The following is a 57,671-nucleotide window of genomic DNA, read 5'->3' on the forward strand; positions in this document are numbered from 1 at the left end:
GTCCTGTTCCTTTTAGGAGTAGCTTTCTCTTTGTTAAACGGGCATGTTCAGATAACTTATTATCTGGTTTTGTTATGCTTCTTCATCTATTTGGGATATTCTATCAAGATGCTTAAGGAAAAGCAGACTGCCGACTGGCTTAAAACGTCTTTGATTATGCTGGCATGTGTAGTTTTAGCAGTCCTTCCCAATGCAAAACATATGTATTCCAACTGGGATTTGGGACAACATTCTATCCGTGGAGCCTCTGAACTGACGCCTAAACCAGACGAAACGGGAAAAGTGGAGAAAGCTTCTTCCGGTTTGGATAAAGATTATGCTTTCCAATGGAGTTATGGCTGGAAGGAGTTATTGACTGTCATGATCCCCGATGTATATGGAGGTAGTTCGGGAGGTACATTAGGCAGTTCTTCCGAGTTGTATAAGGAATTGAAGAAAAACGGTGCCCAGGTGGGAAAAGAGGTTCAGACTTATACTTATTGGGGGGATAAACCATTTACATCAGGACCTGTTTATTTTGGAGCATTGGTATGTTTCTTGTTTGTATTGGGGATGTTCGTGGTGCGTAACCCGATGAAATGGTGGTTGTTTGGCGGGGCTGTTTTCCTTACATTCCTGGCCTTGGGGCGTAATTTTGATGCATTCAATGATATAATGTTCCATTATTTGCCGTTGTATAATAAGTTCAGAACAGTAGAAATGGCTCTGGTGATTCCAGGATTGGTATTTCCTCTTGTTGCTATTTGGGGATTACGGGAAATATTCAGGGGAAATGTGGATGATAAAACGATGAAAAAGGGCTTTTTATGGTCTTTAGGCATAACTGGTGGTATTTGTCTGATTGTTTTCCTGATACCTTCATTATTATTGAATTTCCATTCTGCTTATGATGCACAGTTCCAGAACCAGGTTCCGGAATGGTATTATACAGCTTTGTTGATGGACCGTGCTTCGCTGGCTTCGTCGGATGCATTGCGTTCTTTGATTTTTATTTTGTTGGGAGCCGGTTTATTGCTTTGGTACTGGAAGGCGAAAAATAAGACGATTGCTTCTATGATTGTGAGTGCAGGTATGGCCGTGTTGATATTGGTTGATTTATGGTCTGTCGACCGTCGTTATCTGGACGATAGTAATTATGTAAAGGAAAAAGCGGAAGAATCTTATAAGGAAAGTGTTGCTGATAAAGAGATATTTAAGGATACGGATGAATCTTTCCGTGTGTTTGGACTGAATAATCCGTGGCAGGATACAAATGTTTCTTACTTCCATCATTCGATTGGAGGATATCATGCCGTTAAATTACGCCGTTATCAAGAATTGATTGATTATCGTCTGGATGGTGAATACCGTAATATTATCGGTGCTTTGCAAAAGGCGCAGAGCATACAGGATATAATGCCTGTCCTGGCAGCCTCTCCTTCTTTAAACATGTTGAATACACGGTATATTATTTATAATCCGGACCAGGCGCCGATTCGAAATCCGTATGCTTATGGAAATGCATGGTTTGTAGATAAGGTGGATATTGTAGAAAATGCGGATGCTGAGATTGAAGCCTTGAATACGATTGATCCGTTGAAGACAGCAGTGGTGGATAAGCGCTTTGCGAAAGACCTGGAAGGCTTTACTCCGCAGGTAGATTCCACGGCAACGATTGTGTTGGAAAAGTACCGTCCTAACCGGTTGACATATAAAACGAAAGCATCTTCAGAACAACTGGCAGTTTTCTCCGAAATCTATTATCCGGGTTGGAAAGTTACAATAGACGGAAAAGAAGCGACCCATTTCCGTGCCGACTGGATTTTACGTGGAATGCTGGTACCCGCGGGAGAACATACAATCGTTTTTGATTTCCATCCGGATACTTATGTGCTTGCCGCTAATGTGTCTGCTTATAGTTCTTTCCTAATCTTGTTATTGCTGATTGCTGCAGTTGGATGGTCCGGCTGGAAATATTGGCAGAAGAGTCGTGAATGAAAGACAATTATAGTTCCATAGTGGAATTTCTGGAGAATAAAGGATTGCTGACGGAATCTTTTGATCTGGAGTTTAAAAGTGCGAAAGGTGGATTTCCTAAGAGCTTTTGGGAATCTTATTCTTCTTTTGCAAATACCGAAGGCGGCATCATCATCCTAGGCATTTCAGAAAAGGATGACCAATGCTTCTATGATGGTCTGCCACAGATGGTGATGCGTAAGTTTCAAGATGATTTTTGGAATCAGGTTAATAATAGGGAAAAGGTTAGCTTTAATCTATTGTTGGAAAATGATGTACAGATGCTTGAGATACAAGAAGGACAATTTATTTTAACCTTCCGTATTTCTTGTGCTGATTATAGGAATCGTCCTGTTTATATCGGTTCAGATCCGATGAAAGGTACTTATAAGCGTTGTCATACGGGAGATTATAAATGTACTCCGGACGAAGTAAAAAGAATGCTTGCCGATAGCTTGCCAGACAAACCCGACTCCAGAATTTTGGAGAACTATACATTGGAAGATCTTGATGAAGTATCTGTCGCTCAATATCGTCAGTTGCTAGGTAGTGTAAGACCGGGCCATCCTTTTTTAAAATGGGATGATAAAGGGTTATTACTGAAATTAGGCGGTTGGAAAAAGGATAGGTATACAGGAAAAGAAGGCTTGACGGTTGCTGGTTTATTGATGTTTGGTAAAACAGAAAGTATAGTAGAGGCTTTTCCTGATTATCATGTAGATTATCAAGAGATACCGGAAAGCGGAGAACGTTGGATAGACAGAGTTTATCCGGATGGGACCTGGGAGGCTAATCTATTTCAATTTTTTCATTTGGTGTGGCCTAAGGTGAGTCGTTCTCTTCCGAAAACATTTAAGCTAAAGAATGGTCAAAGGCATGATGAAGGGGCTGTTCATGAAGCCTTACGGGAAGCATTGGCTAATACTTTGATTCATGCGGATTATTTCGGGATAGGGGGAGTTGTAATAAAGAAGTATACGGATTGTTTCTTATTCTCTAATCCGGGATGTCTACTGATAAGTCAAGCTCAATATTATAAAGGAGGCATTAGCGTTCCGCGTAATAATAGTATCCAAACAATGTTTCTGCTTTTAGGGTATGGAGAAAAGGCTGGTTCCGGAAGCACTCGGATTATGAATGCCTGGGAAGGAGCACATTGGAGAAAGCCTCTGATAAATGTGTTGCCTCGTCCGGATAGAGTTGAGTTGTGCCTGAGTATGGAGCAGTTATTGCCTCAAAAAAGTATAAATAAACTTATCTCTGTTTTTGGGGAAGAAATTACCCATTTATATGGTGACGGATTAATTGCACTCACGACTGCCGAAATGGAAGGATGTGTGTCTAATGTCAGATTACAGCAACTGATAAATAAACATTCAACGGAAATATCTCAGTTATTGAAAGATTTATGCAATGAGGGATACTTGGTCGCAGAAAATAAAGGACGATGGACTGTCTACCATTTGAATTTACGCGAAGAGAAAAAATCTGTTCAAAAGGATCTTTTTGAAGAAATGATGACACCTCCGGGGAGAAATGATGACACCTCAAGAGAAACGATGACACCTCCAGGAAGAAACGATGACACCTCAAGAGAAACGATGACACCTCCAGGAAGAAACGATGACACCTCGGGAGAAACGATGACACCTCCGAAAAGAATGAAAAAAGAAGATTTAATGATTTTGATAGAGGATATTTGTGTTCAGGAATATATGACGGTAGATGCAATAGCTTCTTGTACAGGAAAGTCTGTCGCTCGCATTAAGAATGTTTTATTGCCTCTCCTTTTGGCTCAGGAGCGTTTAGAGCGTCTTTATCCGACCATCCCGAATCATCCAAACCAAGCTTATAGAAAAAAACAAAAGTAAAATTTATGATATCTTACTCAATCATAATCCCCGTATATAACCGTCCGGTTGAAGTTCGGGAATTGCTTGAAAGTTTATTGCATCAGACTTGCAAGGATTTTGAGGTGCTGATTATTGAAGATGGTTCAGCGGTTCGTTGCGACGAGGTAGTCAAAGAATATGAAGACCAGCTGAATGTACGTTACTTTTTCAAACCGAATTCGGGCAGAAGCCTGACCCGTAATTATGGCATGGAACGTGCCGAAGGTAAATATCAGGTCTTTTTCGACTCAGATTGTATTATTCCGGAAGACTATTTCGAGAAGGTTACGAATTATCTGAAAGAGACGAATGCGGATTGCTTCGGCGGGCCGGACAGGGCACATGCCTCTTTTTCCCTGATGCAGAAAGCTATTAGCTATTCGATGACCTCGTTTCTGACAACTGGCGGTATCCGTGGAAGTAAGAAAGGGCTGGAGAAGTTCGTGCCCCGTACATTCAATATGGGATTCTCGCGGGAAGTTTATCAGAAGGTAGGCGGCTTTAAGGATATGTTCGGAGAGGATATTGATTTAAGTACCCGTATCCGTAAAGCCGGTTTTAGTGTAGAGTTGTTTCCGGAAGCCTATGTGTATCATAAGCGCCGCGTGAGTCTGAAATCATTCTACAGACAAGTGTATGTTTTTGGAATGGCGCGTGTGGATTTATATCAGATGCATCCGGATTCGTTGAAGCTGGTTCATCTGTTGCCTGCCTGTTTTGTACTGGGAGTGTTGTTTTTATTGTTATCGTCGTTAATCTGTCCCTGGGCTTTACTGCCGTTGGGTGTTTATATACTGGCGCTGTTCTTGGAATCTCTGTTTGTCAATAAAAGCCTGCCGATCGCTTTACTTTCCATCGTGACCAGCTTTATTCAATTAGGCGGTTATGGTATGGGATTTATCGGTGCATTTGTCCGCAAGGTGATTTTAAAGCAGAAAGTAGACGTTGAGGCAGAGCTGAAGAAGCATTATAAGAAGAAAGCCTGAGCAAAACTCAGCAAATCCGCATAATGGGCCTGGTAGAGTGTTTTTGATACTTCTCCCGGGCCATATTTGTTTCCTATAAATACTCCTCTCATCCCGGCATTTTTGGCAAACAGCATGTCACTGATGCTATCTCCTGCCATTATACTTTTCAGGAAATCAATGTCCGGGAAATCATCTTTGGCCTGAAGTGCCATGCCTGTGTTGGGTTTACGGTTCTTACTGTAATCGCTGGTATCGGTACAAACATATATCTTATCTATCCTTCCTCCCTGTCCGGAGACTTCATTCATCATATAAGCATGTATCTCTTCCAGATCTTTCCGGGTCATTATGCCTTTTCCGACTCCGCGCTGGTTAGTGACAATTATGATATGTTTGAACAGGGGGGAGAGTAGCCTCAGGGCTTCCAATGCTCCGTCGATAAAGATAAATTCCCCGGTTGTTTTGACATAGTCGTGCGGACGTTGCTGGTTGATAACCCCGTCGCGGTCCAGGAATAATGTGTTATAAGGCTTTATATCTTCCATCTTTGAAGTCTGTTTGAGCTTGTGCGTAATCGTCAGGGATACCGATGTCTATGAAATATCCTTCCGATATATATCCGGAAAGGATGGAGGTGGTGACTTTTGCCTCAAAGAAATCCTTTTCGAGTGAAAACTTTGCCGGATAGCCGTCCAGTTCGTTGCGGTTAATCAGATAGATGCCTCCGTTGATAAGGCCCGATTCGCAATATTGCTTTTCGTTGAAACGCAGGATACGGCGGGATTCCTGTTCGATGTCGACAACCCCGTATCTGCTGAACTTCTCCATTCTTTTCAATGCGAGGGTTGCTGATGCGCTGGTTTGCCTGTGGAGGTTTAATAACTCCGGATAATTCAGACCGAAGAATGTATCGCCGTTCAGGACGAACACATTCTCTGTACGGACTTTTGAAAGTGCCAGCTTTACTGCTCCTCCTGTTCCGAGCGGGACTTCTTCGACTACGGTCGATATGTCGGCGGAGAAGCGGTTTGCCCCGAGCCATTCCCCGATAATCTCATGTTTGTACCCTAAGGAAAGGATGATATGTTTGAATCCGGCTTCAATCAGCGTTGTAATCAGGTAATGCAGGAAAGGATGCCCGGCTACCGGAGCCATGCATTTGGGAACATCAGACACTACACTTTGCAGCCGGGTACCCATTCCTCCCGCCAGTATGATACATTCCATCCCTTATTCCTTTCCGAATATTTCTGCTTCTACCAATTCACAGATGATATGCCCGATGGTGATGTGTGCCTCTTGGATACGTGGAGTATCGGTAGACGGCACATTGATGAGGAGTTTTGTCAGTTCACGCATGCGGCCACCGTCGGCACCGGTAAAAGCTACCGTTGTAATTGCTTTTTCATGGCATGTCTCGAACGCCTTTACGATATTGGCGGAGTTGCCCGAAGTGGATAAGCCGACCAGGACATCGCCTGCCTTTCCGATACCCGAAATCAGCCGGGAGTAGATGATCTCGAAACTCAGGTCGTTGGATACGGCCGTGATGTAAGAAGAGTTACAGTGTAATGCTTCAGACGGCAAAATGTCACGTTCCAGATAAAACTTGCCGGAGAACTCGGCTGCCAGGTGCTGTGCATCGGCGGCGCTTCCACCATTTCCGCAGAAGTAAACCCTTCCACCGTATTTAAAACAGGTGACAATCGTGTCAGTGATCTGTGCAATTGTGTCCTGCAGCTTCTCGTCCGCCAGTATCTGTTCGATAATGTCGCGGTGTTGCGCTAGCCGTTTTCTGATTATTCCTTTACTGTCCATGTAATCAATCCTTTCTTACAAAATTCAAATTGTTGTATATGTCCGATATGCATCTTGTCCAATGCTTCGGACACTTTGTAGCAGCTATTGCCGGGACAGTAGAAGAACATGAATCCTCCTCCTCCGGCACCGGAGATTTTACCGCCCAGGGCACCGTTGGCCATGGCGGTTTCGTATATATGGTCGATAAATTCGTTGGAGATGTTGCGGGCCATTTTCTTCTTACTGGTCCAGCTTGTGTTAAGCGCTTTTCCCAGTTCCTGCAATTCTTCCCGCAGCAGGCAATTCTTCATGCGGAATGCTTCATGCTTGACATTGTGCATGGCTTCCAGCGAGTCGTTTTTATTGTTTTTGACGTTTTCGGCCTGCTCTTCGATAATCTTTCCGGAGCAACGCTGTTGTTCGGTGTAGAAGAGGACGGTGTTCATGGCCCATTCCTGCAAGATATCATCACCGATGCGGAGAGGATTGACAATGACTTTGTCGTCTTCCAGAAACTCCATGAAGTTAACGCCTCCGAAGGTAGCGGCATATTGGTCCTGCTTGCCTCCCGCCATATTCAGGTCGATGCGTTCGATTTCGTAAGCGTAATGGGCAATATCATATTTCCCCAGCGGTAACCGCAACCATTCGGTGAAGGCTCCGAGGATGGCGACAACCAAGGTGGAAGAGGTGCCAAGACCGGAACCGGATGGGACGTCCATCTGGGTAATCAGTTCAAAGGAAAGAGGTTCTCCGTTGTTATAACGCGAAACGATTGAATTGTATATGCCATGTTGCAGTACTAACGGGCCGTCGAGAGGCAGTTCGCTTACAGCGTCAAATTCTTCTGTAATGTTTTCATTGATATGGACAAACCTGATTTTCCCGTTGTCGAGCGGGCGGATAGTGGCGTGGGCATATAAATTGACGGTAACGTTGAGGATTGCACCGCCATAGAGGTTGGAGTAGGGGGAAACATCTGTTCCTCCTCCGGCAATTCCCAGTCTGAAAGGTGCTTTGCTTCGGTATAACATAGATTATGTGCCAATTAGTTAATGTGCCATATTTTACTGGTTATGGCAACTGATGGTAACTGTTTCCCCTCTTGAGAGGGGATAAGGGGTGTGTTATCTTTTTGCCTTATGAACTGGCTTTAACACACCCCCTGCCCTCTCTCGAGAGGGGAAAAGGTTACTCCTATAAAGGACTAATCCTTAATATCTGTAATGGTCAGCCTTATACGGACCTTCTACCGGAACTCCGATATAGTCGGCCTGTTTGGGGCTTAATGTAGACAGTTTTACACCGATACGTTCAAGGTGTAGGCGGGCAACTTCTTCGTCCAGACGTTTCGGAAGACGGTAAACACCCACTTCGTAAGCCATCTGCCACAAATCCATCTGTGCCAGTACCTGGTTTGTAAATGAGTTGCTCATTACAAAGGAAGGGTGACCGGTTGCACAACCCAGGTTCACCAGACGTCCTTCTGCCAGCAGGAAGATAGAGTTTCCTGTCGGGAACGTATATTTGTCAACCTGCGGTTTAATATTGGTATGTTTGATGTTCGGATAGTTCACCAGGTTGTCTACCTGTATTTCATTATCGAAGTGACCGATGTTGCAAACGATTGCCTGGTCTTTCATCTGGCTCATGTGGCCGATGGTGATGATATCGCAGTTTCCGGTGGTAGTAACGAAAATATTACCTTCTTTAACCGCTTCTTCCATCGTTGTAACTTCGAATCCTTCCATAGCAGCCTGCAAAGCACAAATCGGGTCGATTTCAGTAACCAGCACACGTGCTCCGTAAGAACGCATGGAGTGTGCACAACCTTTACCCACGTCACCGTATCCGGCAACTACCACGACTTTACCGGCAATCATCACGTCGGTAGCACGTTTGATACCGTCGGCCAGCGATTCGCGGCAGCCATACAGGTTGTCGAATTTGGATTTCGTTACCGAATCGTTCACATTGATGGCCGGAACCAGCAGTTCGCCTTTTTCCATCATCTGGTACAGACGGTGTACGCCGGTCGTTGTCTCTTCGGAAACACCTTTCATCTCTGCAATCGTACGATGCCAACGCTGGTTATCTTCTTTCAGGATGCTGTTTAATGTATCCAGAATAACCTGTTCTTCGTGGTTACCACCTTTGCGATTGATGGTTTCTGCATCGTTTTCAGCACGATACCCCATGTGAACAAGAAGAGAAGCATCACCTCCGTCGTCAACAATCATCTGCGGACCTTTTCCGTCAGGGAAGCGGAGTGCCATGTCGGTACACCACCAGTATTCTTCCAGAGTTTCACCTTTCCAGGCAAAAACGGGAACGCCTGTTGCAGCAATAGCCGCAGCGGCATGGTCCTGGGTAGAGAAGATGTTACAGCTTGCCCAGCGTACATCTGCTCCCAACGCAACTAATGTTTCGATTAACACTGCTGTCTGGATTGTCATGTGCAGTGAGCCGGTGATACGGGCACCTTTCAGAGGTTTCTGAGCGGCATATTTCTGGCGAAGAGCCATCAGTCCCGGCATTTCGTGTTCGGCGATTTCAATCTCTTTGCGACCGAATTCTGCCAAACTCATATCTGCCACTTTATAAGGCAGATTAGTTGGAAATAATTGTGACATAAATAATAATTATTTTGAATGTGTGGCAAAGATAACAAATTATTGAGTTGTACGGATGATTTGCAAGGACAAACATATCCGTCTGCTTATCTCTTCATAATTTCCTGCTAAGGAAACGCTAGTTTCTTCAGCAGGAAACGCGCGTTTCCATGGGAGGAAACTACGAGGAAACTGTAATAGATTGAGCCGTAGTATTATAATGAAAAATAGCCGTTGATTAGTATCAACGGCTATTTTGCCGGGCAAAAGCCCTGTACTTTTAATATGTTTTCGTTTTATACCGGAGTAATCCCTTGTTCGGCCAGCAGTTTCAGGCTGAGGTCTTTCAGCTTGAACTTCTGAATCTTGCCGCTACCGGTCATCGGGAAGGTATCGACAAAGAAGATATATTTCGGAATCTTGTGGCGGGCTATCTTGCCGCGGCAGAAGTCTTTCACTACGTCGTCCGTCATTGTAACACCTTCGTGCAGGATGATGAAAGCGCCGACTTCTTCGCCGTATTTCTTGGACGGGACGGCTGCCACCTGAACGTCTTTCACTCCTTCCAGGTGATAAAGGTATTCCTCTATTTCACGCGGGTAAACGTTTTCTCCGCCACGGATAATCATATCCTTGATGCGTCCGGTAATACGGTAGAAGCCGTTTTCGTCTTTTACGCCGAGGTCGCCGCTATGCAGGAAGCCGTCTTTGTCGATGACTTCGGCTGTGGCGGCAGGATTATTATAATAACCTTTCATGTTGTTGTAACCGCGGTTGCACATTTCTCCCTGTACGCCAACCGGACATTCTTCGCCGGTTTCGGGGTCGATAACACGCACCTCCGTAAATTCAAAGTCGCGTCCGACAGTATTATAACGTTCTTCTGCCGGGTCGTCGATACGTGAATGGGTCATACCGGGCGATGTTTCCGTCAGACCGTAAACGCTGGTTACACGCATAAACATCTTCTCTTCCACCTGGCGCATCAGTTCTACCGGGCAGAGCGAACCTGCCATGATACCAGTACGGAGTGAAGTCAGGTCGAACATCGGGAACATCGGATGGTTCAGTTCGGCAATGAACATGGTCGGTACACCGTAAAGTGCCGTACACCGTTCCTTATGGATAGAGGCCAGTACCACCAGCGGGTCGAACTTTTCGACCATAACCTGTGTACAACCGTGTGTCAGCACGTTCATGGAAGCTAGCACCACACCGAAGCAATGGAAAAGAGGAACACAGCAGCAGAGTTTGTCGTCTGCGGTGAATTTCATATGCTCGCCGGTCAGCAAACCGTTGTTCGCAATATTATGGTGCGTCAACATAACCCCTTTCGGGAAGCCTGTCGTGCCGGAGGTGTATTGCATATTGACAACATCGTGGCAGTCAACCAGCTTTTTAGCAGCTTCCAGTTTGTCGTCTTCTATATTTTCGCCCAGCAATAACAGCTCCGGCGTGTTATACATACCGCGATATTTCTCTTGGCCGATATAAACGACATTTTTCAGTCTCGGGAAGCGTTTGCTTTTCAGATAGCCGCGTTGCGATTCCTTTAGTTCGGGAAGCATGGTGTACATCATATCGATGTAACTGCCGTCAAATACGCCTTCGGTGATACACATGGTGTGGATATCGGCATTCTCTACCAGAAACTCCAACTCGTTCTGTTTATAATTCGTGTTGACGGTAACGGCTACGGCTCCGATTTTGGCGGCAGCATAAAGGAATGTCAGCCAGTCGGGTACATTCGTTGCCCAGATACCGACATGGGTGCCGTGTTCGATGCCGATAGAGAGCATGCCTTTTGCCATCCGGTCGACACGTTCGTTGAATTCTTTCCATGTAAAACGCAGGTCGCGGTCGGAATAAACCAGGTATTCCTTGTCCGGCGTCGTTTCGGCCCAATGTTCCAGCCATTGGCCTAATGTCTTATCTTGCAGTTGTATTTCCATATCCTTTCTTTAACATTAATACGGGGTATAAACAACTCCAAGGATTTTAGCCGTGTTTTCGGCAGCGGCATGAACGTGGTGAGCAACAATCGAATCATAATAGATGCTGTCGCCTTCTTCCAATATATAGGTATTCTTTCCGTAGTTTATTTCAAGTACGCCTTCCAGTACATAAATGAACTCTTCGCCTTCATGTGTGGAAAGAACAAAATCAACGCCATCTTCCGAAGGGGAAACATCAATCAGGAACGGTTCCATATGGCGGCCGGATTTATCCTGCGACAGTGAATGGTATTCCATATGTTTGCGGTTTTCCATCGAATTGTTGGTAAAACCGATGCTATTGGAGTCATTACTATCCTTTTTGCGGCAGATAACCGGGCCGAGTTCGGATTGGTCGTCAAGGAATGTGCCCAGACGGACACCGAGTACCCGTGCTATTTTGATAAGAGGTGCCAGTGAAGGAAAATCTACATTACCTTCTATACGTTCGATTTGTTCTGTACTCAGGCCGGAACGTTCGGCAACTTCCTCAACAGTGAGTTGTTTTGATTCACGGATACTTTTAATTTTGGCTCCGATGATTTTGTTGTTTCCCATAAGTATGTTTATTTTTAGATTATCTTTTAATTTGTAACTGAACGCCGCAAATTTACATTAATATTTTATTTTACCATGTAATTTACTGAAAGAAAAAAAGGACAACCCTTGTGAGAGTTGCCCTTTTGTAACTTCCTGCGAAGTAGTTTCTTATTTTCTGATACCAAGTTCTTTGATGATAGCACGGTATCTTTCGATATCAACTTTAATCAGATAATCCAGTAAACGACGACGTTTACCAACCAACATTTTCAGAGCTCTTTCAGTGCTGTAATCTTTGTGATTAGCTTTCAAGTGTTCTGTTAAATGTGCAATACGAACTGTAAACAGTGCGATTTGGCTTTCTGCAGAACCTGTGTCGGCAGCTGATTTGCCATACTTTTCGAATAATTCTTTTTTCTTTGCTGAATCTAAATACATGATTCTTTTTACTTTAATAAATTGATACTATATTATCTAAGCGGCGACAAAGATATGCATAACTTTTTTGTCTGACAACTCTTTTCAGTATCTTTTTTATATTTTGCAACATGAATATCACATACATATCGTAAAAATGTCGTACTTTTGCAGCCAATAAATTAGTCTTCGATGCAAAAAATCAGAAACATCGCGATTATCGCGCACGTAGACCACGGCAAAACGACGCTCGTGGATAAGATGTTATTAGCCGGTAAGCTCTTCCGTGAAGGACAGGCAGAGCCGGACCAGTTCCTGGATAACAATGACCTGGAACGTGAACGAGGTATCACTATTCTAGCTAAGAATGTATCTATTAATTATAAGGATTGCAAAATCAATATTATTGATACCCCGGGTCACGCCGACTTCGGTGGTGAAGTAGAACGTGTATTGAACATGGCCGACGGTTGCCTGCTGTTGGTAGATGCTTTTGAAGGCCCGATGCCTCAGACACGTTTCGTGCTGCAAAAAGCAATTCAATTAGGATTAAAACCTATCGTAGTTATTAATAAGGTAGACAAGCCGAACTGCCGTCCGTCGGAAGTGCAGGAAATGGTGTTCGACCTGATGTTCAGCCTGGATGCAACCGAAGAACAGTTGGATTTCCCGACAATCTATGGTTCCGCTAAACAGGGATGGATGTCTGAAGACTGGCAGAAGCCGACCGAAGATATCTATGCATTGCTGGATGCTATCATCAAATATATTCCGGAGCCGAAGGTATTGGAAGGAACTCCCCAGATGTTGATTACATCGCTGGACTTCTCCAAATATGTAGGCCGTATCGCTGTAGGCCGTGTTCACCGTGGTGAGTTACGCGAAGGTCAGGAAGTTATGTTGTGCAAACGTGACGGTTCGATGGTAAAATCGAAAATTAAGGAGTTGGATATCTTTGAAGGTTTGGGCCGTACGAAAGTAGAATCCGTTCAATCCGGCGATATCTGTGCCGTGATTGGTATCGATGGTTTCGAGATTGGCGAGACTATTGCTGATATCAATGAGCCGGAACCGCTGCCTACGATTGCAATCGATGAACCGACGATGTCTATGCTCTTTACCATCAACAACTCTCCGTTCTTCGGTAAAGATGGTAAGTTCGTTACATCACGCCATATCTTTGAACGTCTTCAGAAAGAGTTGGACAAGAACCTGGCTTTGCGTGTGGTTCCTACCGATTCAGCTGATTCATGGTTGGTATATGGCCGTGGCGTGCTCCACTTGTCTGTGTTGATTGAAACGATGCGTCGTGAAGGATACGAATTGCAGGTCGGCCAGCCGCAGGTAATCATTAAAGAAATTGACGGTGTAAAATGCGAACCGGTTGAACAGCTTACTATCAATCTCCCGGAAGAATCTTCCAGCCGTATCATCGATATGGTGACAAAGCGCAAAGGTGAGATGACAATGATGGAAAGTAAGAACGACCGTATGCATCTTGAATTCAATATACCTTCACGTGGTATCATCGGTCTGAACAATGCAGTTTTGACAGCTTCTGCCGGTGAAGCGATTATGGCTCACCGCTTTCTGGAATATCAACCGTGGAAGGGAGATATCGAACGTCGTAACAACGGTTCCATCATTGCCATGGAAGCAGGTACGGCATTTGCCTATGCATTGAATAACCTTCAGTCTCGCGGGCGTTTCTTCATCTCTCCACAGGAAGATGTTTATGCCGGTCAGGTAGTTGGTGAACACACAAAAGAAGGTGACCTGGTTGTAAACGTAACGAAATCAAAGAAATTGACGAACATGCGTGCTTCGGGTTCTGACGATAAAGTTTCATTGGCTCCCCCTATTGTATTCAGTTTGGAAGATGCTTTGGAATACATCAAGGCAGACGAATATGTAGAAATCACTCCGAATTATATGCGTATGCGTAAAATTATTCTGGACGAAACAGAACGCAAACGTCAGGGTAGATAAACCTGTTGAAATATATAATGGGAAACCGGATATGCATTTGTGTATCCGGTTTTTTTATAAAGTTACTGCATGATTGTAAATCTGCAGTACGTCTTCAATCTCGTTGAAATCCGTTTTATTGTCATCGGCATATTTCTTTAGTTCTTCTTTATGGTCGGGGAACGCTTTGAGGAATTGCTTCTCATTGAGGAACCTGAATTGTTTCCCGTTACGTTCTATCCGGAATATTTTGTCGATACGACTGAGAATCAGCTTTTCCGTTTCCAGCTTATGGGTCGTGTTTCCTGACTGGAAAGAGGAATAGGAGTCGACCGCCGATGTTTCCGAACGCCCTCCGTAACCGACCTGTTTGCCTTCCCATTTTAATGCACCTCTGTACTGGACGAAAATAGGAGGATCTTTTTGTAGCACTTCGGTGGCCCCGTCTTTCGTTGGAAGAAAGATCCTTTCTCCTATCTTGATGGTAGCCACCATATCCGGTTCAGAGAACTCTTTGATATTGTTATTGTCGTGTTGGTCCTGAAAAAGGAATTTTTTGATGAGCAGGCTATAGTTTAGTGGCACATTGAATGTCCTGCCATCTTTGTAATATACATATCCGTTTTCGAAGCTGCGCAACAAGAATTGTGCACTGTCGATTTGTGCAGCCAACTTATTACTTCCGGAGATAATAGCCAATAATAGTATAATAATGAATCTACTCATAATATTATGATTAAGCTTAGCATATGCAAGAATAGGAAAATAATACTGAAAATGCAATACTAAACAGCTAAAAATGAATAAATTGTTATCTCCTTATGATTTTGGTAGAAATAAAAAAGCCACCTCTTTTTACGGAGGCAGCTTCTATTATAGGATTGTGTAATATACTAATTACTTAACCAAGCTAGCGAAATCGCTGTTAGTTGCATATTTTGCAAATTCCAGGTCGATAGCAGCTTCTTTAGCCATAGCTTTGTCAGCAGCGATAGCAGCTTTCAGGTTGCTGATAACTGCGTTTACATCGTTTGTGCGTGCTGCAACAACAGCCTTCAGGTAAGAAGTAGTTGCATCAGGTTTAGCAACAGCGTTCAAAGTCTGAGAAGCTTTGCTGTAGTCTTTTACTAAAAGCTGAGCCAAAGCAGCGTTGTTAGTCTTAACAGAACCGAAAGAGTTAACAGCTTTAGCATATTCGCCTTGTTCCAGATAAAGAACACCCAGAGCTTCGCCTAATTCAGCAACACCTGCAGCGTTACCGAACAATTGCTGAGCTTTTGCCTGGTCACCCTTAGTCAGAGCGATCAAACCTAAGTTCATGTTAGCTTCGTTGTTAGCCTTAACAGAGTTAGACTTGTTGAACATTTGTTCAGCCTTAGCCAGGTCACCAGCCTTGAATGCCATCATACCGATGTTGTTCCAAGTGCGGTAGCAGTTAGGATACAGTTCAGAAGCTTTTGTATAGATAGCCATCTTTTCGCTGTCGTTGTTAGTTAATGTAGCAGCATAAAGAATTTCTTCGATATTCAGTTCAGAAGGATTGCTCTTAGCCAATGCGCTGATTTCGTCGTCAGACTTACCGATGATTTCGATGTTAGCAGTCAAACGAGAACGACGCAATTGCGGAAGGATAGTTTCAGCCAGATCAGAATAAACAGCAGAGATGTTTTTGATTTCTTTTTCTCTTGTTTCAGGATCCTGGTACATAGAGATAACTCTTAATACAAGGTCTTTATCCTGTAAGTTGGAAGCAGATACCAATTCTTTGAAGCCTTCCCAGTCCTGAGCAGTGTAACGAGCGTCAACCGGAGCATCAACTTTCATTTTCTTCAATTCTTTGTTCAGGTATTTAGAAGTGTTACCTTCACGTCTTTCAGCCAGACCAGTGTTCAGTTTAACACCACCATCAGGAGAAGCGTAAGCAGAGATTTCGATTGCTACATTCTGGTTAGGAGCTTCGTCAGCGTTTTTAACCAGGTCTTTCCATTCTTTGATTGCATCAGAGTTCAACTCTTTAGCACGAAGTTCAGCCTGCTGGATAAGGAACATGATGTTAGCATCGTGAGCTTCTTTGATGATGCGCTGGAATTTGTCAGCAGCGATAGCAGCAGTTGCAGTAGCAGCGTCAGCCAGTTCAGAAGTTGCGATTACACCTTCACCGATCTTTACGTCCGGTAATTTAACTGTCTTGTTCTTGATCTTTGCATCGAAAGTCAGGTACAGTTCAGATTTCTTCATTTCAGGTTTGTAAGTGAAAGAAGATTTCATTGTTACGTTTCCACCTTCTTTTTGAGCGATAACCTGATTGTTACCTTTTACTTTTTCACCTTGATAAGTGTAAGATGTTCCCCATGCTTCACCACCGGCATAGCGGAGAACCGGAGTTACAGTTACAACGGCTTTCTTGTTGAACCATTTTGCAGGGAAAGTCGCGTTGATAGTCACGGGTACTTTGCCTCCGATAGCCTCAAGCGGCTGCGGCTCAGCTTTGATGTACTCTTCAGCTAGCGGTTTCAACTTGTTTGAACAAGAAGAAAGGGTTAAGATTGCTGCCATTACAAAGAATGACAATAAAAACTTTTTGTTCATAATTTGATGTAAGTTTAAAATGTTACTATGTTTATATATTCACTTTCAATTGTCCCTTAGCCATCAAAGTGCAAAACTAAAGCATTTTTTTGTTATGAATAGCAAAGATACGATAAAATCTTTCTAATTAATACTTATTAATGAATCCAGGCTCCTTTTTTTGCTAAAAAGAGTATAAATGACAGGATTTATGAACGCTTTAATAGCTTCCATCCGGTACTAATTTAGTTAATTTATAGTGTTTCGCTTTCATCTCTTTATCTTATCGGCTTCTGCCGGCTGTTTTCTTATTGTGTATTTTTGATTAAAATAAAATCTTTTGAGTAAAACATTCGTTTCCGTAGCTGATTTGTATCAGATAGATACCTGACGTGGCCGTTGTAGCGGTGATGATGTTTTGTCCCGAATGAACAGTGCCGTTCTGTAAAGTTTTTCCCTCCATCGACAGCACTGAATACCGTGCCTGACGGATTGTTTCCGGTAGCAGGACATGAATTGCTTTGGTAGCTGTTTCCACAAATATGCGGATTGGATTACTTTCGTTAATGGAAGTGTTAGCTGATGCCGTATTGTATTGGATGACTGGGTCGATGAATAAGGAAGTACTCATCGGGGAAGCCGGATGGCTGGTAGCTTCTATCCATTGGCCTTTATAATTGATCCATACGGTATTTTTACTTGTTTCTCCTTTTGGGAGATTGAATGCCGAAAAAGAGGTATTGCCGGCAGCCGATTTGATCTTGTATCCGATGAAGAAATTACCGGACACATCGATTGGCTCTTTGAAGGTTATAAATGATTCCTGGTCGCGGTTCATCGGCTTGGTAGAATCGATAAAAGCACTTTTGTCATTGAGCGTTACGAATGAAGGACTGAATGATTCGCTGTGTAATAGTGTTTCCGGTTTATCCGAGCCATTGTAGACGGTGATTTCTACTTCAAGGTCACTCATCTTGCTTATAGCCGGATTTACGATGTATGTGCCGTATATTTTAGCGTTGCCCGTTATTTTATAGGCTTCGGCAAATTCGTTCATCCCCAGTGAGTTGTTGCCGAAAGCTGGACCTGTACCGGGTGAAGGGAGAGGTGTTGATTCTATCGTGTTGGCTTTTCCGCTTTCCTTTATGTTGCTCAGGCGCAGACATGGGGTTGCACTGTAAGGATCAAGTCCCTTGCAGGTCCGTCCGGAGTTTGTTCCTGCCGGGTCGAGCCATATTTTTAATTGTTTGTCGGCATCCGGAGATATTTCCCAGTTTTGGCTTAAGGCGAAATAGAAATCATCATAAGGGCGGGGGCAGTCAGAATATCCTCCGGACAGGCCTCCGATAACTAAGCCGTTGCTGTCAAATAATCCGGAACCGGAAGAACCGCCGGCCGTGCTTCCGTCCGACCATTCCTTTATGTGCCAGTGCCCGTTTTTTATAAAGTTTCCTATCGAAGAGTTGAACGTTGTTAATTCGACTTCTTCTGTCGTGCTAAGTCGCTTTACGGTGCCCGCCGGATGATGGATTCCCACGTATGGGGCAGTGCCCTGGTCTTTGGCATTCCAACCGGCATAATATGGCTGATAGTAAGCCGGTGGTGTTTCCATCAGTTGCAGTAAGGCCATGTCGGTCTGTTCGTTGGTTGCCCTGAAGAGGGTGGAGGCCATCGACATTTCTTCCGTACCTCTCATGATCGGTTCGCATAGAGGACTTTCATAATTGAAATAGGTGACGATATTGCTTGCAATCATTTCATAGTCCGGATTCTCAATGCTGAACTGCTTGTTCAAACAATGGGATGCTGTTAACAGGTAAGGTGTACCGTCGTTTGATGTATTATTAATTAATGTACCGGTACAAAAATCAGTTCCATTGATAATGAGCAGGACGACGCTTCGGCCTATCTCATTATATTTATCCGTACTTTCTTGCAGGCAGGCCAGTGTTTTTATGCATCCGAGATACGTCCTGCTATATTCTTGCGGCTCGTATCCTCTGATATTACGATAGTCATGGTTTACTTCACCCACTTTTAGCTTGCCATGAAACGGAACATTAGCCGGTTCCTGATATTCGATAATTAATTCCTCACCTTGTACCGGAGAGACGGGAAGTATGCCCAGTTTGGAGTTGTTCAAGTGGTTGAATGCTCCTAATATATGTGTCTGGTCCGGATTGTACAGGAAGAGCTGGGCTCCTTCCGGAATTTCGTATTCAGAAAACAATACATTGATCGAATAGCTCCGGCCGATCGAATGCCCAGTCGCCATACGCGGGTGCCGTCGGCTTGTGTAAACCAGCTGCCAGAGTTATCCGGAGTAAAATCGGTCATGAATTTATAGGCAAAATGAAAACTACTGCGCAAATCGCTTTCGTTGAGTGAGTCGATTCGTAATTGTTCAGCGATGTCAAAAGCAGGCATTTCTTGAAACATACTTCCTGAGCGGGTACTGAGTATCGTCATCGGAAGTGGTCTGCCTCCGTGACTGATCTGTCCTGTTAAATGGGCGGATACCAACAGGCAGAGGAAAAAAAGAGTGACTAGCTTTTTCATATTCATGCAAATATATGTTTTTCTTTTAATTAATTCTTCCTGTACTACGAACAAATTTGTGAAACCACTCCCGTATTTCGTGATTTTTGTCTAAGTTTGCGAAGCGAAAAAGAATGATTCTGAAATTGTAAAACCAATATTACATAATTAAATAATAAAGATATGGCAACACCTCCTTTCAAGTATCAGGAACCGTTTCCACTGGGACCGGATACAACAGAGTATTATCTGCTTACAAAAGATTATGTGTCGGTATCCGAGTTTGAAGGACAACCGATTCTGAAGATTGCAAAAGAAGGATTAACAGCGATGGCTAATGCTGCTTTCCGCGATGTGGCTTTTATGCTTCGTCCGGCCCACAACGAACAGGTTGCTAAAATCCTGAGCGATCCGGAAGCAAGCGACAATGATAAATTCGTAGCATTGACTTTCCTTCGTAACGCCGAAGTTTCAGCTAAAGGCCAGCTTCCTTTCTGCCAGGATACAGGTACGGCTATCATCCACGGTGAAAAAGGCCAGCATATATGGACCGGCTATTGTGATGAAGAAGCGCTTTCTCTGGGTGTTTACAAAACATATACGGAAGAAAATCTGCGTTATTCACAGAATGCACCGTTGAATATGTACGACGAGGTGAATACAAAATGTAACCTGCCTGCACAGATCGATATCGAAGCAACTGAAGGTATGGAATATAAATTCCTTTGTGTAGCGAAGGGTGGTGGTTCTGCCAACAAGACTTATCTGTTCCAGGAAACAAAAGCGATCCTGAATCCGGCAACATTGGTTCCGTTCCTGGTTGAAAAAATGAAAACATTAGGTACAGCTGCCTGTCCTCCTTATCATATTGCATTCGTTATCGGCGGTACTTCAGCAGAAAAGAACCTGCTGACCGTGAAGCTGGCTTCTACTCATTATTATGACAACCTGCCTACAAGCGGTAACGAGTATGGCCGTGCTTTTCGTGATGTCGAACTGGAAAAAGAAGTTTTGGAAGCGGCTCATAACATTGGTTTGGGTGCTCAGTTCGGTGGTAAATATTATGCACACGACGTACGTATCGTTCGTCTGCCGCGTCACGGTGCTTCCTGTCCGGTAGGATGGGAGTTTCCTGCTCTGCTGACCGTAATATCAAATGTAAGATCAATAAAGAGGGTATCTGGATTGAAAAGATGGATTCTAATCCAGGTCGCCTGATTCCTGAAGAGTTGCGTAATGCTGGTGAAGGCGATGCCGTAAAGATCAACCTGAACCAGCCAATGGCCGATATTCTGAAAGAACTGACTAAATATCCGGTATCCACCCGTCTTTCGCTGAGCGGAACGATTGTGGTTGGTCGTGATATTGCCCATGCAAAACTGAAAGAACGTATCGATAAAGGCGAAGATCTGCCTCAGTATATCAAGGATCATCCTATTTATTATGCAGGTCCTGCCAAGACTCCGGCCGGAATGGCTTCCGGTTCATTCGGTCCGACAACAGCCGGCCGTATGGATTCTTATGTCGACTTGTTCCAGGACAATGGCGGTAGCATGATTATGATTGCCAAAGGTAACCGTAACCAGCAGGTAACAGATGCTTGTAAGAAGCATGGCGGTTTCTATCTGGGAAGTATCGGTGGTCCGGCTGCTATCCTGGCACAGGAAAGCATCAAGAAAGTAGAATGTCTGGAATATCCGGAACTGGGTATGGAAGCAATCTGGAAGATTGAAGTAGAAAATTTCCCTGCTTTCATTCTGGTAGACGATAAAGGCAACGATTTCTTCAAACAATTGAAGCCGCGTTGCTCCTGTAGCAAATAAGAACAACTTATTATAAGAGGTGAAAGGCCTGTTCCGTTTATTCGGGGCGGGCTTTTTCTTTCTGTTTTCTCCTTTTCCTTGCCTTGTTGTTGCCTATTCATAGTGATCTTTTCCGATTGATTCCCTTATGTATTTGGCTGCCGACAATTATGCGCAGGCCTGCTGATAATTATCGACAGGCTAGCCCACAATTGTCAACAGGCCTGCGCATAATTGTCGACAGCCAAATTGAATGAGAGGCATTTTACAGTTGTAAACGAACAGCAGTAGGGGAAGAGTGATTAAAATAAGGAAGGTACTCCTTTTCTGTTTGTACATTTGCTACTTGATTATCTGGTCGCAAATATAATCATTATTTATTAAAACAAATTGAAAAACAGGGCTTATCTCTAATAGATGTATTTTTATTTCCGGATAGTACAAAAAAAAGAACTACCCTTCGCAGGATAGCTCTTTATATATAAATGTATAAGAAAGTTGTCTATTAACGATCGTTACGGTTGTTGCGGTCTCCGCGATCCTGGCGAGGGCCACGGTCGCCACGTTCCGGTCTCGGACCTCTTTCAGGTCTTGGCGGACGTTCTTCGTAACCTTCCGGTTTCGGAAGCAATACTTTATGGGAAAGTTTGAACTTACCTGTTTTAGCATCGATGTCTACCAACTTAACTGAGATCGTGTCACCTTCTTTCAAGCCTGCCTGTTCAACTGTTTCCAGACGTTTCCAGTCGATTTCAGAGATGTGAAGCAGACCGTCTTTACCCGGCATGAATTCAACGAATGCACCGTAAGGCATGATAGAAGAAATCTTTCCTTCGTATACTTCACCGATTTCAGGAACGGCAACGATACCTTTGATCGCTCTGATAGCAGCATCGATCGTATCTTTGTTTGTTCCGGAGATTTCGATCTTACCTACACCGTCAACTTCTTCAATTGTGATAACAGCACCGGTCTTTTCCTGGATACCCTGGATAATCTTTCCACCCGGGCCGATCACTGCGCCGATAAATTCTTTGCCGATCGTCATTGATTCGATGCGCGGAGCGTGCGGTTTCAGTTCAGCACGTGTTTCCGGCTGAGCTTCCATGATTTTACCCAAAATGTGCATACGGCCTTCTCTTGCCTGAGCCAATGCGTTTTCAAGGATTTCGTATGACAGACCGTCAACCTTGATATCCATCTGGGTAGCTGTGATACCGTCTGCTGTACCTGTTACCTTGAAGTCCATGTCTCCCAGGTGGTCTTCGTCGCCTAAGATATCCGACAGGATAGCATAGTTCTGACCTTTGTTTTCAGAGATAAGACCCATTGCGATACCTGAAACCGGTTTCTTCATCGGAACGCCGGCGTCTCTCAGAGCCAGTGTACCTGCACAAACAGTTGCCATAGAAGAAGAACCGTTTGATTCGAGGATATCGGAGATTACGCGTATTACATATGGATAGTTTTCCGGGATCATACGCTTCAAAGCGCGGTGGGCCAGATTCCCGTGGCCGACTTCACGACGTCCTACGCCACGTGATGCTTTTGCTTCACCGGTTGAGAACGGAGGGAAGTTATAATGTAATAAGAAACGTTCTTTGCTGTGGTTCAGTACGTCGTCAACCATCTTTTCGTCGGCTTTGGTACCGAGTGTAACGGTTGTCAGTGACTGAGTTTCGCCACGTGTGAAAACTGCTGATCCGTGAGGTCCCGGAAGATAATCCGTTTCGATCCAGATCGGACGGATTTCAGTTGTTTTACGGCCGTCCAGGCGTTTTCCTTCGTCAAGGATAGCGCGGCGCATGGCTTCTTTCTCTACATCGTGGTAGTAACGGCCGATCATTTCGGCTTTAGCTTCCAGTTCTTCTTCAGAGAAATTAGCTTTATATTCTTCTATGATTGCCTGGAAAGCATCGAAGCGCTGGTGTTTGTCCGTACCCGATGTTGCAACGGCATATGCTTTTGCGAAACATTTTTCGTGTATGTCTTTGCGCAGTTCTTCGTCATTTTCTTCGTGGCAGTATTCGCGTTTAACGAGTTTGCCGCAAGCTTCCGACAGTTCAAGCTGAGCCTGGCACTGTACTTTGATAGCTTCGTGTGCAACTTTGATAGCATCCAGCATGTCTGATTCCTGTACTTCAGCCATTTCGCCTTCAACCATCATGATGTTGTCGATTGTTGCAGCAACCATCATATCGATGTCTGCTTTATCCAATTCTGAGAATGTCGGGTTGATAATAAATTTTCCATCCACACGGGCTACACGTACTTCAGAAATCGGTCCGTTGAAAGGTATATCTGAAACAGCCAGGGCAGCAGAAGCTGCTAAGCCAGCCAATGCATCCGGCATGTCTTCGCCGTCAGCAGAGAACAATATAACGTTTACATATACTTCAGCGTGGTAATTGTCCGGAAATAACGGACGCAAAGCGCGGTCAACGAGGCGCGATGTCAGGATTTCATAATCGGAAGCTTTTCCTTCTCTTTTTGTGAAACCTCCGGGAAAACGGCCAAATGCGGAGTACTTTTCTTTGTATTCAACTTGCAGCGGCATAAAGTCAACACCGGGATTTGCATCTTTAGCGGCACAAACAGTAGCCAGCAACACAGTGTTGCCCATACGTACGGTAACCGCACCGTCCGCCTGTTTTGCCAATTTCCCGGTCTCGATGGTGATGGTTCTTCCATCAGCCAACTCGATCGTCTTGTTAATTGGATTAAGCATAATCTTCTTTCTTATTTTTCTATCTGTAAAAATTGGTGCAAATGTAATGAAAGTTTACCTGTAAACACATGAAAATGAAAATAAAAAACATCAGAAAAGCCCTTTTTTATAAAAATAAAAGGAAGATTTTGAGAATAATAGTGCCACAATTGTAAAATAATGTATATTTGCATCGGAATTACGAACATTGTAAAGAAAAAAGGATGAAACAAATATCTGCGCAATTATTGGTTATTTTCGGAATTTGTATGCTGTTGTTTACTGCATGTAACAAGGCATCGGATTTTACAGTGAAGGGAGTTGTATCCGGAGCCGACGGCCAGACAATGTATCTGGAGAATGTGGGCATATCAAATATCGAATTGTTGGATTCGGTGAAACTGACTGCTGCCGGTAAATTCAAGTTTACCCATAAACGTCCGGAATTTCCGGATTTTTATCGTTTGCGTCTGAATAATCAATTGATAAATTTGCGATCGACTCGGTTGAAACGGTTACTTTTGCTGCTGATGCCGGAACGTTTGCCACTTCTTATTCCGTTGAAGGATCTGAAAACAGTAAAGCGATCAAAGCGATCACCCTGGCACAGTTGGATGCGAACCAGGCGATCGGTCGTTTACGTAAAGAATATGAGGATAAGCATATTGCAGATACGACATACCGTGCAAGAATTTTGGAAACAGCAGAGGCTTATAAGGATGTGGCCCGTAAATATATTTATGCAGCCCCGATGTCGACAGCTGCTTATTTTGCTTTGTTTCAGCAGATCGACGGACTATTGTTCTTTGACCTCTATGACAGAAATGATGTAAAGGCTTACGGAGCAGTGGCTACCAGTTACGATCATTTCTATCCGGGAAGTCCCCGTTCAAAACATCTTTACAACCTGACTTTGCAGTCTATGAAGGTGCTTCGTGCACAGCGTCCGGTAAATCTGGATGATGTGAAAACGACTGAAGTGAGTTTCTGGATATCGAATTGCCGAATCTGAAAGGGGAGGTGGTTAAACTATCTTCTGTGGCAGAAGGAAAGCCGGTTATTATTAATTTTACAGCTTATCAGGCTGAATGGTCCCCGGCATTGAATATGGCTTTGGGTGAATTATATACGCAGTATCATAGTCAGGGCTTGGATATTTATCAGGTGTCTCTGGACTCTGATGCTCACTTCTGGAAGAATGCGGCTTCAAACCTACCTTGGGTAGCTGTTCGTGATCCGCAGTCTGTCTACTCTCAGATAGCCGGATTGTATAATGTGAAACAACTCCCGGCGATCTTCATCCTTGACCGCAAAGGTAATCTGGTTAAACGGGTGGATGACGTGAAAAATCTGGCAGTAGATGTAAAGGCAGTACTTTAATATAGTACGCTAACAATCAGATTTATATGTTGTAAAGCACTTGTGAGGGTTTGTGCATCTTGAAAAGATGTCTTATCTTTGCAATGTCTAAAATAAAGAGAAAAAGGAGTTCCGGCCAGGTTGTTGGTCGGGATTCTTTTTTTATTATGCAGTAATAAATATTAATTTTTAAATCAATAATTAGGAGGATTTAGTATGGCTGTTAGTTATATGACAGAAGACGGCTACAATAAGATTTTAGCTGAAATCAACTATTTGGAAACCGTGAAGCGTCCTGAAATTTCTGCCCAGATTGCTGAAGCCAGGGATAAAGGTGACTTGTCTGAAAATGCAGAATATGACGCTGCAAAGGAGGCTCAAGGCATTATGGAAGCAAAACTGGCCCAGTTGAAGGGGCTGATATCTAATGCACGTCTGATAGATGAATCACGTGTTCAGACTGACGAAGTTCAGATTCTGAATAAGGTGAAGATCAAAAATACGAAGAATAATATGGTAATGACATATACATTGGTCTCCGATTCGGAAGCAAACCTGAAAGAAGGAAAGATTGCCGTGAGCACACCGATTGCGAAAGGACTGATGGGAAAGAAAGTCGGAGACGTGGTAGAAATCAAAGTGCCATCCGGATTGATGACTTTTGAAATAATGGATATATCAATTTAATACAATAAGATATGGCAACAATATTCAGTAGAATAGTGGCTGGCGAGATACCCTGCCATAAGGTTGCGGAAGACGAAGAATTCTTTGCCTTCCTGGATATTAATCCGGTTGCAAAAGGGCATACTTTAGTGATTCCGAAGAAAGAAATTGACTATATTTTTGATCTGGAAGACGCATTGTTAGGGCGAATGATGGCTTTTGCCAAGCGTGTGGCCCGTGCTCAGGAAGCGGCTATTCCCTGCAAGCGTGTAGGGATAGCTGTAATGGGATTGGAAGTGCCTCATGCACATATTCATTTAATCCCTATAACAAAGGAATCGGATATGTGTTTTGGTGGTAAGAAAATGACAATAACTCAGGATGAGTTGGCGGCGGTAGCTGCTTGATAAGAAAAGCGTACAAATAATTGGCCAAAGGCTTTTTTTATTGGAAATAATACGTATATTTGTAACCACTATTTCTGCTTAGTTTTAAAACGCAGAATAGTGGTTTTTTAATGATTCATTAGTGGTTTTTACTCATAAATTTGTTAACCTTAGAAGAAAGGCCCCTCTGAGACAGAGCGGCCTTCTTTTTTTAAACACACAAATTATAAACAAATCTTTTTATCTCCTTATATATGTATTGAAAAATTAGAGTTATGCCATAGGTACGGGCTAAGCGCCGGTAAACCTAGATTTACAAAGTAAATAATGCTTCCAATAAGAGCAAGTATCCAAATGACGAACAAAGTCCATTTTGCCGGGTTAGGCAGCGGTTTTAAATTGAATAATTGTCCGAATATGGCAAAAAGCAATGCTATTGCAGGTATTCCGATCAGTAAGATGATGCCGATACAACCTAAAACCGCCATATAAACGGGGACTCCGCTGTAGAGATCCATTCCGAAAGGAGAAAGTTGGTATAGCATTCCTGCACCTCCTCCAATCAGGGCTACCGTTACAACAAACAGTATAAATACAACCAGCAAAAGAGGAGGGAGCAAAATGATACCTGCCAGGACTGCTCCGAATTTTAAGAGAAAGCCGAATACCGTGACAAACAGATCAGCTATTTTCTGAAAAAAACTTCTTGGTTTATCTGAACTTATATAATCGTTTACGTTATTGCTGACTTTTTCAAATCCGTCGGTGACGGTTTGTCCGATGGTTTCAAGCGTTACGCTTTTACCCCTCATGATCAATCTGTCTGCGGCAGTTCTGGCCAACGGCATGACCATCCATAAAACAATATATAGTATAGCCATCCAATGTACGACCGGAATGAATAACAGCAGGATCATCGCCAGTCTGACGGCGGTAGCATCCCATCCCATATAGGCCGCAATACCGGCTGCAACACCACCGATTACCCGGTTGTCCGGGTCACGCATCAACTTTTTCTTGCCGGTAATGACCTGTTCTTGATAAGTCCGTTTTTTAGTGTTCTCTTTTTCTTCTTCAGCTTCTTCCTCAAATATCTCTTCCGGTTTACCCATGCGGTTGATCACCTCTTCTACATGCTCGATCGTGATCACCTCATGTCCCAGGCGTACTCGTTCGCCGAACAACTCCGAAATACGCATTTCGAAATCATTCATGATCTCTTCGGAACCTTCTTCTTTACGGAAATGTATGCGTAAATTAGAAAGATATTTATCCAGTAACTGGTATGCATCTTCGTCAATGTGGAAAACAGTTCCTCCCAAATTAACTGTAAGTGTCTTCTTCATTGTTTTCTAATTTTAATTGTTTCTGATGTGGTTTATTGTATTATTTAGTTCCTGCCAGGAGTTTTCCAGTTCACCGAGGAATTCTTCCCCTTTCGAAGTGAGTTGGTAATACTTACGGGGCGGTCCCTGCGTAGACTCTATCCACTGATAACTTAACAGTTCGCTGTTTTTTAAACGGGTCAAGAGCGGATATAAAGTACCTTCTACTACAATCAATTTTGCTTCTTGTAACTTCTGAATAATGTCAGAGGTGTAAGCCGGCTCTTTTTTGAGAAGCAACAGGATACAATATTCCAGTGTCCCCTTTCTCATCTGTGATTTTACGTTCTCTGCATTCATCGCTTATAGTTTTATGCTGCAAATATATGTATTGCCTGTGTACTATGCAATACATGCTACTGTAATTATTCTATTTTAACATCTTTCGAGTGGTGGTCTGCCTGTATTCCTGAATCCATTTTTGCACAAAAAGTGCAATTGTGTGTAAAAAAAGGAGTGAAAGTGTTGCTATTCAGTAGGAAACCCGTACTTTTGTTGTATCAATTCAAAAAGAAGAATTATGGTTTATTACCACTATGCCGAGTTAATTCACAGACAGGCTGAAAAGTATGGTTCACGTACAGCTTTAAAATACCGTGATAATGAAAGCGGGAAATGGTTAAAGATCTCATGGAGAGAATTCTCAGAGAAAGTAATGCTTACAGCAAAGGCTATGGCTGAGTTTGGAATAGAAGTACAGGAAAAGATCGGTATCTATTCTCAAAATATGCCGCAATGTTTATTCACAGATTTCGGTGCATACGGAAACCGGGTGATTTCTATCCCGATGTATGCAACTAACTCTCCTGCTCAGATAGAATATATTATCAATGATGCGGAGATACATACGCTATTTGTGGGTGAACAGTTGCAATATAACAATGCCTTTAAGGTACAAAAAGAATCTGCCGTCTTAAAACGTCTGATTATTTTTGATCCGGCCGTTAAGTTGAATCCGGAAGATAAGACTTCTATTTATTTTGAAGACTTTCTGCGTCTGGGTGATAATGCACATGCTGAGACTACTGTAAAGATCCGTATGAATGAGGCTAGTTCTGATGATGTAGCTACTATTATGTATACTTCGGGTACGACCGGTGAATCAAAGGGGGTCGTTCTTCATCATTTTAATTACCTGGAAGCGATGCGTATTCATGATATCCGCTTGCCGATGGTCAATGACAAGGATACATCTATGTGTTTTCTTCCTTTGACTCATATTTTTGAGAAGGCATGGACTTACTACTGCCTTCATAAGGGAGTGAAGATCGCTATCAATCAGGATCCGAAGATGATACAAAAGACATTACCGGAGATTCATCCTACTTTAATGTGTAATGTGCCGCGTTTCTGGGAAAAGGTATATGTCGGTGTTCATGAGAAAATAAATTCTTCATCACCTTTTTTGAAGAAAGTATTTCTGAACGCAATCGAAACCGGACGTTTATATAATTTGGAATATAAGAATAAAGGCATCAAACCGTCATTCTGTCTGAAAGCCAAATTTGAGTTTTATAATAAAACGGTATTTACACTTCTGAAAAAAGTTCTGGGTATTGAGAGAGGTCGTTTATTCCCAGTAGCAGGTGCACCTTTGTCTGATACTGTCAATGAGTTTTTGCAGTCTGTCAATATTCCTATAGTGTATGGTTATGGTTTGAGTGAAACGACGGCTACTGTTTGTTTTTATCCAGAAATAGGTTTTCAGTTTGGTTCTATCGGTGAAACAATGCCGGGAGTGGAAGTGAAGATTGATGAAAGTAACGGAGAGATTCTTGTAAAGGGAAAGACTGTTACTACCGGTTACTACAATAAACCGGAAGAAAATGCCCGTTCTTTTACGGAAGATGGTTTTTTCCGTACAGGAGATGCCGGACGTTTGGAAGGAAATGTGTTATTCTTTACAGAACGTATCAAAGATCTTTATAAGACTTCAAATGGAAAGTATATAGCTCCGCAGGCCATCGAGATGGAAATGAGCAGTGATAAATATATTGAGCAGATTGCCGTCATCGGTGACCAGCGTAAGTTTGTTAGTGCTCTGGTCGTGCCGTCTTATCCTCTTTTAGAGGAGTATGCAGCAACAAAAGGAATTGTTTACAATAGTCGTGAAGAACTTTTGGCTAGTAATGAAATCATCCGCCTGATAGAGTCGCATATTGAGGAACATCAGAAAAATCTGGCTTCTTACGAGAAGATCAAGCGGTTCACCCTACTTCCTCAGCCTTTTACGATGGAGGGGCGTGAGTTGACAGATACATTAAAGTTACGTCGTCCGGTTGTTTTGCAAAAATATGCGAATGAGATTGAAGCGATGTATGCAGAGTAAACTGACAATTAATTTCCTATCTTTGCACAAAATTTAAAATAAGAAGAAGATTATGATAACATCAGACCAACTACAGAATGTGTTGGAGCGCGAGAACGCGCTGAGGGGGTATCTTTGACATAGATGGTAAGACCATCCAGTTAGAAGAAGAAGAACTGCGTACACAGGACCCCGGCTTCTGGGAAGATGCCAAACGGGCAGAGGCTCAGATGAAGAAAGTAAGAGAACTGAAGAAGTGGATCGAACTTTACAACGAGGTAAATGCGGCAGCAGAGGAGTTGCAGTTGGCTTATGAATATGTAAAAGAAGAGATTATCACCGAAGATGAAGTCGATGCGGCTTATGCCAAGGCTTTGGATCTGGTAGAGAATCTGGAGTTCCGGAATATGCTTCGTGACGAGGCAGACCAGATGAGTTGCGTACTCAAGATCAATTCCGGTGCCGGTGGTACGGAAAGTCAGGACTGGGCTTCCATGCTGATGCGTATGTATTTGCGTTATGCGGAATCTCATAATTATAAAGTATCCATTGCAAATTTGCAGGAAGGTGACGAGGCGGGTATCAAGACTGTCACGATCAATATTGAAGGCGATTATGCTTTCGGGTATCTGAAAAGTGAGAATGGCGTGCATCGCTTGGTTCGTGTTTCTCCCTACAATGCACAGGGAAAACGAATGACATCTTTTGCATCTGTATTCGTTACTCCGCTGGTTGATGATACGATTGAGGTAAAGATTGAAACAGCCGCTATTTCATGGGATACTTTCCGTTCAGGCGGTGCCGGTGGACAGAATGTGAACAAGGTGGAATCAGGGGTACGCTTGCGTTACCAATTCAAAGATCCTTACACAGGTGAGGAGGAAGAGATCCTGATTGAAAACACTGAAACGCGCGACCAGCCGAAGAACCGTGAAAATGCGATGCGTCAGTTGCGTTCTATCCTGTACGATAAGGAATTGAAACATCGTTTGGCAGAACAGGCAAAGATCGAAGCCGGTAAGAAGAAAATTGAATGGGGATCACAGATCCGCAGTTATGTTTTCGATGACCGTCGTGTCAAAGACCATCGTACAAACTACCAGACATCCGACGTAAATGGTGTCATGGACGGCAAGATCGATGAATTTATCAAGGCTTACCTGATGGAATTTGGCGGTGAGGAAGCAGCTGAAAAGTAAAGTTTTTACAAGAATACTTGCAGAATCCGATTAAAAGTCGTAATATTGCACCCGATTTCAGAGCAAGCCTCTGAAACACCGGTCCTATAGCTCAGTTGGTTAGAGCACCTGACTCATAATCAGGGAGTCCTTGGTTCAAGCCCAAGTGGGACCACGAAAATGAAGCGAATTGTCTAATTATTAGATAATTCGCTTTTTTGTTATTCTGTTTAGTATGATTTTAATCATACTCTTCGGTTAACAATTGGATCAGTTTTTCCAGATGTTGTGTATATATATCGCGGGGGGAACAATTATATTTTTTGCATAAGAAAGCTGCCATCCCGACCACTTCTCCCATCATTCCTGTAGTCTGCATAACTCTGACTGTTCCCAAGGCAATATGAGTAACACTGATATTACGACCTGCCATAAATAGGTTATTGATGTCTTTTGAGTAAAAGCATCTGTACGGTATATGATAGGGCTCGAACTCCCGGTTATGATCTGCTATGCCTAGAAACTCATTTCCCGGATAATATTGACTGTTTTTGGGATCCGGGTAGTGAAGATCGATTCCCCATGTTGTTGTAACGCATGCGTCCGGGTATTGTATCCGATTGTTTATATCCAGTTCTGAGAGGATCAGATCACCGATTAACCGGCGGGATTCTCTTTTTCCGGCAATGAATGACATCCATTCCAGTCTCCAGTTGGAATATTGTTTTCTTTTCTGATTTTTAAGGTAAGACCAATGCCCATAAATAACCCGGAAATTGTAATCCCTTACTTCTTCCGCCTGTTCGACTTTATCTTTATAAAAGCCAGACTCCCAGAACCAGGCACTGGCTGTGTTTTCTAAATGATAGTCATCACTGAATTGAACAGCCCACGGGCATAAAGGAAATTCCGAAGATTTTTCTTCGAAGCGGGCAAACCAATGGTTGGTTGTACCCATTGTTAAACTGTCACTTGTCTGTGGGGCCTTAGGTTCCTTGGTAAGAGAAAAACTTTCTCTGCCACTTCTATAGTCTGCTCCTGCGACAACACCGAGAGTCGCATCTCCGGTACAATCAGCAAAAAGAGGAGAGATGAAGCGGAGTTCTTGATTATTTTCTACATTTTTAGCAAGAACTGCTGCTATGTGATCTCCTGTTTTTTCTACATTATAAACGTGGGTAGAAAGAAATAAAGTAATGTTCTTCTCATTTTTAACGATGTCCAGTTTTCTTTTATCTCCATATTGATCTGCAGAGGCTATTTCATTGGTAGTACCTGTATTCAGTTCCCTTACGATACGTCCTAATTTAGGATAGAGGTTATGATAGATGTCTCCGGACATAGGAAGCCGGACTTCTGAGCTGTTATTACCACCTAAAACCGGCCGTTTTGTATAAGAGCAACTTTTAGTCCTAATCTGGCAGCCTGGATGGCTGCACATGTACCGGCAACTCCCCCTCCGGCAATTACGAGATCGTATGTTCCGGCTTCTTTGGGTTGCTTTGGTAAATGTAACATTTTTCGTCTGAACAACTTTAGAGCATCTTTGGATGCCGGTGGCTGGTCATTTTTCTTTTGGGTCAGATAGATGGCATCTACCCGGCCTTCAAATCCGGATAAATCGTTTATTGACAGGGTAATCTTTGATTGTTCGATCATAGAGACACCTGCATATACCCAATGCCATGAGGAATTACCATCTTGCCCTAAGACTATTGGTAATGTGTCGTTATCGATTGCGATAGTGAATTTTCCGGGACCTGTAGGGTAGGGAGCCCAGTCTTTGGTACGAACCCATAGATGATAATTTCCGGATTTTTTTATTTGTATGATTGTTCTGGCTGGCTGGACCGGTTTTCCTAATCCATGAGCCAGAAGATAAGCGGATCCCATTTGATCTATAAATTGAGGATCAACGATCCATCCTCCTTTTTCCTGAAATTGTTCTGCTTCCACCCATATTTGTCCGGACGCAGATATGACAGGCAGGAAAAAGAGCATTATGACTACTGTGAGTAAGTTTTTTACTTTCATATACGATTGATTTTTAAGAGTAGCCTTTGCCCAGATGAAAGGCAAGGGCTATCTCTGTAGAATTAGTGGAAAACGGTAAATCCCATTAGTAATTAGGATTCTGTTTTAATGCTGTATTTGTTTCTATTTCTATTCTTGGAATAGGGAGTACATAATCTCTGTCTTTGTTGAACGAACGGAGTTCGATTACGCGCATGTCGTTTTTATTGGAGACTGTACTATAATCCGGCGTTCCATTTTCATCGATTTTAGGAGCAGAATGTAGATAGTCTTTTGGAGGTCTGCCATATAAAACTTCATTCATGACATTTTCCGCAATTCCCCAGCGGCGAATATCAGACCATCGTAATCCTTCCCATGCAAACTCACATTTTCGTTCTTTTCTAATGATTGAACGTAGTTCCGATTGATTTTTATTTGTTATGGGAGGCATATTTACGCTTTTTCTTTGCCGAACTTCATTAATTGCCTGATAAACGGAATTATCTATTTCTCCCAATTCGGTTTTTGCTTCAGCATACATGAGCAAAACATCCGCATAACGCATGATAATAAATGCCGTTTCGCTATTGTCTAATTCACTAGGCTTTGATATTTCATTATATTTTCTCCAGATGTAACCCGAAAAAGTTGCATAAGGATTTAAGGCATCCTGATTGGCGACCCGGCTTGCTGGAGAAGTTTTATAATTCCAGCATTCCACACTGTCTTTGTGAGTCTCAAATTGAAATCCCATGTATTCGGAACCGGGTAAGACGATTGTATATCCCAAACGCGGATCTCGGTTCTCAAATGGTTTTTGAGGGTCGTAAAGAGAGGATTTATCTATAGGGAGTCCATCAATGCATTCATATGAGTCAACTGTGGCCTGGACAGGTATTTTACTGCTGTAGCCCCCGCCCATTCTTGATGTACAGCCTCTTACTATTCCGGGGGTTCGATAACCTTCCTTATAAGTAATGAAGAACATCATTTCTTTACTATTCGATTGGGTGGCAGATTTGAATAAATTTTCAAAGTTGTCATCAATTTGATATTCACCAGAGTCAATAACTTCCTTAGCCGCTTTGGCTGCAATATTGTACATATTATTATACAAAGCGGTCCTGGCTTTTATAGCAAGAGCGGTTCCCTTGCTGATGCGCCCCCATTCATTGGCATCAATATGTACAGGGAGAACCGGAATAGCTTCATCCAATTCTTTTAGTATAAAATCGACTATTGCAGATTTGGATGTTTGGGGGATCTGGGCTTCTGCTAGAGTAAGAGTTTTTGTTACTAACGGAACATCTCCCCATGTTTCGGTCAGCATCAAATAAAAGTAAGCTCTTAAGAATTGGACCTCTCCTTTTATCCTTTCGTAAACAGCCGGAGTTGTTTCTGCTTTAGCCCGTTCCATGTTATCCAGTAAATAGTTACATCGTGCTACGCTGATATAATAATTTTTCCAAAGCTCTTCGGACCATGAGTTATTGGCATCATGAGAACCGTTTCCGATTGATTGCATGGATACTTCTGCTCTTTCCCAGGCTATATCTGTTGTTATATCTAAAAGAGCAGGCATGACCATTCCATAGTTAGTGCTTAACCACAAAGAACCGTAGCATCCCCACAAAGCCATTTCCAACTCCGTTTCATTACTGGGATATGTACTTGAAGAGGGTTTATCCAATGGATATTTTTCAAGTGAACTGTCGCATGAGAAAAAAGATAGACCTGTTATTACCAGGCATATGTATAAAAGATTTTTCATAATAATTTTACATTTAGAATTTTACATCCAATCCGATCGTGAACACTTTCACTTGAGGGTAGTAAGCTCCGTCTCCAACAGGCGCTTCTGCATCAAATCCATCCCAGAATTTATCAATGGATAAAAGATTCTGTCCACTGACATAAAGCCGGACATGGGAGAACTTTATTTTTTCACTTAACGTTTTAGGAAGCGTATATCCTAAGGTTACATTCTTCAGCCTTAAATAAGCAGCATTGGCCATCCAGAAACTGGAATTCTGTTCATTATTTGTTTCATTGAATGCCAAACGAGGAAAACGGGCATTGGGATTATCCTCGGTCCAATGATCTTTATGCATTTCCAGGGCAGAGGCTCCCCAATAGAATGGCATTGTCGCCTGCTTGTTTAAATATCCGTCAGCTTTTCCAACTCCTTGCCAAAACATACTAAAATCAAAACCTTTCCAACTTGCATCCAGATTTAATCCGTAGGTAAAACGTGGAACGGTATTACCGATGATTACTTCATCTTCGTTATTTATTATCCCGTCGTTATTTTGATCTTTATATTTGATATCGCCGGGAGCAAATGCACCAAACTGAGTGGCATGTTTGTAGGAACCGTCAGCATTGTAGTCTTCTTCGGATATGTAACCGATCGCTTCAAGTCCATAGATTGAATTGATGGAGTGTCCTTCCCTGTTTACAGTTAATCCAGTCATACTGATGCCTTTCAGGTCGACAACTTTGTTTTTTACGTCGGATAATATGAATGAGGCACCATATCTGAAATCATTGATCTGGTCATTCCATCTCAATTCCAGATCCCATCCTTTGTTGGAAACTTTTGCAGCATTTTGATATGTAGGATTCAGGCCAATGATTAGCGGAACATTGAGTTTCCATAAGATATCACTTGTCTTTTTATTGTAGTAATCGAATGAGGCTGAAAGTTTGGAGAAAAACTGCAGGTCAATCCCTAAGTCAAGCATTTCCGTTTTTTCCCATGAAATGGCAGAATTAGACATGTCGTTGATCGCACCGCTGGTAACAGGTTGTCCTCCGATAATATAGGAACTGTAGCTGACGACAGAGGCAAAAGCATAGTTTCCTATATTCTGATTTCCCAGTTGTCCCCAGGAAACTCTGAATTTAGCATTGTCGACAATATTACGTATAGGCTCCCAAAAACTCTCTTCTGAAATTCTCCATCCACCGGAAAAAGAAGGGAATACACCCCATTTATGTCCCAGGTCAAAACGGGAGGAACCATCATAACGGACATTTGCTTCAAATAAATATTTCCCCTGGTAATCGTAATTTATACGTCCGAAGAAAGAAGCCAGCGCATATTCAGATCCGGAACCGGATGCTTTTTGATTGTCACTGCCTCCCGCATTCAATTTTGGATATTGAGGAAATATGAAAGTATCGCGGGAAGCATCGATATAATCATCAGTTCCACTTTCCCATTGGAAACCAGCCAATGCTTTCAGGTTATGTTGCCCGAATGCTTTGTCGAAGTTCAGTAATGCTTTGAAGTCATGCGATAATCCCCAACTCCGGTGCTCGTATAGTGCACTTTTGCTGGGTTTACTGTATGCTAGTTCTCCATCGGCGTAATACGTATTTACACTTTTATTGTAAGTGCTGGTGATATTATTGTTATAAATAGGCGTATAACTGACATCTGCTTTCAGAAAATCTGTAAACTGATAACTTAAAGCCATATTAATGGAAGCTGAAGGCGTTTTGGTTTTAGCAAATCCGCCGTCTTTGGCAAACGCCAGTACATTATCTCCATCCCAGCCGACTGCATATTTTCCGTTTGATAAGACATCAGGATAAATGGAGGGAGTTCGGTTTATCCAGTAAATAACGTCATATATACCTCTGCCTGGAGTTTTCTGTGTATTATATTTTAAATACATGTCTAATTTGGCAGAAAAACGTTGGGTAAACTGCATATCAGAATTTAATCTCACCGTGAATCTGTTATAATCAGTGTTAGGAGTTATGCCTTGCTGATCATAGTAACCGATTGCAGCAAGAAGTTTCATCTTCTCTGTACCTCCGTTAAGTGTGAAAAAATGGTTTTGCTGGAATGCATATTGATTATAGACAGCTTTCTGCCAGTCTACATCCGGATAATGATCACGGTCGGAAGGACCTTTTTCTCTGTATTCCTGAATATACTGGTCTGTGTACAACGGGCTTCTTCCGACATTCCTGTATGCTTCGTTCAGCATGACCATATGATCTATCGCATTCACCTTATCCGGCAGGTCGGTTGGTGTTTGCCATCCGGCATATCCGTTATATGAAACGGAGAATTCTTTATTTTTAGCTCTTTTGGTAGTGATCAGGATCACTCCATTGGCAGCACGTGAACCATAGATAGAGGATGAGGCTGCGTCTTTTAGAACAGAAACGGATTCAATGATATTGGGATCGACGCTATTGAGGTCCATTGCGGTTCCGTCTACTAAAACCAAAGGGTTGGAGTCATTAAGGGTTCCTATTCCCCTGATCCGGATTGTTCCGGCATCTTGTCCCGGTTGTCCGGATTGTTGTGTAATAGTTACTCCGGGGGCAATTCCCTGCAAAGCTACGGATGTTTGTCCGACAGGTCTTTTCATCAGGTCGTCTCCCATAATGGCAGAGACAGCTCCTGTCAGGTTTTCTCTTTTTTGAACTCCGTAACCGACGACAACGACTTCTTCGATCGCCTGGGTGTCTTCCGTTAGTTTTATAGTGATTGAAGATTGATTATTAACGGCAACTTCACGTGTGTTGTATCCGATATACGATATTTGTAGCACAGCTTCAGGAGAGACCTGTAGGGAAAACTCCCCGTTTACGTCTGTGATTATACCGTTTGTTGTCCCTTTTTCCACGATGTTAGCTCCAATGACCGGTTCTCCGTTCATATCGATGACTGTTCCGGTTACAAATTTTTTCTGTTGTTCTGCCTCTGATTTGGATACGATAATATAGGAACCTTCCTGTACGTAGTTTAATCCTATATTTTTAAACAGATTATCCAATACTTGCTTTACCGGCTGATTGATCGTGTTTAAAGCCACTTTCTGACTCGTATCTACATTAATATTATATACAAATAGATAATCCGTTTGTTTTTCGATAGTATTCAATACTTCTTTTAAAGAAGTATTGCTGGCCCGGACGGTCACCCTCGTATTCTGCGAGTTCAAATTGATTGCATGTAATGAAAATATCAGTACAAACAAAAGGAATGAGGTTATTCTCATGATTCTGAAAAAATGTTTATGTCGTGATTTTTTTTGATAATAAGGTCCCGACAAAGATACTTTATTCATAACTTTGTAATTATTAGAGATTAATACAGTTGTTGATAATTGTGTTAGTCGTGAAGCGATAGATGTTCCCGCATTTATCGCTTTTTCTTTATGTGCTATTTCATAGGCGATATGATTTAAAGGTTCGACATGTTATTTTATATAGATGATCGTATTGTTTTCATTCCTGGTAAAACTAAATCTGACATCTCGTTGGAGGACATGTAGTATAAAGTCTAACCCATCCGAAATACGGAATTTCCCACTACAAATATAACTCTCCAGTTTTTTGTTTTTATTGATGATCTGTATATCGTAGGTCTTTTCGAACTCTTTCATCAAATCGTTGAACGTGATATTCTCAAAACAGAGCAGACCTTCTTTCCAGCGATAAATATCATAGTTTTGTATCTGTACAACATTCAGTTGACCATTTATATAATCTGCTTTTTGCAGTGGATGCAACACTATTTTATTGGATGGTTCGGTTTTATCTGAAATTTGTATGGAACCTTCCATTAATGCGGCAGAAAAAAAGGAGGTTTTATTGTAGGCATTCACATTAAATTTAGTACCTAATACTTCTATATCATATTTACCGGTTTGAACAACGAACGGGCGTTTGGCATCTTTGGTAACTTCAAAATAACCTTCCCCATCCAATGTCACTTTTCGCTTGCTTTTCCCTTTTGTAAAGGAGGCCGGATATCTCATTTTAGTTCCGGAATTGAGCCATACATTTGTTCCGTCCGACAATAAAAGATTAACTCTTTGTCCCGTTGGCACTGTGATCGTGTTCATTTCCTGGTCTGTCTCCGTTTTTGTTATCCGGTAGGCTTGTAAGCCACACATGATGAACAGGGCAACAACTGCTGCATATTTGATTAGACTGTTCAGTTGGAACACTTTTCCGGAAGAAGAATGCAGCGTACTGTTTCTCTTGTTCTGAATAAGTAGAAGGTCAAAGTATTTACGTTCCTTTATGTATTCCTGCATGTTTTCTTCAGATGCTTCCGTCCAGTCGCAAACCTCTTTTTCTTCTTCAAGAGATGCTTTTCCTTCGAAAAAACGATATAGTATTTTTCTTTCCATATATAGTAAGCACATAACTAAAATGTATCCCTAATGGAAAAACTTACTTTTTTCAATAAAAACAAAATCGTTACTAATTAATTCAGGAAGATAAGAAAGAACGGGAGATAATCTTTTAATCTTTTTCTTAATACGCCGAGGGCTTTGGTTATATGGAATTCAATGCTTTTAGTCGATAAATCGAGATGTTCGGCAATCTCTTTATGAGTTTTATTTTCATACCGGCTCATAATAAAGATAGTACGTGTCTTTTCGGGGAGGCTTTCCAATGTCTCGTCTATCAGGCGTTGTGCTTCCGAACTGAATAACTCTTCCGGATCGCAGGCTTCCAGTGTCGTGATTTTTAGTCTCCTGACTCTGTCCATGTGGGTCCAGAGATTTTGTTCGATATCTTCCCGGATTCGTTGGTTACGTAGATAGTTGAGGCTTTTATGCTTGACGACTTCCATGATATAAGCCGGGATATTCGAATTGGAGGTGAGAGAATGTCGGTTTTCCCAATAATATACCAGACTGTCGACCACTATATCTTCGGCAGTATCTTCATCCTGAATATAAGTGTTAGCAAAACGGATGAAAATTCCCTGATAGTTCGAAAACAGTTTGTTAAATTCCTTTATCTCTGAAATGTTCTCCATATCGAATGATTGATAGGGTAAAGATAAATAAAAATCGAAGATTACAAAATTTCTTCCCATAATCAATATCTCTTAGCAAAGGTAAAAAAACTGCTGTAATTTGAATTATGCAGAACATTAAGAATGATTTGTTAATAAAAGAAATAACATGGCGGATTGAAGAGTAATTATAGGAATTTGTTATTTATTACCATAAGTAGAATGCCAAAACTCTTTAAAACGAGCCCCAATTTCGTTTAAAACGAGTTTTTTTTCGTTTTAAACGGGGGTAAGGTTCGTTTTAAACGGGATGGAGTTCGTTTTAAACGAGTTTTCGGGTATTATTTTGTCATTTCTACCGTTATGCTTTTATTTTCATATCGGATAAGCTTTTCCCGGGTAGAATAATTAGAGCCGTTTTTTTCCGGTATATAAAGTTTCACTCGGAAATTTCTTTGAGGATATTCGAGAAAGGTGCCTTTTTTATCGTAAATACTCAGTTGCATCTTTTGATCATCCCAGCGGAACCGGATCAGAGAATAAATGCCGTTTTCATAAGCATATGTCTTGTTGTCATCTTCGTAAAGTTCAAAATCGGCATCTGCTCCACCGTAAATCCTTATTTCCAGTTCTTCCTCTTTTTGTTCGCCGACATATTGAACTACTTTGTTTATCGGAAGGATGGAGCCGGACTTTACAAATACGGGGATGATATCCAATGGAGTTTGATATGAAATAGTTTGCCCTCCTTTATAGACTTGCTGATTATAGAAGTCGAACCAGTATTTTCCTGCGTGGCCGGGTAAATAAACAGATTCTTCGGCGTCAGGATTGCTGATGATTCCCTCTGGCGTGTAGTACATCGGTTTCGTTATGGGTTTGACCAGTAATGAAGGGCCGAACATATAGCATCTGCCATATTGTGTACTTTCTGATCATTGGGGAAGTCCATGACCAGCCCTCGCATCATCAATCTGGAATCTGCCGTTACCTGCCAAGCTGATGAATAGATGTAAGAGAGCAGGCTGTATCTCAGGTTGATCATCTTTAATAATCCTTCATAAAAAGGATCGCCCGGTTCACCGAATTGCCATACTTCACGGGGTACGTTACTGCCATGGGCACGGAAAATAGGAGAGAATACTCCCTGCTGGAACCATCTTAGATAGAGTTCTTTATAAGAAGGATCGGCAAGACCTTTGGTGAACTGGCTGCCTCTTGTCGTAACGAAAAAGCCGCCGATGTCGGTAGTCCAGTAAGGTATTCCGCTCATACACAGGTTTAATCCGGCCGGAAGCTGTTTCCGGAATACTTCCCATGAAGCGGTGATGTCTCCGGACCAGACGGCAGTTGCATATTGCTGTTGCCCGGCAAATGCGGAACGGGTTAATATGGTAACGCGCTTATCATTTTGTTTACGCAGGTTTTCGTACATGACTTTCGATAAGAAGAGGGAGTAAACATTCAGATAGCGGTCGAATGAACCGATGTGGGTCTGACCGGCCGATTTCGTTTTCTCTTCCTGTTTGTCTTGTGTGAAACCTTCGCGGAAAGAAGGTTCGGTCGCATCCATCCACCAGGAGTCGACGCCTGTGCGATACAATCCTTTATAAAGATGATCCCAGAAAAGTTGCCGGGCTTGCGGATTGTATATATCCATGACTTTATAGTCCGCCCAGGTCGGTTCATTGAACAATGCCCCGATCTTTTCCAGATCTTTGTATATATCAGTCTTTTTCCCGAATCCCGGCCATACGGAAAGCATCAGGCTCACATTGTACCGGTCATGCAGCTGGCGGATCATTTCGGTGGGATGGTTGAAGTGGGTTGTATCAAATTTCAGGCTGTTCCAATGTTCGCGGTCACCCCAGTATTCCCAGTCTTGTACTATATTATCGAGCGGTATCTGCCGTTTACGGTATTCTTTTACGACATCAGTTAACTCATCGAACGATTTGTAGCGTTCTTTGGACTGCCAGTATCCGAAAGCGGATTTAGGGAACATTGGAACTTTTCCCGTCAGTTGATGATAGCCGGCAACTACCTCATGCATGTCGTTACCGTAGATAAAATAGTAGTCGATGCCATCGGCCACTTCCGACCAGAAAGAGGCTCCCTTTTCATTATCTTCAAATAATGTTTTGGAATAATTATCCCATAAAATGCCGTATGGCTGTGTGGACAGCAGAAACGGGTTAACAATCTCCATGTTGGCCTGTACCAGTTTGGCTTTCTTTCCCCGGTAGTTCATGATACCTTCCTGGTATTGACCTAAGCCATATAAGGCTTCATCTGCCTGCAACCTGAATGTTTGTTTCACTTGCCATACCGTTTCACCGGCTATATTCTTTTGTTCGAAAGAACGTGCCTGCTCCTGAAGGAGCACAGTTTCATTTTGGGTATCTGTAAAATAAATGTTTTTATCTTTGTAAGAGTAGGTAGCTGTTATATATTGAGTTTGTATGGATATGGAATTCTCTTTTTCTAAGATTCTGCAATGCGAAGAAGATATGTCTGTTTTTTTAGGTACGATTAATGATTCTTTTACCTCTGTGCCAACAGGAGTTACTTGGATATGGATAATTTTATTTTGTGGCGAAGTCATCTGTATCTGTAGAGAATCGTCGATAATACGAATCTCTTTGTTTATATTTTCTCCTTTAGATAATACAGTGTATAATATACCAATACAGATAAGTAGTATTTTGCTCATAATTCTTTATTAATTTGATTTTTTAGTATTTGTAATGTGAATCAATATCAAATACTGATTCACATTACAAATATAGAGATTAGAATCCGATTACATCATTAGGACCTTGTTGTGCAATTTTCGACCAACCGGGATTTTGATAGATGGTAGATTGCTCTACATCTCCCGTACCGTTGGAAGTAATAATGAAATTGTCCATTGGAATAGGCGATAAATAGTGGCCGCATGCCATTTGTAACCATCGTAAAAACGATTGTTCTCTTTTACAATTTGATAAGGACGCAGATAGTTGCTTACTGATTTTGGGGAAACATTAGGAGTTCCTGCATTATTGTCCGAGGTGATTAATAAAGATGTACCGCTATTATCGACATATGTTTTATAGTTTTCTGTCCATAAGTTGAAGCCTTCTATGATGTAGGGGGTTGTAATCATTTGATCCATGGAACGCCAACGACGTAAATCATCGTAACGTAAACCTTCTGCTATAAATTCGCAACGACGTTCGCGGCGAATATTATATAATGTAGGATCGACTAGTTGTCCTCCAGTATATGCTCCCCAGTCGTTTGGAGCCTCTTTACTCATCTCTGTTGCAGCAATTGTCTTTTGATAATCGGGATCTATACCGGCACGTGTACGAATTGCTTTCCAGTATTTGTCGGCAAGGGCATCTAAAGACCCGTAACGCAGATAAAAGGCTTCAATATAATTCAAATAGGCTTCAACAGATCTGAAAATAGGGAAACCTGTATCTACATTCGCTCCTGTAAAGAACTCATCATGTGTGCAGTACTTACGGATACTATATCCTGTTACGTCTCTTTCTGCGTTGATAGCTAATATTTTAGGATATTCAAACGTTGTTGTTGGTGGATACAAAAAATCTCCTTTAGTTTTTGTGAACAGGCCTAAACGCCAGTCCCTGTCTTCCCGAAAACTGGTAAAGTCTGTATCTCCCTTATAACCTGAGTTTTCTGCATAAATGGGAAGTCCGTTTTCCATTAAAAAGGACTGGATAAAGCCTCTTGTATATCCCGAGTTACAACTGCCATAATAGAGGTAACGTGTAGTGACGTGGCTTACTAAAGATTGGTCGTAACTTCTCCAAAAGAGAACTTCCTCATAAGATTCCAGGTTTTTATCGCAAAACATTCTGTAATAAGGATTAGAAATAGCCTGGTTTAATTCTGTTTTGTTATAGCTGTTACTGGTTAATCCTACTTTTTCTGCAACCTCTTTTGCGCTTGCTATAGCAATATCCAAAAAGTAGTTTATTTCGCTGTCGATATCTCCGGATGGATATTGATAATCCGGGTACATGGTTGAGCCTGGCCAACCTTCGCCTTTAGGTACGAAAGAAGTGCCTTTGAACGATTTCAGCCACGATCCTTCATACAATGCGACTCTGGATTTTAATAAGTAAGCTACATTCTTAGATAATCTTACTTTTTGGTTGGGGGATACTTCGCTTAAAAACATTGCAGCCGAGTCCAGATCTGATATAATAAATCGGGCAACCTCATTTCTCGGCATGCGTTTTGATGCCTCAGTCAACGTATTCATATCATCAGGCAGAACATTGCGGACTATAGGGAAATCTCCATACTCTTTTAAACGCGCAAAGTAATTATGTGCGCGTATTAAATAAACCTCCCCGATATAGTGGCGGATATTATTTTCATCCCCTTTGATAGAACCGGCTTGATAGTTGGCTAAAACGTTATCAAGAAAATTGTTACATTTATAAATTGTTGAAAAATCCCAGTTCTCCTTATTTTGAGCAACTCGCCATTCTCCCGGAGAAAAACGATTATTGGGAGAGACTTCAGCCTGGTTATCTGTATTGTTATCCTCGCCGGTTGTCATAGTCCAATTTTCCGGAGTCTTAAATTCGCTATAAAGTGTGATAGAGAAGTTGGCCAGGTCTGATTCTGAATGAAAGTACTTGTCCGGTGATACGGAAGATAATGGGGGTCTGTCCAAAAAGTCATTACACCCTGTAAAAATCCCAAGTGTCAGAATTGATGATATTATCGTACTATAAAGTTTCATGATATATTTAATTAGAAATTAACACTTAAACCTAAAGATATAGTTGTTTGTAAAGGATATACGCGTCCTTCTCCTCTTTCTCCGGCAAAAGCTTCCGGATCAAAAGCTTTGCTCATTTTCGTCCCTGTCCAGAGATTTTCTCCAGAGATGAATACCCACAATTTCTGGATAGCTATTTTTTGCATAAATTTTGTCGGTAACGTATATCCAAACTGTAAATTCTTTAATCGGATATAAGCTCCACTTTGCAGATAACGGGTCTGAACCTGTCTGTTCTTTTCTGAATCAAAAATAGGACGCGGATAATAAGAGTTCAGATTTTCTCCCATTGGATCATTTGCCAATCGGAAATAATCTTCATGAGCTTTTAGACCGATGCCTTGCCACATAGTGCTGGCACCCCAGAACTGATTATCGCCTAACCACAGATCTCTTTTCATTGTTCCCTGAAAAAAAGCAGAGATATCGAATCCTTGCCAGGAAGCATCTAATGTTAATCCGAAATTGTAACGGGGAGTTTTATTTCCAATGATACGTTTATCCCCCATCTTTCCTAACATGCCTTGTCCTCCGTTAATTTCACCATCACCGTCCAGGTCGGCATACATGATATCACCTGCAGCCCATTCATTGCCAATGGTACTTTGATCTACTTTTGCCAAATGATTGTTCATCTCTTCGTCTGTTTTTGCTATGCCGATGGTAGTATATCCCCATATATCTCCGATGTATTGACCTTCGTAATATATTTTGTCCTCATTTTTTACATCGACTTTGTTATTCTCATTCGGATAGCGTTTGACCTTCATGCGTGCATCTGCAACAGTGAAATGAATGCCGTAAGATAATCCGTTTTTCAATCGGTCGCGCCAGCTTAAATCCAATTCCCAACCTGTGGTTTGTAAGTCTGCATTATTCATTTTAGGAACATCTGTACCCAAAATAACCGGTAATTCAGGAGCTGGACCAACCATGTCTTTTGTATATCTGGAGAATCCTTCGATAGAACCGATCAATCGGTTATTAAATAATCCAAAGTCAAGTCCGACATTCCATGTTTCAACTTTTTCCCATGTTAAATACTTGCTAATTAGTGCTGCTGGCAATACTTTGTCAGGCTTAGCTCCATTTAATAGCCAATTTCCACCACCAGCTGTAATATTCATTAATGAGTAGAAAGGATATAGTGATTCCGTGTTTTGGTTTCCTAATTGTCCGTAAGATACTCTTAATTTTAAACTACCGAGCCACGAGTTTGTGGATTCCATAAATGCTTCTCGTGCAATATTCCAGCCTGCGGAAACAGAAGGAAACCAGTTCCACCGTTTTGCCTCCAAGAAGCGTGAGGTCCCATCGTATCGTAGATTGAGTTCTGCCATATACCGATCATTGTAGTTATAATTCAAGCGCCCGAAGAAACCTGCTGTTGCCCACTGGTCATATCCTCCGCTTTGTATCTTTTCCAGTCCGGTAGCAGTGTCAATCGTTGGTAAAGAAGGAGTGATCAGGCCTTCTTTGTAAGCTTTTAAGTCACGATCTTTACTTAATTCAGCATTGAAACCAACCAATGCTTTTAAATTATGACCGGAAGCAAAAGTGTGAGAATATTCAGTGTACAGATTTGTGTTTAGAAAATTCTCTTTATAGTAATTTTCGGTAATACGGGTTAGGCCTTTTGCATAGCCGGCTACCCCTTCAATTTGTGAATTGATACCATCTATTCCTAATTCAGAAGTTTCCAATATTTCTGTATGTTCATTTTTATTGTGTACTCTATAGTTAACTTCTCCGAATAATTTCCAGTTTTTTATAGGTTCCAAAACTAATTGAAGTTGTTGATATAAATAATCATTTTGGCTTTTGTAGCGTCCACCGTCTTCTAAAGGAATAATACGTGAAGTTGATGTGTATCCTCCATGTTCATAATTGCGTGGAGTTACAGGCCATTTTCTTGATAATTCATTGAAAAATAGTCTTGTGTTTTCCGTCAAATAGGTTGGTTGGCTTTGATCTCCTCTTAAAAATTTGGTGGAAACATTCACTGAAGCCCAGTCTGCGAGTTGAGCGTTTATTTTAGAAGTAAATGAATATCTTTTATAGTCATCACCTCCATATCGGAGCAGTCCTTCTTGTCCCAGATAGTTGGCAGATAAATAGAATTGAATTTTTTGACTACCTCCATTGACAGACAGGTTGTGTTCTTGTGCAAAAGCTCCACTTTTGAAGTGTTCTTTCAGCCAGTCTATATTATTGTTACCTTTTTCGTACATTTGATAACGATTGGGATTATTAGGATCGGACACGCCTTGGGTTGTGATTTCTCCTTTTTGGAATGCGATGATACGTCCCATTGTTTCTTCATCAAATACAACACCTTGATGAGCATTCGTTGATGCCGTGTTCCAATAATTAGCGAACGTATAGGAATCCATCATTTCAGGCATACGCATTGGAGAAGACCAGCGGAAACTATTATTATATGAAATATTGGTTTTTCCCTCTTTCCCTTTTTTGGTAGTAATTAAAATCACACCAAATGATGCACGGGAACCATAAATAGAAGCAGCAGCGGCATCTTTTAGAACACTGACAGATTCAATATCCTGAGGGTTTAACATATTGATATCTCCGTCCATTCCATCAATTAATACTAATGGACTGGATTTGGATCCATCTCCGATTGTTCCGGCTCCACGAATATTAATTTCTAGAGAATTGTTTAATTCTCCACCTCCGTTATTCATGCCAATGTTTAATCCAGGTAAAACGCCTTGTAATGCTTGAGTGGCTGTTGTTACTGGACGGGCCTCTAAAGCTTCGGAGTTAATGACACTGACAGCTCCGGTCAGGTTCACTTTCTTTTGAGTTCCGAAACCGACGACTACGACTTCATCTATAAATTGTGTATCTTCAGAAAGGGCGATTTGTAGTTTGGATTGATTTCCCACTTTCACATCTTTAGTTTCATATCCTATATAAGAAACTGTCAGTATTGATTTTTCAGATATCTGAAGCGAGAAATTTCCATCAATATCGGTAATAGTCCCGTTACTGGATCCTTTCTCTACCACATTTGCGCCGATTATCGGATCTCCGTTTTGATCAACAACGATTCCGGTTATGTGCTTTTTTTGTTGTGCAACAATGGGTATTGTAGTGGGGGACTTTTCAAACAAGTATATTTTATTGTTTTTAATTTCATAACTCAAATTGGTATTGGCAACGAGTTTTTCCAATACCTGGGCTACATCGGCATCTTCCACCTGAATACTCATTCTTCTGTCCAGGTTGACGATCTGTTTGCTGTATGCTACGCTTAATCCTGTCTGCTTGGTAATAGTTGACAGAATCTTTTCTACTTTTACGTTATTGAGGGAGATGGATACCCTTTGGGCGGAAGCCTCCGCTGTAAAAGTTAACAAAGAGATGACAAGAAATAAGAATGTCAGTTTCATTGCATTCGGGATTTTCTCAATTAATATTAAAAGGTGCCTGAGGATAAGGCACAGATTATTTTTTTCATATTTTTGAAATGAATTTATGTATTAGAAATTAATTTGAATTTCGGTACGTCGAATAACCGGGGATGTGGGGACATTTCCGGTTATTTTTTTAGTTTGTTATGTCGTGTCGTTCATGTTTGTCTTTATTTTATAGGTTAAACAATATGATAGTTTCTCGATTCTTTACGTGGCGACTTAACCCTGTTTGTCTTTATATAGTAGACACACAAGGGACAAAAAAGTATGAGTGGGATATGTAAAATTATTTATTTTTTTCTTCTTATCTTTATAACGCCCTCTTTTTCAGAGAATTGTACGGGTGTTATTTTCTCAAGATCTTTCAGTATCTGTTCCAGTTTCTGATCTGTGGACGTTAGTGTATAGTTATAATAGAGCAGCGAGGAATCCTGCATTTCGAACTCTACGTTGTACCAGCGGGACAAGGTCGTGATGACTTCGGATAAAGGCGTATTATTGAATACGATCTGATTTTTTTTCCAGGCAGAGTTATGCCCGATGTCTTCAGGCCGGGATATTTTGCAGACACCGGTTTTGCGGTTATAGGTGGCTTTCTCCCCCGGTTGTAAATGAGCAAGCGGGCGGGCATTATTGGCCAAGGCTACTTTTCCGGTTTCCAGCGAAACGAAGATATCCGGATCGGTTGCGTATGCTTTTACGTCGAATGTTGTACCCAGTACTTTTACATTGACTTCTTTCAAGTCGACAATGAACGGGCGGTCTTTGTTGGGAGATACTTCGAAGAAGGCTTCTCCTTCCAATTCGACTTTACGCTCGTTGAAACCGAACTTCCGCGGGTATTTGATGCGTGTCTCGGCATTGAGCATGGCCTTGGAACCATCCTGGAAAATCAGTTGCATACGTTCACCTTTGGGGACATATATCTCTTCGTAGCCGGAATCGGCAAACAGGTCGATACGTTTATCTATATACCAGAATTGACCGAGGAATAATAGTAATGGAATGAGAATGGCGGCTGCCCGGAAAAGCATCTGTTTTCTTTTCCGGAGGTGGATTCTCTTCATGATATACTGATACATCTCATCGGAAGGGATGCTGCGTTCTGCATACAGTTCTTCGCTGCCCGGCTGTATCTTTTCTGCGTCCTCATCCATCAAGGAGGACAGATATTTTGTGCCCTCGGGAGTGGAGAACCAGCGAATTATCTGGCGGGCTTCCTCCGGGGTGGCCGTGTTGTTGAGGGTCCTGTCGATGATATGTTTATCTGGTGCTTTCATTTTATTCCTGTTTTCTTAATTGACACATAACTGGGCGGATAGTATGAGTGTTTGTTACTCTTTTTTCTTTTCAGGAGAAAAGAGAGGAGAGCAATAGGATTAGTAACTTATCGAAATGTTCACGGAGTAGCTTGATAGCCTGCGAGTAATGGGTTTTGACAGTCGGTATGGATATCTGCATTTTTTCTGCGATTTCCTGGTTGGATAAACTGTCTTTCAGTTTGTACAAGCAGACTGCTTTCTTTTGTTCCGGCAGGCCGTCGATGGCCCGGTACAGTTGCTCGGTCATTTCCTTCTCTTCCAGTTTCGATAATATTTCGTTTTCATATTCGATTGTTTCCTGTGCCAGTTCGTAATTCTTCTCCAGAGCGGTGTAGTTGTTGCGTATCTCGTTCAGGAGATGGTTTTTCAACATGGTGTACAGGTAGTTTCTCAGGTTGATATGGATGCTGAACAGGGAACGCGATTCCCAGAGTTTCAGGAATATCTGCTGGACAGCGTCTTTTGCGGTGTCATTGTCTTTTAAATATTTGTATGCCAACACATAGAGCAGTTTGTGGTAGCGTTCATAAATAGCAGTAAAAGCCCTCTCATTTCCTTTTTGCAAAAGAATAAGTAACTCGTCATCGGTTTGCCCGGATATGGAGAGGGTTTTGTTATGCATATAAATCAGTTGAAGTAACTTTTGTAGTTTTTATAAGTGTCATATATATTCTTTCTATCTATTGTGTAGGAAGAAGAAAGCTCGTCGTCGGATAAGATATATTTTTTTGTTTCTTCATAATCGCCGTTGACAAGGATATTGATGTCGCAAACTTCGTACAACTGTTTTATTTCCGGCAGAAGTTCTTCTGCCTTCAGATCAATCAGAGCATTGCAAAGGCCTGCTCCGAGGTCCGAGTCAAACGTAGATAAATCTTTGTTGTTAGCAATTCGGTAATTCAGTTCTGTCCGGAACCAATCGATAATTTCTTCGCGCCGCTCGGGTTCATTATGAGCGATATTCTGTATCATATAATAGACGCAGGATTTGTTGAATGAGTCTAATCCGGGTTCCTTCATAAAGTCAGACAATCTTTGCAGTTGGTTGTGTCCGGCTTCATAAAGAGCAGGAATAAGAAGATTTTCTGCTATATATCCGAAATGATAGTCCATGAAGTCAGAAGACTGACGAAGAATTTCGAGAATCTCTTCCAGGCATTCTTCCAGTCTCAGGCCGGCAATGAATAACAGCACGTGACTTAAGGTTGCTATAACATCATCTTCATCCCAATCATCTTTTTCCGCCAGTAGATACGTCCGTCCTATTTCATATCGGATAATGTGCTTAAGGTCGGCTGCTAAATTTTTCTGTGGAATGGAACTAATCCGCTCAATGCAATCTTCCGGTAGGTTGTAGTTATACTTGCCTTTGAACAAGTCTTGCAGTTCTTCGGGATAGTTTAGTTTTAACTCTGCCGGATATTCTGGGTGTTGATAGGCATAGATGGTTTTAGGAGAACTCAGGTATTTTTTCTGGTCGGCTTGAAATTGTTTGAGACGTATCGATAATTGATTAAGCTCTTCTTCGCTCATGTTATCCAAGATATCCGATATATTTTCTAAATCATCTATATTTTCTTCTTCTATCTCTTCGTCTAAAATGATGCAATCATAATTTTCACCGACGTTATTCTTCAATGTAGGTAAATAATAGCTAGCTTCCAGCTGACTATCGACTACCAGGCAGGGCTGTCCGTCTTTTCCGAATTCATATTCTATTAATGGAATTTCTTCTGTGTCTTCTTCCAGTAAATATTGGGTGAGATTGAACTGGGGGCATGGTTTGAAACCGCAATCTTCGGCATAAGATATTGCTCCGAAAATAATGTTATGTGCTTCTTTGTAACTGACCAGGAGCGGATCGCTATTATCGAATATGATTTGTTTGAATTCCTCATATTCAAATTCGTCTATATTGAAACGGAATGTGGTATCTTTTACTCCTCGGCAAAAGGTATCTACCAAATAATATCCCAGTGTGTAATTACCGGATTTGTGCTGGCGGGTTATAATAACATAAGTCACTCCGTAAAGTTCCCAATTATTATTAATGAAACATTCATAAACAGGAAGTTTTCGACCTTTCTCTTGAATGTATTTAATAGGAGACAATTGAGCCACTTTCGGTTTCTTTTTTTTGCTGTTAGCCATAATTATTGTTTTTTATAAAGATCGAACGAAGATAATTGAAAAATAGATACTATCCTTGAATATAAGGAGCTTTTTTTATTCTGGTATTTGTATTCCAATCGCTGAACTCCAAACTTAACTGTTCCCACCGTTCTTTTCTTTCTGTTTCCTCACGCTCTTCCAATGGATTTGAAACGGAAAGGCCGATTAACCGGATGGGGTTGGTTGCGTAATCCACTTCCCTGAGCAGTTGTTTGGCCAGGGGAAGAATATCATTCAGGGTGGTGAGTTCACGGGGCTGCGTGATACTTTTTGTTTTCAGGGTGAAATCGTGGAATTTAATCTTTAATGTCAGGGTGTTCCCTTTGAAGCCTGTCCGTTGCAGGCGGCCGATTAATTCGGTGGCAGCATGATAAAGCTCGATGATGACGGAAGAGGTACGGGAAATATCCTTTTCCAATGTATGTTCACACCCGACGGATTTACGGATACGGACTGCTTCGACCGGGCGAAGGTCTATTCCTCGGGCACATTCGTAATACAGACAGCCTGCTTTACCGAACTGGCGGCTCAGCATTTCCAGCGAACAGTCCCGTAATTCGGCACCGTTATGAATGCCTAATGTGTGCATCTTCTTGGCAGTGACCGGGCCCACGCCCCAGAATGACTCAATGGGTAGTCGGGCGATAAAGTCGAGTGCCTGGGCCGGATGGATGGTGCAAAGGCCGTCCGGCTTACGGTAATCGGAGGCGATTTTAGCCAGGAATTTATTGTAGGAAATGCCGGCAGAGGCGACCAGATGCAGTTCTTGCCTTATCCGTTGCTTGATTTCTTTGGCAATGTCGACAGCAGGGGGATTTGCTTTTTATTTTCCGTCACATCGAGGAAGGCTTCATCCAGCGAAAGCGGTTCGATGATATCCGTATACTCATGGAAAATCTCGTGGATTTGTGAAGATACTTCTTTATATACGCTCATTCTGCCCGGCACAAAAATCAGGTGAGGGCATAAGCGCTTGGCTTTTTGTGACGACATGGCGGAACGGACGCCATATTTACGTGCCTCATAACTGGCCGCGGCAACCACACCACGCTCTTCCGAATAACCGACCGCCAGCGCTTTTCCCCGCAGCTCCGGATTATCCCGCTGTTCGACCGATGCATAGAATGCATCCATATCTATATGTATGATTTTACGTTCCGTATAACCTCCTTTTCCTAAACAAAGATACGTAAAAGGGTGGAGATACCGTAGGGACACAACCCTCTTTTAGCTAAATTACAGATTTTCGAGTGTCTGTCCTTGTTGTAATCTGTATTCGTTCCGTCTGATTGCTCTGCCGATGTTATCATGGGAAATAAGATAGAGATGGTATCTTCGGGTGCACATACTTTTTCTTACCCAGATTAAATGAATGCAACAGTTATGGCTATAATAAAGAGATAATCAGTAATTGAGGTAATGATGTCTGTAATTTATCTACAAAGGAAGTCTTTTTCTTCCCGTAATTTTGCAATGTAGAAACAACATAGTTAGATAATCCCTCTAAAATGAGACTGGAATTATAAAATGAATAACGAAACAATTAAATATCATGGAAATAATTAAAAACAAAGAATTCGGAGGCGAACGTCCTCTATTCGCTGCACACGACTTGCAACTGGAAAATGTAACCATTCATACAGGCGAGTCCGCACTGAAAGAATGCAGTAATATCATTGCCGTGAACTGCCGGTTTGAAGGTAAATATCCTTTCTGGCATACCAATGGCTTTATTGTAAAGAATTGTCTTTTTACGGAGGGAGCACGGGCTGCCCTATGGTATTCCCAAAATCTCCAAATGACGGATACGGTAGTAGAGGCCCCGAAGATGTTCCGTGAAATGGACGGAATCAGGTTGGAAAATGTACAACTTCCCAATGCCCTAGAAACCCTATGGCATTGCCGCAACGTGGCACTGAAAAATGTACAGATAGACAAGGCCGATTATCTATTCATGCACAGTGAGGATATCCGTATCGAGAACTATAGTCAGAATGGGAATTATTCTTTCCAGTACTGCAAAAATGTGGAAATCCGCAACGCTGTTATCAACTCGAAAGATGCATTCTGGAACACGGAAAATGTAACGGTATACGATTCTGAACTGAATGGAGAGTATCTAGGCTGGCATTCACGCAATCTTCGGCTGGTGAACTGTAAGATTTCAGGTACGCAACCGCTCTGTTATGCCCATAATCTCATTATGGAGGATTGCATAATGGGTGATGATGCCGACCTGTGTTTTGAATATAGCAGTGTGGATGCCACTATCAACAGTCCTGTTCATAGCGTGAAGAATCCGCGTGCCGGTATTATTCTGGCAGAGAGTTACGGCGAGATCATTATCGATAGAAATATAAAAGCTCCTGCCGACTGCGAACTGAAATTATGGGACAACAGAACTTGCTTCAGCGCATGAAATATGTTTTCGATAAAATAACTCCCCGGCGTGCTACCAACTCCTACAAATGGGATACGGCACACGACGATGATGTTCTGCCGATGTGGGTTGCCGATATGGATTTCCGTACGGCTCCCGCTGTGGTGGAGGCTCTGCGCAAACGGGTGGAACACGGTATCTTCGGTTACACAAAAGTGCCTCCGGCTTATTATGAGGCAATAACGGATTGGTTTGCCCGGCGGCACGGCTGGCAGATTGAAAAAGACTGGATTATTTATACTTCGGGCGTCGTACCGGCATTGTCAGCCGTTATCAAAGCACTCACCGTTCCGGGAGACTGTATCCTGGTGCAGACGCCGGTTTATAATTGTTTCTTTTCTTCCATCCGCAATAACGGTTGCGAAGTAATGGAGAATCCCCTTCTTTATATAAACGAAACGTACCGGATTGATTTCGCTGGATTGGAGCAAAAAGCTTCTGATCCGAAAGTAAAGCTGTTACTTCTTTGCAACCCCCATAATCCGGTAGGCAAAGTCTGGACCCGGCAGGAACTGACACGTATCGGTGAGATCTGTCTCCGCAACGATGTGATTGTTATAGCGGATGAGATTCATTGTGAGCTGGTTTATCCGGGACATACCTATACTCCTTTCGCTTCTATTTCGAAAGAATTCCTGATGCATTCCGTCACATGTACATCTCCAAGCAAGGCGTTCAATCTGGCAGGACTACAGATCGCCAATATTATCTCGGCAGATGAATATATGTGTATGAAAATAAACAAAGCCATCAATATCAACGAAGTTTGTGATGTGAATCCGTTCGGAGTGGAAGCACTGATGGCCGCTTACAATGACGGGGAGGAATGGCTGGAAGAATTAAAACATTATCTGGCGATGAATTACAATTATCTGAAAGCCTACTTCAATGAGTACCTCCCGGAATTCCCTGTGGTGATACTGGAAGGCACATACTTGGTATGGGTGGATTGCTCGATACTGAAACGGCGCTCGAAGGAGATAGTGGAAATACTTCTGAAAGAAGAAAAGCTTTGGGTAAATGAAGGAAGCATGTACGGTGAGGCGGGTGAAGGTTTTATCCGTCTGAATATAGCTTGCCCCCGTCAGGTGCTGATAGACGGTCTGGACCGATTAAAGAGGGGCCTTAAAGAGATAATTCTTTTGCCACACTAAAGAGTTGCCTAAATCCTTCGGACCATTTTTTATGAATCAACCAATCTTGAAAGTTCAAATCGTGATTGTGTTTTTCTAAAACATGTATGTTCAGGTTTGTTTTATTACAAACTTCGAATCGTTCCTGTAAGTCATAAACACCTTCTACCGGCACATTTGCATCTTCCTTACCATGAAAAATATGTATAGGTATATTTAGTCGTAACAATCTTGTTTTGTTCGGTTCAAGTTTAAAATGGCTTTTAAACCATTGGGGAGTTATATTAAAGTAATTACTTCTAATCCACAGCCAATCATTGTTGGTTATTCTTTTTATTAATTCTCCATGGAACGGCATGCGCATTTTTTCAATGTCATGTATATCAATGACACCGTTTTTTACTATATCCAGTGAATCAAATGGCATATTTTGGAATATATAGGTTTTATGCCGGATAACCGTTTCCTCCTCTGCTTCATATTCTTCTTTACTGATAGCTTTATCTCCATCTTTGTCGAAAACGGAGTTTGCCATTGTCATTACCCCATGTCCTTTATTTTGCCATAAGATGATATCATACATATTTTCATGGGCATATCCGTGTAGTAACAGAGCGTCTATATGCACGACTTTTCGTTCTGCAACGAGCGATGCAATAATAGTACCCTCACTCATTCCATAAAGGATAATTTTGCATGCTGTAAAGCGTTGGTCTTTTTGGAGAAAAGAAATCATAGCTTCTATATCTTCTGCTTCCTGAACAGGCGTATATTTCGCATATTGGGCAGAATCTACTTCTACAAATAAAGGTGATATTTTGCCAGTTTTACACCCTCGACGGTTATAAGTAAAAAACGCCATTCCTTCATTGCAAAAGCCATTTGCAAGCTCATCGAAAAAATTGAATGTTGGTCTTTTGGTCAGATAAGTAGTAGGTCCCGTACCAGAAATATAAAATATAATTGTTTTTACTTCATTCTCTGGCAGGCAGAGTCGAGCTTCAATTATTTCTCCGTCATTTAACGGGATTGTCTTGATTTCCGGAATAAATGCAAAAGTGCTGCTGCTTAGCAAAAATAGGAATAGGCTGATAATAACTTGTTTCATACGTATATTTTATTTGTTTGAATCTTCCAATTGTTTATAGAGATCTTTTAGTTCATGAAGAGCTTTCTGATAATTTCGGTTTAGGGAACGTCTTACTATCAAAAGGTAAATGATAAGTCCGAGCGGAATAATAATGACAGTCAAAATGCCGGGAGTAACATTTGCCGTTATTTGATAAAAAACATAGAAACCTATTGAAAACAGAAAAGAACATGTATATATGACCAAATTATATTTGGTGTTAAATCTTATCTTGTTCTCAAATTCCTTTATTCGATATTCCAGCCATTCTTTTACAGGCTTGCTATTAGTATATTTCCGCATTTTGTAAGCAGAGTGTTCCCAAAGCAGATAAGAAACAGATAATATAACTAAAGCACTGACATCTAAGAGCATTCCTTCCATACTCTGCTTTCTTAAAAACAATGTTGCGATGAGATATACAATCACAGTGATGATGACGAGTCGAAGAATAGTTCCGGGATATATTGCCTTGATTGATTTTCTTACAGATTTAACCACCATTTCGCTTAGCTCTTCCTCGGAATATGATTTCATATCCTTTACTGCTTCTGTTTTCCAAATATCTTTAATGTCATTTGTTTCCATAGGGCTTACTTTTTTAATTGTTTTTGTAATCGGTTCTTTAGCCTGTGAATTTTCATTCCGATGTTGGAACTGCTCATTCCGACTATTTCAGCTATTTCCTCATAACTATAATCTTCCATGTAAAGCAACATGATCGATTTATCTATTTCATTCAGTTTATACAGAGCGTTTATAAGCCTTTGGTAGTTCTCGTTCTGTTCTTGTTGCTCATTGGGAGTGGCCATCTCCATATCGAGCGCAGAATCAGAAGCATCGCAAAACTCGATCCGGCTATCCTGTCTGATCTTTGAAATAGAAGTGTTTATAGCTACTGCATAAATCCATGAAGCCGGTTTCTCTTTGTTTTGTAACGATGGGAAAGAACGCCAAAGCTGATAGACGACTTCCTGGAAATTATCCTCTTTGTCTATTTTCGACTTAAAATATATCTGATTCACCTTATGGATAATTCCTTGGTAAGCAGACAATATCTTTAGAAATTCTTTCTGGTTTGACTTCATTTGTTTGAACTTTATTATATAGTCGGAGAAAAGAGGTTTTTATAACAAAGTTGATGGAGAAAATGTATTTCTTTTATATATAAGGCCGAAAGTAGTCTACTAAAAACATTAACTACGCTACAATGTTAAAAGTGTTTCACCCTAATGAAACAGTAGTTTCTATATGAAGAAACATTTGTTTCATTAGGGTGAAACACTTTTTATATGCTAGCCGCTTAGAGAGTGACTCCGGATTTGAAGATGGCAATTTCCCGGTATCC

39 protein-coding genes, 1 tRNA gene and 4 pseudogenes (2 of these 44 running past the window's edge) are annotated in these 57,671 nt (G+C 41.9%); 13 read left to right on the forward strand and 31 right to left on the reverse strand.

The window, feature by feature from the left end; all coding sequences use genetic code 11:
• The 3 genes in view from DXA15_RS00495 to DXA15_RS00505 are tightly spaced (at most 5 nt apart) and all read left to right on the forward strand, a layout consistent with a single transcriptional unit that may run on beyond the window.
• Nucleotides 1-1,977: the 3' portion of a YfhO family protein gene (locus DXA15_RS00495; RefSeq protein WP_128132763.1), read on the forward strand. It extends 540 nt beyond the left edge of the window; 1,977 of the gene's 2,517 nt are visible here — the last part of the coding sequence; its start codon lies beyond the left edge, outside the window; the stop codon is at nt 1,975-1,977.
• Nucleotides 1,974-3,866 carry an RNA-binding domain-containing protein gene (locus tag DXA15_RS00500; protein ID WP_128132764.1) on the forward strand — a complete coding sequence of 631 codons (1,893 nt, stop codon included), beginning with the start codon at nt 1,974-1,976 and terminating at the stop codon, nt 3,864-3,866. The genes DXA15_RS00495 and DXA15_RS00500 overlap by 4 nt, the downstream gene beginning before the upstream one ends.
• A gap of 5 nt (nt 3,867-3,871) precedes the next feature.
• Nucleotides 3,872-4,873: a glycosyltransferase gene (locus DXA15_RS00505; RefSeq protein ID WP_128132765.1), complete on the forward strand. Its 1,002-nt coding sequence runs from the start codon at nt 3,872-3,874 to the stop codon at nt 4,871-4,873.
• Here DXA15_RS00505 and DXA15_RS00510 read toward each other — a convergent pair.
• The 8 genes from DXA15_RS00510 to rpsO form a co-directional block, all read right to left on the reverse strand.
• Nucleotides 4,855-5,400: an HAD-IIIA family hydrolase gene (locus tag DXA15_RS00510; protein WP_128132766.1), complete on the reverse strand. Its 546-nt coding sequence runs from the start codon at nt 5,398-5,400 to the stop codon at nt 4,855-4,857. The two genes, DXA15_RS00505 and DXA15_RS00510, sit on opposite strands and share 19 nt — an antisense overlap.
• Nucleotides 5,378-6,082 carry a nucleotidyltransferase family protein gene (locus DXA15_RS00515; protein WP_128132767.1) on the reverse strand — a complete coding sequence of 235 codons (705 nt, stop codon included), beginning with the start codon at nt 6,080-6,082 and terminating at the stop codon, nt 5,378-5,380. The genes DXA15_RS00510 and DXA15_RS00515 overlap by 23 nt, the downstream gene beginning before the upstream one ends.
• 3 nt (nt 6,083-6,085) lie before the next feature.
• Complete coding sequence (locus tag DXA15_RS00520) at nt 6,086-6,673, reverse strand: SIS domain-containing protein (protein WP_128132768.1); 588 nt, start codon at nt 6,671-6,673, stop codon at nt 6,086-6,088.
• Nucleotides 6,655-7,689, reverse strand: coding sequence for a dehydrogenase (locus DXA15_RS00525; RefSeq protein WP_009860735.1), 1,035 nt, complete (start codon nt 7,687-7,689; stop codon nt 6,655-6,657). The genes DXA15_RS00520 and DXA15_RS00525 overlap by 19 nt, the downstream gene beginning before the upstream one ends.
• A gap of 180 nt (nt 7,690-7,869) precedes the next feature.
• A complete protein-coding gene (ahcY, locus tag DXA15_RS00530) occupies nt 7,870-9,288 on the reverse strand; it encodes an adenosylhomocysteinase (protein WP_122326780.1) in 1,419 nt (472 codons plus the stop codon).
• Between the two features lie 275 nt (nt 9,289-9,563).
• Nucleotides 9,564-11,219: an AMP-binding protein gene (locus DXA15_RS00535; protein WP_128132769.1), complete on the reverse strand. Its 1,656-nt coding sequence runs from the start codon at nt 11,217-11,219 to the stop codon at nt 9,564-9,566.
• 15 nt (nt 11,220-11,234) lie between these two features.
• Nucleotides 11,235-11,819 carry a helix-turn-helix domain-containing protein gene (locus tag DXA15_RS00540; RefSeq protein WP_128132770.1) on the reverse strand — a complete coding sequence of 195 codons (585 nt, stop codon included), beginning with the start codon at nt 11,817-11,819 and terminating at the stop codon, nt 11,235-11,237.
• Nucleotides 11,820-11,969: 150 nt separating this feature from the next.
• Entirely contained in the window at nt 11,970-12,239 is a 270-nt protein-coding gene (gene rpsO / locus DXA15_RS00545; RefSeq protein ID WP_009860739.1) for a 30S ribosomal protein S15, read from the reverse strand.
• A gap of 171 nt (nt 12,240-12,410) precedes the next feature.
• On the opposite strand from rpsO, the gene typA reads away from it, so the two are divergent.
• Nucleotides 12,411-14,207 carry a translational GTPase TypA gene (typA, locus tag DXA15_RS00550; RefSeq protein ID WP_128132771.1) on the forward strand — a complete coding sequence of 599 codons (1,797 nt, stop codon included), beginning with the start codon at nt 12,411-12,413 and terminating at the stop codon, nt 14,205-14,207.
• 54 nt (nt 14,208-14,261) lie between these two features.
• On the opposite strand, the gene DXA15_RS00555 is transcribed toward typA, so the two are convergent.
• The 3 genes from DXA15_RS00555 to DXA15_RS00565 form a co-directional block, all read right to left on the reverse strand.
• Complete coding sequence (locus DXA15_RS00555) at nt 14,262-14,912, reverse strand: hypothetical protein (RefSeq protein ID WP_128132772.1); 651 nt, start codon at nt 14,910-14,912, stop codon at nt 14,262-14,264.
• 171 nt (nt 14,913-15,083) lie between these two features.
• Nucleotides 15,084-16,775 (reverse strand): hypothetical protein, encoded by a 1,692-nt coding sequence (locus tag DXA15_RS00560; protein WP_009860742.1) that lies wholly within the window; start codon nt 16,773-16,775, stop codon nt 15,084-15,086.
• 304 nt (nt 16,776-17,079) lie between these two features.
• Nucleotides 17,080-19,029: a T9SS type A sorting domain-containing protein gene (locus tag DXA15_RS00565; RefSeq protein ID WP_233566604.1), complete on the reverse strand. Its 1,950-nt coding sequence runs from the start codon at nt 19,027-19,029 to the stop codon at nt 17,080-17,082.
• 446 nt (nt 19,030-19,475) lie between these two features.
• Between DXA15_RS00565 and DXA15_RS00570 the strand changes: the two are divergent.
• Nucleotides 19,476-21,115, forward strand: a pseudogene (locus tag DXA15_RS00570) (fumarate hydratase).
• A 484-nt stretch (nt 21,116-21,599) separates the two neighbouring features.
• On the opposite strand, the gene pnp reads toward DXA15_RS00570, so the two are convergent.
• Nucleotides 21,600-23,822: a polyribonucleotide nucleotidyltransferase gene (gene pnp, locus DXA15_RS00575; protein ID WP_128132773.1), complete on the reverse strand. Its 2,223-nt coding sequence runs from the start codon at nt 23,820-23,822 to the stop codon at nt 21,600-21,602.
• A gap of 203 nt (nt 23,823-24,025) precedes the next feature.
• On the opposite strand from pnp, the pseudogene DXA15_RS27825 reads away from it, so the two are divergent.
• From DXA15_RS27825 to DXA15_RS00590, 3 genes and pseudogenes are all read left to right on the forward strand, one after another.
• Nucleotides 24,026-25,181, forward strand: a pseudogene (locus DXA15_RS27825) (redoxin domain-containing protein).
• Between the two features lie 195 nt (nt 25,182-25,376).
• Nucleotides 25,377-25,847, forward strand: coding sequence for a transcription elongation factor GreA (gene greA, locus DXA15_RS00585; protein ID WP_009860750.1), 471 nt, complete (start codon nt 25,377-25,379; stop codon nt 25,845-25,847).
• Between the two features lie 11 nt (nt 25,848-25,858).
• Entirely contained in the window at nt 25,859-26,233 is a 375-nt protein-coding gene (locus DXA15_RS00590) for an HIT family protein (protein WP_128132774.1), read from the forward strand.
• A 227-nt stretch (nt 26,234-26,460) separates the two neighbouring features.
• Here DXA15_RS00590 and DXA15_RS00595 read toward each other — a convergent pair whose 3' ends face one another.
• Nucleotides 26,461-27,558: a PspC domain-containing protein gene (locus DXA15_RS00595; protein ID WP_128132775.1), complete on the reverse strand. Its 1,098-nt coding sequence runs from the start codon at nt 27,556-27,558 to the stop codon at nt 26,461-26,463.
• 12 nt (nt 27,559-27,570) lie between these two features.
• Complete coding sequence (locus DXA15_RS00600) at nt 27,571-27,897, reverse strand: PadR family transcriptional regulator (RefSeq protein WP_128132776.1); 327 nt, start codon at nt 27,895-27,897, stop codon at nt 27,571-27,573.
• 220 nt (nt 27,898-28,117) lie between these two features.
• Here DXA15_RS00600 and DXA15_RS00605 point away from each other — a divergent pair, with 220 nt between their 5' ends.
• The 3 genes from DXA15_RS00605 to DXA15_RS00615 all read left to right on the forward strand — a co-directional run bounded on the left by DXA15_RS00605 (nt 28,118) and on the right by DXA15_RS00615 (nt 31,258).
• The gene (locus DXA15_RS00605) at nt 28,118-29,926 is read left to right on the forward strand and encodes a long-chain fatty acid--CoA ligase (RefSeq protein WP_128132777.1); all 1,809 of its coding nucleotides are present in this window, start codon (nt 28,118-28,120) and stop codon (nt 29,924-29,926) included.
• A 52-nt stretch (nt 29,927-29,978) separates the two neighbouring features.
• Nucleotides 29,979-31,104, forward strand: a protein-coding gene (gene prfB / locus DXA15_RS00610) for a peptide chain release factor 2 (protein WP_122326787.1) whose coding sequence is annotated in 2 segments (ribosomal slippage) — nt 29,979-30,041 and nt 30,043-31,104 — 1,125 coding nt in all. Because the reading frame shifts where the segments join, the coding sequence is not laid out codon by codon here.
• 80 nt (nt 31,105-31,184) lie between these two features.
• Nucleotides 31,185-31,258, forward strand: a tRNA-Ile gene (locus DXA15_RS00615).
• A gap of 66 nt (nt 31,259-31,324) precedes the next feature.
• Here the strand turns inward: DXA15_RS00615 and DXA15_RS27830 are convergent.
• The 13 genes and pseudogenes from DXA15_RS27830 to dinB all read right to left on the reverse strand — a co-directional run bounded on the left by DXA15_RS27830 (nt 31,325) and on the right by dinB (nt 52,755).
• A pseudogene (locus tag DXA15_RS27830) lies at nt 31,325-33,117 on the reverse strand (FAD-dependent oxidoreductase).
• Nucleotides 33,118-33,202: 85 nt separating this feature from the next.
• Nucleotides 33,203-34,870, reverse strand: coding sequence for a RagB/SusD family nutrient uptake outer membrane protein (locus tag DXA15_RS00625; RefSeq protein ID WP_128132778.1), 1,668 nt, complete (start codon nt 34,868-34,870; stop codon nt 33,203-33,205).
• 13 nt (nt 34,871-34,883) lie between these two features.
• Nucleotides 34,884-38,123: a TonB-dependent receptor gene (locus DXA15_RS00630; protein WP_158579624.1), complete on the reverse strand. Its 3,240-nt coding sequence runs from the start codon at nt 38,121-38,123 to the stop codon at nt 34,884-34,886.
• 201 nt (nt 38,124-38,324) lie between these two features.
• Nucleotides 38,325-39,263: a FecR family protein gene (locus tag DXA15_RS00635; protein WP_122326847.1), complete on the reverse strand. Its 939-nt coding sequence runs from the start codon at nt 39,261-39,263 to the stop codon at nt 38,325-38,327.
• Nucleotides 39,264-39,340: 77 nt separating this feature from the next.
• Complete coding sequence (locus DXA15_RS00640; RefSeq protein WP_128132794.1) at nt 39,341-39,901, reverse strand: RNA polymerase sigma-70 factor; 561 nt, start codon at nt 39,899-39,901, stop codon at nt 39,341-39,343.
• 320 nt (nt 39,902-40,221) lie between these two features.
• The gene (locus DXA15_RS25700) at nt 40,222-40,785 is read right to left on the reverse strand and encodes a DUF5110 domain-containing protein (protein ID WP_233566612.1); all 564 of its coding nucleotides are present in this window, start codon (nt 40,783-40,785) and stop codon (nt 40,222-40,224) included.
• Nucleotides 40,752-42,593: a TIM-barrel domain-containing protein gene (locus tag DXA15_RS00645; protein ID WP_233566614.1), complete on the reverse strand. Its 1,842-nt coding sequence runs from the start codon at nt 42,591-42,593 to the stop codon at nt 40,752-40,754. The genes DXA15_RS25700 and DXA15_RS00645 overlap by 34 nt, the downstream gene beginning before the upstream one ends.
• A gap of 156 nt (nt 42,594-42,749) precedes the next feature.
• On the reverse strand, nt 42,750-44,648 hold the full coding sequence (locus tag DXA15_RS00650) for a RagB/SusD family nutrient uptake outer membrane protein (protein ID WP_369683033.1): 1,899 nt from the start codon (nt 44,646-44,648) through the stop codon (nt 42,750-42,752).
• 11 nt (nt 44,649-44,659) lie between these two features.
• Nucleotides 44,660-48,103, reverse strand: coding sequence for a TonB-dependent receptor (locus DXA15_RS00655; RefSeq protein WP_128132780.1), 3,444 nt, complete (start codon nt 48,101-48,103; stop codon nt 44,660-44,662).
• A gap of 314 nt (nt 48,104-48,417) precedes the next feature.
• Entirely contained in the window at nt 48,418-49,407 is a 990-nt protein-coding gene (locus DXA15_RS00660) for a FecR family protein (RefSeq protein ID WP_128132781.1), read from the reverse strand.
• A 70-nt stretch (nt 49,408-49,477) separates the two neighbouring features.
• Complete coding sequence (locus DXA15_RS00665; RefSeq protein ID WP_128132782.1) at nt 49,478-50,071, reverse strand: RNA polymerase sigma factor; 594 nt, start codon at nt 50,069-50,071, stop codon at nt 49,478-49,480.
• Between the two features lie 5 nt (nt 50,072-50,076).
• On the reverse strand, nt 50,077-51,600 hold the full coding sequence (locus DXA15_RS00670; protein ID WP_128132783.1) for a hypothetical protein: 1,524 nt from the start codon (nt 51,598-51,600) through the stop codon (nt 50,077-50,079).
• A gap of 49 nt (nt 51,601-51,649) precedes the next feature.
• Nucleotides 51,650-52,755, reverse strand: a pseudogene (gene dinB, locus DXA15_RS00675) (DNA polymerase IV).
• 418 nt (nt 52,756-53,173) lie between these two features.
• Here dinB and DXA15_RS00680 point away from each other — a divergent pair.
• Together DXA15_RS00680 and DXA15_RS00685 are read left to right on the forward strand one after the other, a co-directional pair.
• Complete coding sequence (locus DXA15_RS00680) at nt 53,174-54,040, forward strand: DUF3737 family protein (protein WP_128132784.1); 867 nt, start codon at nt 53,174-53,176, stop codon at nt 54,038-54,040.
• Nucleotides 54,037-55,215, forward strand: coding sequence for a MalY/PatB family protein (locus DXA15_RS00685; RefSeq protein WP_128132795.1), 1,179 nt, complete (start codon nt 54,037-54,039; stop codon nt 55,213-55,215). The genes DXA15_RS00680 and DXA15_RS00685 overlap by 4 nt, the downstream gene beginning before the upstream one ends.
• On the opposite strand, the gene DXA15_RS00690 is transcribed toward DXA15_RS00685, so the two are convergent.
• The 4 genes from DXA15_RS00690 to DXA15_RS00705 form a co-directional block, all read right to left on the reverse strand.
• Nucleotides 55,187-56,302, reverse strand: a complete 1,116-nt coding sequence (locus DXA15_RS00690) for a hypothetical protein (RefSeq protein WP_128132785.1) — start codon at nt 56,300-56,302, stop codon at nt 55,187-55,189. The genes DXA15_RS00685 and DXA15_RS00690 overlap by 29 nt on opposite strands.
• A gap of 9 nt (nt 56,303-56,311) precedes the next feature.
• Nucleotides 56,312-56,911 (reverse strand): hypothetical protein, encoded by a 600-nt coding sequence (locus DXA15_RS00695; RefSeq protein WP_128132786.1) that lies wholly within the window; start codon nt 56,909-56,911, stop codon nt 56,312-56,314.
• 5 nt (nt 56,912-56,916) lie between these two features.
• Nucleotides 56,917-57,411 (reverse strand): RNA polymerase sigma factor, encoded by a 495-nt coding sequence (locus DXA15_RS00700; RefSeq protein WP_128132787.1) that lies wholly within the window; start codon nt 57,409-57,411, stop codon nt 56,917-56,919.
• Nucleotides 57,412-57,626: 215 nt separating this feature from the next.
• On the reverse strand, nt 57,627-57,671 hold the final stretch of the coding sequence (locus DXA15_RS00705) for a UxaA family hydrolase (RefSeq protein ID WP_199676166.1). The gene runs 1,446 nt beyond the window's last position; only the last 45 of its 1,491 coding nucleotides appear in the window; its start codon lies off the right edge, out of view; its stop codon occupies nt 57,627-57,629.

The sequence above is a fragment of the Parabacteroides sp. AM58-2XD genome, from assembly GCF_003463685.1.
Classification (GTDB): Bacteria; Bacteroidota; Bacteroidia; order Bacteroidales; family Tannerellaceae; genus Parabacteroides; species Parabacteroides segnis.

Coding starts and splice junctions, on each gene's coding strand:
- DXA15_RS00645 (WP_233566614.1), bottom strand. CDS start 42,593: ATGAGCAAAATACTACTTATCTGTATTGGTATATTATACACTGTATTA.
- DXA15_RS00520 (WP_128132768.1), bottom strand. CDS start 6,673: ATGGACAGTAAAGGAATAATCAGAAAACGGCTAGCGCAACACCGCGAC.
- DXA15_RS00560 (WP_009860742.1), bottom strand. CDS start 16,775: ATGAACAAAAAGTTTTTATTGTCATTCTTTGTAATGGCAGCAATCTTA.
- DXA15_RS00690 (WP_128132785.1), bottom strand. CDS start 56,302: ATGAAACAAGTTATTATCAGCCTATTCCTATTTTTGCTAAGCAGCAGC.
- DXA15_RS00695 (WP_128132786.1), bottom strand. CDS start 56,911: ATGGAAACAAATGACATTAAAGATATTTGGAAAACAGAAGCAGTAAAG.
- DXA15_RS00635 (WP_122326847.1), bottom strand. CDS start 39,263: ATGGAAAGAAAAATACTATATCGTTTTTTCGAAGGAAAAGCATCTCTT.
- DXA15_RS00540 (WP_128132770.1), bottom strand. CDS start 11,819: ATGGGAAACAACAAAATCATCGGAGCCAAAATTAAAAGTATCCGTGAA.
- greA (WP_009860750.1), top strand. CDS start 25,377: ATGGCTGTTAGTTATATGACAGAAGACGGCTACAATAAGATTTTAGCT.
- DXA15_RS00660 (WP_128132781.1), bottom strand. CDS start 49,407: ATGAAAGCACCAGATAAACATATCATCGACAGGACCCTCAACAACACG.
- DXA15_RS00680 (WP_128132784.1), top strand. CDS start 53,174: ATGGAAATAATTAAAAACAAAGAATTCGGAGGCGAACGTCCTCTATTC.
- DXA15_RS00565 (WP_233566604.1), bottom strand. CDS start 19,029: ATGGCGACTGGGCATTCGATCGGCCGGAGCTATTCGATCAATGTATTG.
- DXA15_RS00515 (WP_128132767.1), bottom strand. CDS start 6,082: ATGGAATGTATCATACTGGCGGGAGGAATGGGTACCCGGCTGCAAAGT.
- DXA15_RS00630 (WP_158579624.1), bottom strand. CDS start 38,123: ATGAGAATAACCTCATTCCTTTTGTTTGTACTGATATTTTCATTACAT.
- DXA15_RS00605 (WP_128132777.1), top strand. CDS start 28,118: ATGGTTTATTACCACTATGCCGAGTTAATTCACAGACAGGCTGAAAAG.
- typA (WP_128132771.1), top strand. CDS start 12,411: ATGCAAAAAATCAGAAACATCGCGATTATCGCGCACGTAGACCACGGC.
- ahcY (WP_122326780.1), bottom strand. CDS start 9,288: ATGTCACAATTATTTCCAACTAATCTGCCTTATAAAGTGGCAGATATG.
- DXA15_RS00700 (WP_128132787.1), bottom strand. CDS start 57,411: ATGAAGTCAAACCAGAAAGAATTTCTAAAGATATTGTCTGCTTACCAA.
- DXA15_RS25700 (WP_233566612.1), bottom strand. CDS start 40,785: ATGTTCGGCCCTTCATTACTGGTCAAACCCATAACGAAACCGATGTAC.
- pnp (WP_128132773.1), bottom strand. CDS start 23,822: ATGCTTAATCCAATTAACAAGACGATCGAGTTGGCTGATGGAAGAACC.
- DXA15_RS00510 (WP_128132766.1), bottom strand. CDS start 5,400: ATGGAAGATATAAAGCCTTATAACACATTATTCCTGGACCGCGACGGG.
- DXA15_RS00670 (WP_128132783.1), bottom strand. CDS start 51,600: ATGGCTAACAGCAAAAAAAAGAAACCGAAAGTGGCTCAATTGTCTCCT.
- DXA15_RS00650 (WP_369683033.1), bottom strand. CDS start 44,648: ATGAAACTTTATAGTACGATAATATCATCAATTCTGACACTTGGGATT.
- DXA15_RS00600 (WP_128132776.1), bottom strand. CDS start 27,897: ATGAATGCAGAGAACGTAAAATCACAGATGAGAAAGGGGACACTGGAA.
- rpsO (WP_009860739.1), bottom strand. CDS start 12,239: ATGTATTTAGATTCAGCAAAGAAAAAAGAATTATTCGAAAAGTATGGC.
- DXA15_RS00685 (WP_128132795.1), top strand. CDS start 54,037: ATGAAATATGTTTTCGATAAAATAACTCCCCGGCGTGCTACCAACTCC.
- DXA15_RS00655 (WP_128132780.1), bottom strand. CDS start 48,103: ATGAAACTGACATTCTTATTTCTTGTCATCTCTTTGTTAACTTTTACA.
- DXA15_RS00595 (WP_128132775.1), bottom strand. CDS start 27,558: ATGAAGAAGACACTTACAGTTAATTTGGGAGGAACTGTTTTCCACATT.
- DXA15_RS00590 (WP_128132774.1), top strand. CDS start 25,859: ATGGCAACAATATTCAGTAGAATAGTGGCTGGCGAGATACCCTGCCAT.
- DXA15_RS00640 (WP_128132794.1), bottom strand. CDS start 39,901: ATGGAGAACATTTCAGAGATAAAGGAATTTAACAAACTGTTTTCGAAC.
- DXA15_RS00500 (WP_128132764.1), top strand. CDS start 1,974: ATGAAAGACAATTATAGTTCCATAGTGGAATTTCTGGAGAATAAAGGA.
- DXA15_RS00665 (WP_128132782.1), bottom strand. CDS start 50,071: ATGCATAACAAAACCCTCTCCATATCCGGGCAAACCGATGACGAGTTA.
- DXA15_RS00505 (WP_128132765.1), top strand. CDS start 3,872: ATGATATCTTACTCAATCATAATCCCCGTATATAACCGTCCGGTTGAA.
- DXA15_RS00525 (WP_009860735.1), bottom strand. CDS start 7,689: ATGTTATACCGAAGCAAAGCACCTTTCAGACTGGGAATTGCCGGAGGA.
- DXA15_RS00625 (WP_128132778.1), bottom strand. CDS start 34,870: ATGAAAAATCTTTTATACATATGCCTGGTAATAACAGGTCTATCTTTT.
- DXA15_RS00555 (WP_128132772.1), bottom strand. CDS start 14,912: ATGAGTAGATTCATTATTATACTATTATTGGCTATTATCTCCGGAAGT.
- DXA15_RS00535 (WP_128132769.1), bottom strand. CDS start 11,219: ATGGAAATACAACTGCAAGATAAGACATTAGGCCAATGGCTGGAACAT.